The organism is Nonomuraea sp. NPDC003754 (assembly GCF_053605785.1).
Genome location: NZ_JBSGJX010000029.1, coordinates 1 through 54,992 on the forward strand (window position 1 = coordinate 1; position 54,992 = coordinate 54,992).

The 54,992-nt window shown below is 71.5% G+C and carries 57 protein-coding genes and 1 tRNA gene (1 of these 58 running past the window's edge); 30 read left to right on the forward strand and 28 right to left on the reverse strand.

Features of this window, described 5'->3' with window-relative positions; all coding sequences use genetic code 11:
• The 4 genes from ACWEVS_RS30265 to ACWEVS_RS30280 form a co-directional block, all read right to left on the reverse strand.
• A partial coding sequence (locus ACWEVS_RS30265) for a class I SAM-dependent methyltransferase (RefSeq protein ID WP_452554257.1) occupies positions 1 to 1,123 on the reverse strand: 1,123 nt, incomplete at its 3' end.
• Between the two features lie 3 nt (positions 1,124 to 1,126).
• Complete coding sequence (locus ACWEVS_RS30270; RefSeq protein ID WP_449931371.1) at positions 1,127 to 2,476, reverse strand: FAD-binding oxidoreductase; 1,350 nt, start codon at positions 2,474 to 2,476, stop codon at positions 1,127 to 1,129.
• Between the two features lie 157 nt (positions 2,477 to 2,633).
• Positions 2,634 to 3,602 carry an NAD(P)-dependent oxidoreductase gene (locus ACWEVS_RS30275; protein WP_452418946.1) on the reverse strand — a complete coding sequence of 323 codons (969 nt, stop codon included), beginning with the start codon at positions 3,600 to 3,602 and terminating at the stop codon, positions 2,634 to 2,636.
• Between the two features lie 91 nt (positions 3,603 to 3,693).
• On the reverse strand, positions 3,694 to 5,211 hold the full coding sequence (locus tag ACWEVS_RS30280) for a protein kinase domain-containing protein (protein WP_449931274.1): 1,518 nt from the start codon (positions 5,209 to 5,211) through the stop codon (positions 3,694 to 3,696).
• 116 nt (positions 5,212 to 5,327) lie between these two features.
• Between ACWEVS_RS30280 and ACWEVS_RS30285 the strand changes: the two genes are divergently transcribed.
• The gene (locus ACWEVS_RS30285) at positions 5,328 to 6,428 is read left to right on the forward strand and encodes a CaiB/BaiF CoA transferase family protein (RefSeq protein WP_452554258.1); all 1,101 of its coding nucleotides are present in this window, start codon (positions 5,328 to 5,330) and stop codon (positions 6,426 to 6,428) included.
• Here the strand turns inward: ACWEVS_RS30285 and ACWEVS_RS30290 are convergent.
• Positions 6,403 to 7,629, reverse strand: a complete 1,227-nt coding sequence (locus ACWEVS_RS30290) for an FAD-dependent monooxygenase (RefSeq protein ID WP_449931278.1) — start codon at positions 7,627 to 7,629, stop codon at positions 6,403 to 6,405. The two genes, ACWEVS_RS30285 and ACWEVS_RS30290, sit on opposite strands and share 26 nt — an antisense overlap.
• Positions 7,630 to 7,695: 66 nt before the next feature.
• Here ACWEVS_RS30290 and ACWEVS_RS30295 point away from each other — a divergent pair, with 66 nt between their 5' ends.
• The 5 genes from ACWEVS_RS30295 (at position 7,696) to ACWEVS_RS30315 (ending at position 10,644) form a co-directional block, all read left to right on the forward strand.
• Entirely contained in the window at positions 7,696 to 8,226 is a 531-nt protein-coding gene (locus tag ACWEVS_RS30295; protein WP_449931280.1) for a TetR/AcrR family transcriptional regulator, read from the forward strand.
• Positions 8,227 to 8,294: 68 nt separating this feature from the next.
• Entirely contained in the window at positions 8,295 to 9,119 is an 825-nt protein-coding gene (locus tag ACWEVS_RS30300) for an ABC transporter ATP-binding protein (protein WP_452554259.1), read from the forward strand.
• The gene (locus tag ACWEVS_RS30305; protein WP_449931284.1) at positions 9,116 to 9,886 is read left to right on the forward strand and encodes an ABC transporter permease; all 771 of its coding nucleotides are present in this window, start codon (positions 9,116 to 9,118) and stop codon (positions 9,884 to 9,886) included. Before ACWEVS_RS30300 ends, ACWEVS_RS30305 begins: the two co-directional genes overlap by 4 nt.
• A gap of 42 nt (positions 9,887 to 9,928) precedes the next feature.
• Positions 9,929 to 10,123 (forward strand): helix-turn-helix transcriptional regulator, encoded by a 195-nt coding sequence (locus ACWEVS_RS30310; protein WP_354916703.1) that lies wholly within the window; start codon positions 9,929 to 9,931, stop codon positions 10,121 to 10,123.
• Entirely contained in the window at positions 10,120 to 10,644 is a 525-nt protein-coding gene (locus ACWEVS_RS30315; protein ID WP_449931286.1) for a hypothetical protein, read from the forward strand. The genes ACWEVS_RS30310 and ACWEVS_RS30315 overlap by 4 nt, the downstream gene beginning before the upstream one ends.
• A gap of 22 nt (positions 10,645 to 10,666) precedes the next feature.
• Here the strand turns inward: ACWEVS_RS30315 and ACWEVS_RS30320 are convergent, their stop codons facing one another.
• The gene (locus tag ACWEVS_RS30320) at positions 10,667 to 11,119 is read right to left on the reverse strand and encodes a GyrI-like domain-containing protein (RefSeq protein ID WP_452554260.1); all 453 of its coding nucleotides are present in this window, start codon (positions 11,117 to 11,119) and stop codon (positions 10,667 to 10,669) included.
• A gap of 135 nt (positions 11,120 to 11,254) precedes the next feature.
• On the opposite strand from ACWEVS_RS30320, the gene ACWEVS_RS30325 reads away from it, so the two are divergent.
• The gene (locus ACWEVS_RS30325) at positions 11,255 to 12,694 is read left to right on the forward strand and encodes a GuaB1 family IMP dehydrogenase-related protein (protein ID WP_354916618.1); all 1,440 of its coding nucleotides are present in this window, start codon (positions 11,255 to 11,257) and stop codon (positions 12,692 to 12,694) included.
• Here the strand turns inward: ACWEVS_RS30325 and ACWEVS_RS30330 are convergent.
• Positions 12,658 to 13,197 carry an SDR family oxidoreductase gene (locus ACWEVS_RS30330; RefSeq protein WP_449931291.1) on the reverse strand — a complete coding sequence of 180 codons (540 nt, stop codon included), beginning with the start codon at positions 13,195 to 13,197 and terminating at the stop codon, positions 12,658 to 12,660. The genes ACWEVS_RS30325 and ACWEVS_RS30330 overlap by 37 nt on opposite strands.
• 121 nt (positions 13,198 to 13,318) lie before the next feature.
• On the opposite strand from ACWEVS_RS30330, the gene ACWEVS_RS30335 reads away from it, so the two are divergent.
• Positions 13,319 to 13,693 (forward strand): FKBP-type peptidyl-prolyl cis-trans isomerase, encoded by a 375-nt coding sequence (locus ACWEVS_RS30335; protein ID WP_449931293.1) that lies wholly within the window; start codon positions 13,319 to 13,321, stop codon positions 13,691 to 13,693.
• 318 nt (positions 13,694 to 14,011) lie between these two features.
• A complete protein-coding gene (locus ACWEVS_RS30340; protein ID WP_449931295.1) occupies positions 14,012 to 15,538 on the forward strand; it encodes an ATP-dependent DNA ligase in 1,527 nt (508 codons plus the stop codon).
• Between the two features lie 189 nt (positions 15,539 to 15,727).
• On the opposite strand, the gene ACWEVS_RS30345 is transcribed toward ACWEVS_RS30340, so the two are convergent.
• Entirely contained in the window at positions 15,728 to 16,267 is a 540-nt protein-coding gene (locus ACWEVS_RS30345) for a hypothetical protein (RefSeq protein WP_452554261.1), read from the reverse strand.
• Positions 16,268 to 16,367: 100 nt separating this feature from the next.
• Here ACWEVS_RS30345 and ACWEVS_RS30350 point away from each other — a divergent pair, with 100 nt between their 5' ends.
• The 4 genes from ACWEVS_RS30350 to ACWEVS_RS30365 all read left to right on the forward strand — a co-directional run bounded on the left by ACWEVS_RS30350 (position 16,368) and on the right by ACWEVS_RS30365 (position 20,398).
• On the forward strand, positions 16,368 to 17,063 hold the full coding sequence (locus ACWEVS_RS30350) for a class I SAM-dependent methyltransferase (protein ID WP_452554262.1): 696 nt from the start codon (positions 16,368 to 16,370) through the stop codon (positions 17,061 to 17,063).
• A gap of 340 nt (positions 17,064 to 17,403) precedes the next feature.
• Positions 17,404 to 17,910: an NUDIX hydrolase gene (locus ACWEVS_RS30355; protein WP_452554263.1), complete on the forward strand. Its 507-nt coding sequence runs from the start codon at positions 17,404 to 17,406 to the stop codon at positions 17,908 to 17,910.
• Between the two features lie 130 nt (positions 17,911 to 18,040).
• Positions 18,041 to 18,640 carry a histidine phosphatase family protein gene (locus tag ACWEVS_RS30360; RefSeq protein WP_449931303.1) on the forward strand — a complete coding sequence of 200 codons (600 nt, stop codon included), beginning with the start codon at positions 18,041 to 18,043 and terminating at the stop codon, positions 18,638 to 18,640.
• A 969-nt stretch (positions 18,641 to 19,609) separates the two neighbouring features.
• Positions 19,610 to 20,398: a septal ring lytic transglycosylase RlpA family protein gene (locus ACWEVS_RS30365; RefSeq protein ID WP_452554264.1), complete on the forward strand. Its 789-nt coding sequence runs from the start codon at positions 19,610 to 19,612 to the stop codon at positions 20,396 to 20,398.
• 1,187 nt (positions 20,399 to 21,585) lie between these two features.
• Here the strand turns inward: ACWEVS_RS30365 and ACWEVS_RS30370 are convergent.
• A complete protein-coding gene (locus ACWEVS_RS30370) occupies positions 21,586 to 22,146 on the reverse strand; it encodes a DUF1707 and DUF4870 domain-containing protein (protein ID WP_354916604.1) in 561 nt (186 codons plus the stop codon).
• A gap of 195 nt (positions 22,147 to 22,341) precedes the next feature.
• On the opposite strand from ACWEVS_RS30370, the gene ACWEVS_RS30375 reads away from it, so the two are divergent.
• The 5 genes from ACWEVS_RS30375 (at position 22,342) to ACWEVS_RS30395 (ending at position 29,000) form a co-directional block, all read left to right on the forward strand.
• On the forward strand, positions 22,342 to 22,683 hold the full coding sequence (locus ACWEVS_RS30375; RefSeq protein ID WP_449931307.1) for a hypothetical protein: 342 nt from the start codon (positions 22,342 to 22,344) through the stop codon (positions 22,681 to 22,683).
• A 642-nt stretch (positions 22,684 to 23,325) separates the two neighbouring features.
• Positions 23,326 to 23,733, forward strand: a complete 408-nt coding sequence (locus ACWEVS_RS30380) for a hypothetical protein (RefSeq protein WP_452554265.1) — start codon at positions 23,326 to 23,328, stop codon at positions 23,731 to 23,733.
• A 105-nt stretch (positions 23,734 to 23,838) separates the two neighbouring features.
• Positions 23,839 to 25,362: an ABC transporter substrate-binding protein gene (locus ACWEVS_RS30385; RefSeq protein ID WP_452554266.1), complete on the forward strand. Its 1,524-nt coding sequence runs from the start codon at positions 23,839 to 23,841 to the stop codon at positions 25,360 to 25,362.
• Between the two features lie 3 nt (positions 25,363 to 25,365).
• Positions 25,366 to 26,304, forward strand: a complete 939-nt coding sequence (locus ACWEVS_RS30390) for an ABC transporter permease (protein WP_452418924.1) — start codon at positions 25,366 to 25,368, stop codon at positions 26,302 to 26,304.
• Positions 26,301 to 29,000, forward strand: coding sequence for a dipeptide ABC transporter ATP-binding protein (locus ACWEVS_RS30395; protein ID WP_452554267.1), 2,700 nt, complete (start codon positions 26,301 to 26,303; stop codon positions 28,998 to 29,000). Before ACWEVS_RS30390 ends, ACWEVS_RS30395 begins: the two co-directional genes overlap by 4 nt.
• Positions 29,001 to 29,305: 305 nt before the next feature.
• On the opposite strand, the gene ACWEVS_RS30400 is transcribed toward ACWEVS_RS30395, so the two are convergent.
• The 6 genes from ACWEVS_RS30400 to ACWEVS_RS30425 all read right to left on the reverse strand — a co-directional run bounded on the left by ACWEVS_RS30400 (position 29,306) and on the right by ACWEVS_RS30425 (position 36,377).
• Positions 29,306 to 30,400, reverse strand: a complete 1,095-nt coding sequence (locus ACWEVS_RS30400; protein ID WP_452554268.1) for a DUF4192 domain-containing protein — start codon at positions 30,398 to 30,400, stop codon at positions 29,306 to 29,308.
• A gap of 405 nt (positions 30,401 to 30,805) precedes the next feature.
• Entirely contained in the window at positions 30,806 to 31,510 is a 705-nt protein-coding gene (locus ACWEVS_RS30405) for a carbon-nitrogen hydrolase family protein (RefSeq protein ID WP_452554269.1), read from the reverse strand.
• A 97-nt stretch (positions 31,511 to 31,607) separates the two neighbouring features.
• Entirely contained in the window at positions 31,608 to 32,393 is a 786-nt protein-coding gene (locus ACWEVS_RS30410; protein ID WP_452554270.1) for an EI24 domain-containing protein, read from the reverse strand.
• Positions 32,394 to 32,402: 9 nt separating this feature from the next.
• A complete protein-coding gene (locus ACWEVS_RS30415; RefSeq protein ID WP_449931323.1) occupies positions 32,403 to 32,984 on the reverse strand; it encodes a Maf family protein in 582 nt (193 codons plus the stop codon).
• Between the two features lie 229 nt (positions 32,985 to 33,213).
• Positions 33,214 to 35,163 carry an ATP-dependent zinc metalloprotease FtsH gene (gene ftsH, locus ACWEVS_RS30420; RefSeq protein WP_449931325.1) on the reverse strand — a complete coding sequence of 650 codons (1,950 nt, stop codon included), beginning with the start codon at positions 35,161 to 35,163 and terminating at the stop codon, positions 33,214 to 33,216.
• A 113-nt stretch (positions 35,164 to 35,276) separates the two neighbouring features.
• Positions 35,277 to 36,377, reverse strand: coding sequence for a hypothetical protein (locus ACWEVS_RS30425; RefSeq protein WP_452554271.1), 1,101 nt, complete (start codon positions 36,375 to 36,377; stop codon positions 35,277 to 35,279).
• 47 nt (positions 36,378 to 36,424) lie between these two features.
• Between ACWEVS_RS30425 and ACWEVS_RS30430 the strand changes: the two genes are divergently transcribed.
• Positions 36,425 to 37,351, forward strand: a complete 927-nt coding sequence (locus tag ACWEVS_RS30430; RefSeq protein WP_452554272.1) for a DUF3616 domain-containing protein — start codon at positions 36,425 to 36,427, stop codon at positions 37,349 to 37,351.
• A gap of 24 nt (positions 37,352 to 37,375) precedes the next feature.
• Here ACWEVS_RS30430 and ACWEVS_RS30435 read toward each other — a convergent pair whose 3' ends face one another.
• Together ACWEVS_RS30435 and ACWEVS_RS30440 are read right to left on the reverse strand one after the other, a co-directional pair.
• Positions 37,376 to 38,005 carry a peptidyl-tRNA hydrolase gene (locus tag ACWEVS_RS30435; RefSeq protein ID WP_452554273.1) on the reverse strand — a complete coding sequence of 210 codons (630 nt, stop codon included), beginning with the start codon at positions 38,003 to 38,005 and terminating at the stop codon, positions 37,376 to 37,378.
• Positions 37,947 to 38,393: a hypothetical protein gene (locus ACWEVS_RS30440; protein WP_452554274.1), complete on the reverse strand. Its 447-nt coding sequence runs from the start codon at positions 38,391 to 38,393 to the stop codon at positions 37,947 to 37,949. Before ACWEVS_RS30440 ends, ACWEVS_RS30435 begins: the two co-directional genes overlap by 59 nt.
• 62 nt (positions 38,394 to 38,455) lie before the next feature.
• On the opposite strand from ACWEVS_RS30440, the gene ACWEVS_RS30445 reads away from it, so the two are divergent.
• Positions 38,456 to 40,105: a PfkB family carbohydrate kinase gene (locus ACWEVS_RS30445; RefSeq protein ID WP_452554275.1), complete on the forward strand. Its 1,650-nt coding sequence runs from the start codon at positions 38,456 to 38,458 to the stop codon at positions 40,103 to 40,105.
• 73 nt (positions 40,106 to 40,178) lie between these two features.
• Here ACWEVS_RS30445 and ACWEVS_RS30450 read toward each other — a convergent pair whose 3' ends face one another.
• Positions 40,179 to 40,772, reverse strand: a complete 594-nt coding sequence (locus ACWEVS_RS30450) for a hypothetical protein (RefSeq protein ID WP_452554276.1) — start codon at positions 40,770 to 40,772, stop codon at positions 40,179 to 40,181.
• 37 nt (positions 40,773 to 40,809) lie between these two features.
• On the opposite strand from ACWEVS_RS30450, the gene ACWEVS_RS30455 reads away from it, so the two are divergent.
• A complete protein-coding gene (locus tag ACWEVS_RS30455; protein WP_452554277.1) occupies positions 40,810 to 41,412 on the forward strand; it encodes a TetR/AcrR family transcriptional regulator in 603 nt (200 codons plus the stop codon).
• A gap of 179 nt (positions 41,413 to 41,591) precedes the next feature.
• Here the strand turns inward: ACWEVS_RS30455 and ACWEVS_RS30460 are convergent, their stop codons facing one another.
• The 5 genes from ACWEVS_RS30460 to ACWEVS_RS30480 form a co-directional block, all read right to left on the reverse strand.
• Positions 41,592 to 42,383 (reverse strand): ABC transporter ATP-binding protein, encoded by a 792-nt coding sequence (locus tag ACWEVS_RS30460; RefSeq protein ID WP_452554278.1) that lies wholly within the window; start codon positions 42,381 to 42,383, stop codon positions 41,592 to 41,594.
• Complete coding sequence (locus tag ACWEVS_RS30465) at positions 42,380 to 43,387, reverse strand: FecCD family ABC transporter permease (RefSeq protein WP_449931339.1); 1,008 nt, start codon at positions 43,385 to 43,387, stop codon at positions 42,380 to 42,382. Before ACWEVS_RS30465 ends, ACWEVS_RS30460 begins: the two co-directional genes overlap by 4 nt.
• A 1-nt stretch (position 43,388) precedes the next feature.
• Positions 43,389 to 44,408, reverse strand: a complete 1,020-nt coding sequence (locus ACWEVS_RS30470; RefSeq protein ID WP_452554279.1) for an ABC transporter substrate-binding protein — start codon at positions 44,406 to 44,408, stop codon at positions 43,389 to 43,391.
• Positions 44,409 to 44,471: 63 nt separating this feature from the next.
• The gene (locus tag ACWEVS_RS30475) at positions 44,472 to 45,020 is read right to left on the reverse strand and encodes an MFS transporter (protein ID WP_452554280.1); all 549 of its coding nucleotides are present in this window, start codon (positions 45,018 to 45,020) and stop codon (positions 44,472 to 44,474) included.
• Between the two features lie 61 nt (positions 45,021 to 45,081).
• Positions 45,082 to 45,157 (reverse strand) — tRNA-Ala (locus ACWEVS_RS30480).
• A gap of 117 nt (positions 45,158 to 45,274) precedes the next feature.
• Between ACWEVS_RS30480 and rpmG the strand changes: the two genes are divergently transcribed.
• Both rpmG and ACWEVS_RS30490 read left to right on the forward strand, forming a co-directional pair.
• The gene (rpmG, locus tag ACWEVS_RS30485; RefSeq protein WP_449931345.1) at positions 45,275 to 45,439 is read left to right on the forward strand and encodes a 50S ribosomal protein L33; all 165 of its coding nucleotides are present in this window, start codon (positions 45,275 to 45,277) and stop codon (positions 45,437 to 45,439) included.
• On the forward strand, positions 45,436 to 45,681 hold the full coding sequence (locus ACWEVS_RS30490) for a type B 50S ribosomal protein L31 (protein WP_452418905.1): 246 nt from the start codon (positions 45,436 to 45,438) through the stop codon (positions 45,679 to 45,681). Before rpmG ends, ACWEVS_RS30490 begins: the two co-directional genes overlap by 4 nt.
• A gap of 168 nt (positions 45,682 to 45,849) precedes the next feature.
• On the opposite strand, the gene ACWEVS_RS30495 is transcribed toward ACWEVS_RS30490, so the two are convergent.
• Positions 45,850 to 47,370, reverse strand: coding sequence for a YfbK domain-containing protein (locus tag ACWEVS_RS30495; protein WP_452554281.1), 1,521 nt, complete (start codon positions 47,368 to 47,370; stop codon positions 45,850 to 45,852).
• Positions 47,371 to 47,561: 191 nt separating this feature from the next.
• Here ACWEVS_RS30495 and ftrA point away from each other — a divergent pair, with 191 nt between their 5' ends.
• From ftrA to ACWEVS_RS30515, 4 genes are all read left to right on the forward strand, one after another.
• Positions 47,562 to 48,539, forward strand: a complete 978-nt coding sequence (gene ftrA / locus ACWEVS_RS30500; RefSeq protein WP_452554282.1) for a transcriptional regulator FtrA — start codon at positions 47,562 to 47,564, stop codon at positions 48,537 to 48,539.
• A gap of 100 nt (positions 48,540 to 48,639) precedes the next feature.
• Positions 48,640 to 49,392: a YndJ family protein gene (locus ACWEVS_RS30505; RefSeq protein ID WP_452554283.1), complete on the forward strand. Its 753-nt coding sequence runs from the start codon at positions 48,640 to 48,642 to the stop codon at positions 49,390 to 49,392.
• A 7-nt stretch (positions 49,393 to 49,399) separates the two neighbouring features.
• Positions 49,400 to 49,873 (forward strand): DUF1990 family protein, encoded by a 474-nt coding sequence (locus tag ACWEVS_RS30510; RefSeq protein WP_449931355.1) that lies wholly within the window; start codon positions 49,400 to 49,402, stop codon positions 49,871 to 49,873.
• 60 nt (positions 49,874 to 49,933) lie between these two features.
• Positions 49,934 to 50,707 (forward strand): alpha/beta hydrolase, encoded by a 774-nt coding sequence (locus tag ACWEVS_RS30515; protein ID WP_452418900.1) that lies wholly within the window; start codon positions 49,934 to 49,936, stop codon positions 50,705 to 50,707.
• Positions 50,708 to 50,711: 4 nt separating this feature from the next.
• On the opposite strand, the gene ACWEVS_RS30520 is transcribed toward ACWEVS_RS30515, so the two are convergent.
• From ACWEVS_RS30520 to ACWEVS_RS30530, 3 genes are all read right to left on the reverse strand, one after another.
• A complete protein-coding gene (locus tag ACWEVS_RS30520) occupies positions 50,712 to 51,107 on the reverse strand; it encodes a DUF3224 domain-containing protein (protein WP_354916507.1) in 396 nt (131 codons plus the stop codon).
• Between the two features lie 36 nt (positions 51,108 to 51,143).
• Positions 51,144 to 51,932: an LLM class flavin-dependent oxidoreductase gene (locus ACWEVS_RS30525; RefSeq protein WP_452418898.1), complete on the reverse strand. Its 789-nt coding sequence runs from the start codon at positions 51,930 to 51,932 to the stop codon at positions 51,144 to 51,146.
• An 88-nt stretch (positions 51,933 to 52,020) separates the two neighbouring features.
• Positions 52,021 to 52,623, reverse strand: a complete 603-nt coding sequence (locus ACWEVS_RS30530; protein ID WP_449931361.1) for a hypothetical protein — start codon at positions 52,621 to 52,623, stop codon at positions 52,021 to 52,023.
• 91 nt (positions 52,624 to 52,714) lie between these two features.
• Between ACWEVS_RS30530 and ACWEVS_RS30535 the strand changes: the two genes are divergently transcribed.
• Positions 52,715 to 53,437: a hypothetical protein gene (locus tag ACWEVS_RS30535; protein WP_452554284.1), complete on the forward strand. Its 723-nt coding sequence runs from the start codon at positions 52,715 to 52,717 to the stop codon at positions 53,435 to 53,437.
• On the opposite strand, the gene ACWEVS_RS30540 is transcribed toward ACWEVS_RS30535, so the two are convergent.
• Entirely contained in the window at positions 53,407 to 53,706 is a 300-nt protein-coding gene (locus ACWEVS_RS30540) for a hypothetical protein (protein ID WP_449931365.1), read from the reverse strand. The genes ACWEVS_RS30535 and ACWEVS_RS30540 overlap by 31 nt on opposite strands.
• 132 nt (positions 53,707 to 53,838) lie before the next feature.
• Between ACWEVS_RS30540 and ACWEVS_RS30545 the strand changes: the two genes are divergently transcribed.
• Positions 53,839 to 54,537 (forward strand): class I SAM-dependent methyltransferase, encoded by a 699-nt coding sequence (locus tag ACWEVS_RS30545; protein ID WP_354916493.1) that lies wholly within the window; start codon positions 53,839 to 53,841, stop codon positions 54,535 to 54,537.
• On the forward strand, positions 54,534 to 54,992 hold the 5' end (the start) of the coding sequence (locus ACWEVS_RS30550) for a glycosyltransferase (protein WP_452554285.1). It continues 768 nt past the right edge of the window; only the first 459 of its 1,227 coding nucleotides appear in the window; the start codon lies at positions 54,534 to 54,536; its stop codon lies beyond the right edge, outside the window. Before ACWEVS_RS30545 ends, ACWEVS_RS30550 begins: the two co-directional genes overlap by 4 nt.

Below are 54,992 nucleotides of genomic sequence, written 5' to 3' on the forward strand. Positions count from 1 at the left end.
CCCTGGCGGTGCCCTGGCCGACCTCCTGGAGGGCGTCCTCCCAGTTGTCGTCCAGGTTGTCGCACCAGAACTTCAGCGTGCGGGCGTAGTGCTCGCGCAGGTTCTCCTCGTGACGGACCTCGAAGCCGGAGTTCTCCATCATCGAGATGAGGTAGCCGGCCGACTCGAGCTCGCCGTCGGGGAAGACGTAGCGGTTGATGAATCCGCCCTTGTTGATCGTCTTCTCGGTGCTGGTCGGGCGGGTGATGCAGTGGTTGAGCAGCCTGCCGCCGGGCCTGAGCTTGCCGTACAGGTCGGCGAAGTAGCCGGGCAGCTGCTCCTTGCCGATGTGCTCGGTGAGGCCGATGGAGCTGACGGCGTCGAAGTCGCTCTCGGCGACGTCGCGGTAGTCCATGAAACGGACCTCCGCCAGGTCCTGCAGCCCCGCGTCCACGATCGCCTTCTGCGCCCACTCGGCCTGCTGCCTGGACAGCGTGACGCCGAGCGCCTTGACGCCGTACTCGCGGGCGGCGTGCATCACCATGCCGCCCCAGCCGCAGCCGACGTCGAGCAGGCGCATGCCCGGCTTGAGGTCGAGCTTCCTGGCCACCAGGTCGAACTTGGTGAACTGCGCCTCCTCCAGCGAGGCGTCCTCGCGGGGGAAGACGGCGCAGGTGTAGGCCATGGAGGGGCCGAGCACCCACTCGTAGAACCGGTTGGAGACGTCGTAGTGATGGTGGATCGCCTCGGCGTCACGCTGCTTGGCGTGGCGCGAGCCGAGCCTGGCCAGCGTGCTCCTGCGCATCTCCTGAGGCGGCGGCGGAACGCGCATCAGCAGCGGCTTGGTACCCAGCGCCCGGACGGCCTCGATCTTCTCACCGAGCGTCAGGTCGTTGGTGGTGATGTTCCACATCCGGTCCAGCAGGGTGTACATGTCGCCATGGACGTCGATGTGCCCCGACACGTACGCCCTGGCCAGGCCGAGCTCTCCGGGCGCCTGCGCCAGATAGGCCACGGCGATGGGAGACTTCACCTCGATGCGCACGTCCGCACCGTCGGGACCGGCCTTGCTGCCGTCGTAAGCCATGAACGCGATGTTGGTGTCCGCACCAACGATCTTCTCAAAGATGCTCGCGAGAGCCATCTCTCACCTTCCCCGCACACACTTGTCGTACAGGTCCAGCAGGCGACCGTTCCGGTCGTATTCCCGCTTGACCGGCCAGTAAGCATCGCCGTTGTACAGCTTCCAGAACTGTTCGCGGGCGTAGAACGAGGTCGAGTACAGCGACTTGTGGCCGTCGAGATGGTGCACCTCGTTCTCGATCAGCCGGTTGTAGTAGCCGTCGAACTGTCCGCGCGGCAGCGGGACCAGGCCCCAGAAGCCGAAGTTGACGTAGAGCTTGCCCGTCTCGAGCGGGTACAGCGGCCAGGCGCTCGACGAGCGCAGCGGGCACATCCAGACCGGGGTCATCCCCACCTTGGCGTGGAAGAACTCCAGGAACTCCGCGCCCCGCTCGATCGGGGTCTCCACGTCCTGGATGACCGACTCCTGGACGGGAGCGCCGCGCCACCTGTCGACCCTGGCGACCACGCCGTACCTGCGGTCGAGGGCGACCAGCTTGCGGTAGACGTCGGAGCGCATCCACCGGCGCGGCATCAGCGAGCGCACCAGCGGCTGCTGCACGCCGAAGGCACGCGAGCACCAGAACCAGTCGGTGTCCCAGCGCCACAGGTAGTCGCGCACCGTCAGCCAGTCGCGGCCGCGCTTCCTGATCGACTGGTAGTAGATGCGCATCCCGGTGTAGTCGGAGGTGTACGGCGCGCGCTCGGCGAAGCGGCCGAGCGTGATGTACATCTCCGTGGGGTCGAAGAACACCCCGTCCACGAAGTCGACCGGCTCGCCGTCGTGCACCATCTGCTCGCAGATCTCCTGCATGGCCAGCATGCACTTGGCTGCGTCGGTGAAGCGCAGATGCGTCAGCCTGACGTACGGCTGGACCTTCTTCAGCCTGATGCGGATCCTGAGCGCGTAGCCGAGCGTGCCGTAGGAGTTGGGGAAGGCCCGGAACAGCTCGCGGTGCTCGTTGTCGTCGCGAGCGACCACGACGCGGCCGTCACCGGTCAGGATCTCCATCTCCTCGACCGACTCGTGCGGCAGGCCGTCCCTGAAGCTGGTCGACTCGATGCCGAGCCCCGTGACGGCGCCCCCGAGGGTGATCGTCTTCAGCTGCGGGACGACGTACGGCATGAGCCCGTGGCGCAGGGTGGCGTCGACCAGGTCCTCGTAGGTCGTCATGCCCTGGACCTCGGCGGTCATCGTGTCCGGGTCGACGCTGATGACCTCGTCGAGGTCGCGGGCCGACAGCTTGGCGGCCTTGCCCGTGTCGCGGAACCTGAACAGGTTGGAGGTCGCCTTGGCCAGCCGGGGAGCCGCTCCCTCGGGAATCTCGGCGTAGGACTGCCGGATCTGTTCGACGGCCCGCTGGTGGGCCGACATCGTTGTCACAGAAACACCCCCAGAAGCTGCGATCGAGATCGTCCGTAAGACGGTATCTCCCTGATCCAGCTCGGAACAGGCCGGGGTGGTTAAACCCCCGAAAACTTCCTAGCGTCCCAGGTGAAACCCCTACGCGGACGGCGAACCGACGGAAACACTACTGACCTGATACGTCGCGTCTGCGGACCCGCGCGGGCGCGTCGTTGACCACGTTGGCGACCGGCCGCCCGTCGAGCGCGGCGGTCAGGTTGGACAGCACCGCGGCGATCAGCCGGACGGTGGACTGGGGCGTGACGCCCGCGACGTGGGGAGACAGGAGGAGGCCGTCCAGTCCGCGCAGCGGGTCGCCGTCCGGCAGGGGCTCGCTGTCGAAGACGTCCAGCGCCGCGCCCGCCAGGTGCCCCTCGCGCAGCGCCGCGGCCAGTGCCCGCTGGTCGACCACGCCGCCTCGGGCGGCGTTGACGAGGAACGCGCCCTTCTTCATCGCGGCGGGATCGACGAGTCCGCGCGTCTGGTCGGACAGCGCGATCACCACGACCAGCACGTCGGAGGTGGCGACGACCTCGTCGAGCGGGGCGTGGCCGGAAGCGCGCGGTGTGCGCGTCCAGTGGGAGACCTCGCAGCCGAACGCCGCGAACAGGCGGGCGCAGTGCTCGCCGATCGGGCCGTAGCCGACGATGCCGACCCGGGAGCCCGACAGTTCGCGCGGGCCAAGGTCGAGCTGCGGCCACCGGCCCGCGCGGACGGCCGCGTCGGCGGCGACCATGCGGCGGGTCATGGCGAGCGCGGCGCCCACGCACCATTCGGCCACCGCGGTGGCGCTGACGCCCGCGGTGTTGGCCAGCGGCACCCCGGCCGCCGACAGCGCGGCCAGGTCGTGGCCGTCGACTCCGACGGACGGCTGCTGGACGAAGGCCAGGCGCGGGGCGGCGGCGACCGCGGCGGCGTCCATGGCCAGGGTGCCGCTCCAGTCGCCGAGCACGACCTCCGCCTCGGGGAGCGCGGCGTCCATCGCGGCCCTGTCGCGCGCGGTCACGAGCGTGATGCGCTCGCCGAGCGGGGCGAGCAGGCCGCCTATCGCCTCGGGCGGCAGCGGGGCCAGGGCCAGCAGGTTCCAGGGAGTCATGGGCCCGACCCTAGGACGCGGCCCGCCCCCTGACCACACCTGGCCGTCGACCCTTCCCGCCCACCCGCGGACAGAGTCGGCGGCCCGCCCGTCAGCCCGCCGCGGTGAAGCTGCCCATCACCTGGCGCATCATCCTGCCGTAGCGGCGCCACTGCTCGTCGGCGACCGTCCACGACACCACGTACGCCGTGTCGCCGGCCACCGTCGCCCGCCGTACCTCGTGGTAGAGCCGGCCCGCCGTCGCCCACGGGTGCCCGGGGGCGGCGGTCCAGGTGAACTCCCACTCCACCGCGCCCTGCACGGCCTTGCGGCGCAGGGTGCGCACGTCCGTGGCCGCGGTCATGCTCTCCTCCGCGTCGCGCAGGATCTGGTGCGGGTCGAGCGTGGCGTACTGCTCCTCGACGCCGAGATGGGCGGAGCGGTCGGGGCGGGTCCACTGCGTGTAGGCCTGGGCGCGGGCGCCCTTCCACCGGGTCGGCCGCTGGATCGACCAGCCGTCGGGCGAGGTCCACAGGCGGGTGAGCGCGACCGGCCGCCTGGAGGGGGCGGGGGTGGCCGACGGCGTCGCCGAGGGGGCGGGGGTGCCCGTGGCCGCGACCGGCCGGGTGGCGGCGGCCTGCGGCACGCGCGCGCTGCCCTGCGCCTCGTCCGGGGAGAGCTTCAGGTAGGCGCCCGCTCCCACGGTGACCACCAGCACCGCCGCCGCGGCCGCCATCAGCGTCGTACGGCGGCCGCGCCGGGCGGGACGGTCGTCGTCATCGTCGTCGAGGTTCTGCTTGGCGGCCTGCTCCTCGATGATCCGCTGGAGCAGCGTGTCGGCCTCGGCGGCGGTCAGCCGCTCCTCCGGCTCCTTCTTCAGCAGCCCCTTCAGCACGGGGTGGAGGGCGGGCGGGATCCTGCGGTAGTCGGGCTCCTCCCCCAGCAGCGCCGAGAGGGTGGCCATCGGCTCGGCGCGGTCGAAGGGCGAGCGTCCGGTGAGCGCGGCGTAGAGGGTGGCGCCGAGCGACCACAGGTCGGAGGGCGGGCCGATGTCGTCGAGGCCGCGCACCCGCTCGGGGGCGAGGAAGGCGGGCGATCCGGTGACCATGCCGGTCCTGGTGAGGGAGCTGTCACCCTCGGCGGTGGCGATGCCGAAGTCGGTCAGGACCGCGCGGCCGTCGTCGCACAGCAGGATGTTGCTCGGCTTGACGTCGCGGTGCAGGATGCCCACCTCGTGGGCGGCCTTCAGCGCCGACAGCACCTGGCGGCCGACCTCGGCGGCCTCCCGGACGGGCAGCGCGCCCTGGGTGGCCACGACCTCGTCGAGGCCGGGGGCGCGGACCAGCTCCATGATGATCCACGGGCGGCCGTCCTCCTCCACGACGTCATAGACGGCCACGACGCTCGGGTGGTTGAGTCTGGCCGCCGTACGCGCCTCGCGGGCGGTGCGCATCAGGTGGCGCTCCCTGTCGGCCTTGGACAGCTCGGGCGGGAGTAAGACCTCCTTGACCGCTATCGACCGGTTGAGCAGCGTGTCGTGGCCCTCCCAGACCACGCCCATGCCGCCTCTGCCCAGCTCACTGGCCAGGCGGTAGCGGTGGGCGATCAGCTGATCGGATTGCGAAGCCATAAGGCGCAAGTTTCCCATACCCCTGACAAACGTGCGGGTCTGTCCGTCGGACCGAGCGGCATGACGATCTTACTGGGACTGTCGCCGCGCGGCCGTACCGAATAAAGTTCTTGAGCATGACTCAGGGACCGCTGGCAGGGGTGAAGGTGCTGGAGCTGGCCGGGCTGGCGCCCGGGCCCTTCGCCGGGATGATGCTCGCCGACCACGGGGCCGAGGTGCTGCGCGTCGACAGGGTGGCGGCCGTCTCCGACCGGCCGCGCACGGACGTGATGGACCGGGGCAAGCGCACCATCGGGCTCGATCTGAAATCACCGGAGGGCGTGGCGGCGTTCAGGGACCTGGCCGCGCACGCCGACGTGGTCATCGAGGTCTTCCGGCCCGGCGTCGCCGAGCGCCTGGGCATCGGGCCCGCCGACCTGCACGCGATCAACGAGCGCCTCGTCTACGGCCGCATGACCGGCTGGGGCCAGGACGGCCCGCTGGCCGCGACCGCGGGACACGACATCGACTACATCGCGATCTCCGGGGTGCTGTCGACGCTCGGGCGCGCCGGCGACAAGCCCACGCCGCCGATCAACATCCTCGGCGACTTCGCCGGCGGCGGCCTCATGCTCGCCTACGGCGTGCTGCTGGCGTTGTTCGAGCGCGAGCGGACCGGCAGGGGCCGGGTCGTCGACGCCGCGATGGTGGACGGCGCGGCCCTGCTGTTCGCGATGTTCTACCGGTCCGGATGGGGGCCGCGCGGCACCAACCTGCTGGACACGGGAGCCCCGTTCTACGACACCTACGAGACCGCCGACGGGGGCTTTATGGCCCTCGGCGCGCTGGAGCCGCAGTTCTGGGCGGAGTTCGTGGAGAAGGCGGGGCTCGGCGACCTGCCCGACAGGAACGACCCGACCCAGTGGCCCGCGCTGCGGCTGCGACTGGAGGCGGCCTTCAAGGAGCGGACGAGGGCGGAGTGGGAGGCGGTCTTCGCCGGTTCGGACGCGTGCGTCTCGCCCGTGCTGTCCATGGCGGAGGCGCCCGATCACCCGCACAACGCGGCGCGCGGCACCTTCACCAGGGTGGGCGAGGTCGTCCAGCCGGTGCCGGCGCCCCGGCTGGTCGGCGTGCCGGCACCGGATCTCGCCCCGGCCACCAGGCTGGCGGACCTGACGGCCTGGGGCCTGGACGGCGAGCGGGCGGCCAAGCTCAGGCAGGGGGGCGTGCTGGCGTGAGGAAGCTGTAGTCCTTCGGCTCGAAGGTGTCGTGCATGCCGAGGTTCGCGCCACTGCGCCTGGTGACCGCCCTGGTGAGGGCGACGGGCAGGCTGGTGACCAGGCGCGCGCCGTTGACCAGCGCCCACGTCCCCGCCCTGCTGGTGGGGATGAGGCGCTTGGCGGCGGTGACGGCGAACTCGCGGCTGCGCCGTACGTAGTCGGCCATCTCCCGCTCGTAGGCGGCGAAGGCGCGGGTGTGGTCGCCCTTCGCCGCCGCCAGTTCGCCCGCCAGGATGTAGGCGCCCACGACCGCGATGCTGGTGCTGCCGCCGACAGCGGGTCCCGGGCAGTAGGCGGCGTCGCCGACCAGCGTGACGCGGCCCCGCGACCAGGTCTCCATGTGCAGCTGGGTGATGGAGTCGAAGTAGAACACCTCGGCGCGGTCCACCTCGTCGAGCAGCCTGGGCGTCTCGTCCCAGCCCAGACCCGTGAAGTGGGCGCGCAGCAGTTCCTTCTGGCGCGCGGTGTCGCGGTAGTGGTAGTCGAGCTGCTCGGCGGGCCGCAGGAAGAAGAAGGCGCGCGCGTCGTCCATCTGGCGGGCGCTGTAGACGCCGATCATGCGGTCGACGGTGGGCAGGCCGATCATCCGGTCGCTGAGGCCGAGGTAGTTGGGGATGGTGGCGACCGCGATGTAGGCGCCGAGCCAGTGCGCGTAGCGCGACTCGGGGCCGAACACCAGCCGCCGCACGTTGGAGTGCAGGCCGTCGGCGCCGATCACCAGGTCGAAGCGGCGCGGCTCGCCGCGTTCGAAGGTGACCTGTCCGTCGTCGGAGATCGAGGTGATGGAGTCGCCGAAGACGTACTCCACGTCGTCCCTGGTCGCCTCGTAGAGGACCTCGCTGAGGTCGTCGCGCATGATCTCGACATGTCTGTCGGACATGCCGCCCATCAGCCTGGCCACCTCGATGGTCACCGGTTTGGCGGAACCCTCCCTGAGCATCGTGATCCGCTCGGTGCCGGTCTTCCTTCCCATGATCGCGTCGACCACGCCCATGCGTTCGACGATGTCCATGGCCGGCTTGAACAGGTCGACCGCGTGGCCGCCCGCCTTGCGCAGGGCGGGCGCCCGCTCGACGACGGTGGGGGCGAAGCCGTAACGGCTGAGCCAGTAGGCCAGCACGGGGCCGGAGACGCTCGCTCCGGAGATCAGGATCTTCATCAGGTCTCCTTACTTATCGATAAGTAAGCATAGCTGTTTACCGATCGATAAGTAAGCTGGGGTGTCGTGGCACAGGGAAAGACCAGAGAACGCATCCAGCAGGTGGCCAGAGAGCTGTTCATCGCGCAGGGGGTGCAGCGGACCAGCCTCCAGGAGATCGCCGACCGGCTGGGGATCACCAAGCCGGCGCTCTACTACCACTTCGCCTCGCGCGAGGAGCTGGTGCGCAGCATCATCGTGCCGCTGATCGAGGACGGCAGGATCTTCCTCGAGCAGACGACCGCCCGCCCCGACATCGAGCCCCGGTCCCTGCTCGAGGGCTACTTCGACTTCCACTTCAGGCATCGCGACATCCTCATGGTCGCGGTGCGCGAGACCTCGATCCTGAACGACCTCGGGCTCCTGGAGATCGTGTCGGAGTGGCGGGAACGGCTCGGCGCCATGCTCGTCGGCGTCGACGCGCCCCTCGCCGCGCAGGTGCGGGCCGTGGTGGCGCTGGGCGGGCTGGCCGACTGCACGTGGAGCTTCCGCGATCTGCCCGCCGAGGTCGTGCGCCCGCTCGCCGTCGACTCCGCCATGGCGGCCCTCGGCCTCTGACCCTCAGGCGGCGTCGCCGATGTCATAGAGCTTGTGTCGAATGTAGTAGGTCTACTATATTCACGAGCATGAGTACTGTGGTGAGCGTCCGCGGGCTGCGGATGTCGTACGGCCCGCGCGAGATCCTGCGCGGCGTCGACCTCGACGTGAGACGCGGGGAGACGGTCGCGCTCCTCGGCCCCAACGGCGCCGGGAAGACGACCACGGTCGAGATCCTCGAAGGCTTCCGGCGCCGCACGGGCGGCGAGGTGCGGGTGCTCGGCCAGGACCCCGCCACCGGCGGCGACGTGTGGCGGGCCAGGCTGGGCGTGGTGCTGCAGGACTGGCGCGACCACCCCCGCTGGCGGGTCGCCACGCTGCTCGACCACGTCGCCGCCCACTACCCCGACCCCTGGGACACCGGCGAGCTGCTGCGGGCCCTCGGCCTGAGCCGGCAGGCGGCCGCCAAGGTCGGCCGGCTGTCCGGCGGCCAGCGGCGCAGGCTCGACGTGGCCCTCGGCATCGTCGGAAGGCCCGAGCTGCTCTTCCTCGACGAGCCGACCACAGGCTTCGACCCGGAGGCGCGCAGGGAGTTCCACGACCTGATCCGCGGCCTCGACACGACGATCGTGCTCACCACGCACGACCTGGCCGAGGCCGAGAAGCTGGCCGACCGCATCGCCATCCTGGTCGACGGGCGGATCGCGGTGTTCGGCACGCCGGCCGAGCTGGCCCATGCCGTACAGGCGCCCTCGCTGGTGCGCTGGCGGGACGGCGCCAAGCACACGGCCGAGCCGTCCGAGCTGGCCTGGCGGCTGCACCAGCGGTACGGCGGGCCCGTCCCCGGCCTGGAGATCAGGCGCCCGACCCTCGAAGAGAGCTACCTCAACCTGGTGGAAAGGACCGCGGCGTGAACACGTTGGCGCTGGGCGTGAGGCGTGGCCTCATCGAGCAGGGCTCGATCATGCGGGACGGCAGGGAGCTGGGCGGCCAGCTCGTGGGCATGGTGACGTTCGTCCTGATGATGCTGTGGATCGGCGACAACCCCGCCGGCGGCGGGGTCGGCATGGGCGCCTTCATGGCGGTCGGCTTCATCGCCTTCACCGTGTTCTCGGCGGGCACCATGTCGCTGCCGATGCTGATCGCCGCCGACAGGGAGGAGGGGGCGCTGCTGCGGCTGCGCGCGATCCCGAAGGGCGTGCCGGTGTACGTGACCGGCAGGGCGTTCTCGCTCCTGCTGCACATCGCGGGGCACTCGGCGGTCATGATGGCCCTCGGGGCCGCCTTCGGCGGCCTGCGCGCGCCCTCCGACTGGCTGACGCTGCTGTGGGTGCTCCCGCTCGGCACGCTGGCCGTGGTCCCGCTCGGCACGGCGATCGGCGCCATGCTGCCGAGCGCGAAGACCGCGGCGGCGGTCATCGGGCTGCCGACCATGCTGCTGATGCTCGCGTCGGGCGTGATGGTCCCGCTGCGGATGATGCCGGAGGCGGTGCAGTGGATCGGCCAGGCCTTCCCGCTCTACTGGCAGGCCCACGGGCTGCGGGCGGCCTTCTTCGACTCGGCGGCGGGCGAGCTGCACGGCACGTGGGAGCTCGGGACCGCGGCGACGGTGATGGGCGCGTGGGCGCTGGCCGGTATGGTGCTGGCACCGTGGCTGTTGCGCAGGGTCACCCACAGGTGAGGATTCCCGGTGTCGAACGAGGTCGTCTACAACAGGATCCCGATGCTCAGGGCCGAGCGCGGGATCTCCCGCAAGGACCTGGCAGCGGCCCTCGGCGTCCACTACCAGACGGTCGGCTACCTGGAGCGGGGCGAGTACAGTCCGTCGCTGTTCCTCGCCCTGAGGATCGCCGAGTATTTCGAGGTGCCGGTGGAGGTCGTCTTCTCGCTCCGTCCGTTCGCCAGGCTGGGGTCGTGATGGACACGTGGGAGAAGCGTCGCGAGCGCCTGGAGAACCTGCCCGCCGGCCGGCTGTGGGCCACCAGGCCCGCCCGGCGCCGCCTGGTCGCCGTCGCGGTGGCCGCCCTGGTGCTGCTGTGGGCGGGGCTGGTGGTGATCGCCCGCTACGCGCCGAGCGACCTGGCCCGCAACGTCTACCTGTCGATGTTCGGCATCAGCCTGCTGGCGGGGCTGCCGGTGACCGGCTGGCTCCACGCGGGCACCAGGGGTGTGCTCTACCTGCCCGAACGCTTCCTCGACGAGCGGCAGCTGGCCGAGCGGCGCAGGGCCTTCACCTCCGCGCACCGGGCGACCAGCCTGGTGCTCGGCTCGCTGCTCGTCCTGGCCAACCTCTGGAGCTTCGAGGGCGGCCGGCTCACCTTCACCGTGCCCGTGGCCCTGCTGGCGCCGCTGGCGCTGACGCTTTTCGTGACGCATTACACGATCCCGCTGCTCGTCGCCGCGTGGCAGGCCACGGACCCGCCCGACGACGACGAATGACCCCGCGGCGCCCGCCGGCGGGTCAGACCGCGATGTAGAGATCGGCGCCCGCCGGGTGGTGCACCTCCAGGTCGGTGGTGAACGACCTGGCGGGCGTGCCGCCCGACTCGCTGTGCTTCCACACCTGCTGCCACGCCTCGATGATCGCCTGCGGCATCGGCCCCCTGGCCTCCGCCTTCAGCGACTGCCCCGCCGGCACCCGCACCGCGACCATGCCCTCGGGCAGTCGTGGAACGGTCCTGACACCGACCCCGACGATCTGCGTGTACGCGCCGTGGTGGTCGCTCTCGTAGTCGGTCAGCACCGCGTACAGGTTCTCGTCCAGCCGGCCCGGCACGTGCGCGAAAGCCCCCGGCGCACCCGCCCGCTGCCACACCGCCGGCAGCCTCGCCCTCGACGGGTCCATCTCGTCGGCGTTCGTGGTGCGTACGGCCAGCCCCACCACCAGCAGTTCGGACCGCTCAACGATGTCCAACGCGTCCTCCATCCCCCAGATCCGTCCCGCAGATCATATGGCCATCGAAAGGGGGAAAGACCCTGGGTGACCAGCAGCCGCGCTCCTTCTGCACCCGCGTGGACTGTCCGGTTCCGGCAAGTAGGATGGACGAACGTGAAGTTTCTCAACGGACTCGAGCCGGCATACGACCTGACCTACAGCGACGTGTTCATGGTCCCGTCGCGGTCCTCGATCGGCTCCAGGCTCGCGGTCGACCTGTCGACCAACGACGGCACGGGCACCACCCTGCCCCTCGTGGTCGCGAACATGACGGCGGTGGCCGGCCGTCGCATGGCCGAGACCGTCGCCCGCAGGGGCGGCCTCACGGTCATCCCACAGGACATCCCGATCGACGTGGTCGCCGACGTCGTCGACTGGGTCAAGAAGCGCGACCTGGTGCACGACACCCCGATCACCCTCACCCCGCACGACACCGTCGGCGAGGCGCTGGCGCTGCTGCCGAAGCGGGCGCACGGCGCGGTCATCATCGTCGACTGGGACAACCGCCCGGTGGGCGTCGTCACCGAGGCCGACTGCCACGGCGTCGACATGTTCACCCAGCTCTCGCAGGTGATGTCGGCGCAGCCGCTCACGCTGCCGGCGGGGCTCGACCCGCGCGAGGCGTTCGACATGCTGCACGAGGGCCGCCACCGCCTGGCGCCCGTCGTCGACGGCTCCGGCCGCCTGGTCGGCATCCTGACCCGCACCGGCGCGCTGCGCGCCACCCTCTACCAGCCCGCGGTCGACGCCCAGGGCAGGCTGCGCGTCGCGGCCGCCGTCGGCGTCAACGGCGACGTGGCCGCCAAGGCCAAGGAACTGCTCGACGCGGGCGTCGACTGCCTCGTCGTCGACACCGCGCACGGCCACCAGGAGAAGATGATCTCCGCGCTGCGCGCCGTCAGGGCGCTCGAGCCCGGCGTGCCCGTCGCCGCGGGCAACGTGGTGACGGCCGAGGGTGTGCGCGACCTGGTCGAGGCCGGCGCCGACATCCTCAAGGTGGGCGTCGGCCCCGGCGCGATGTGCACCACCCGGATGATGACCGGCGTGGGCCGGCCGCAGTTCTCCGCCGTGCTCGAGTGCGCCGCCGAGGCGCGCCGCCTGGGCCGGCACGTCTGGGCCGACGGAGGGGTGCGGCACCCGCGCGACGTGGCCCTCGCCCTGGCCGCCGGCGCGGCGAACGTCATGATCGGCTCCTGGTTCGCCGGCACCTACGAGTCGCCCGGCGACGCTCGCACCGACGCCGACGGCCGCAAGTACAAGGAGAACTTCGGGATGGCCTCCGCGCGTGCCGTACGGCTGCGCACCGCCGAGGACAGCCCGTTCGAGCGGGCCCGCAAGGCGCTGTTCGAGGAGGGCATCTCCACCTCCCGCATGTACCTCGACCAGCAGCGCCCCAGCGTCGAGGACCAGATCGACGCCATCGTGGCGGGCCTGCGCTCCGCGTGCACCTACGCGGGCGCCTCGACGCTGGAGGAGTTCCACGAGCGGGCCGTCGTCGGCATCCAGAGCTCGTCCGGCTACACCGAAGGCATGCCGCTGCACCAGAGCTGGTAGGCGGCGGGCTCCGTGACGGCGCTGACGGCGACGCCGCGCGGAGCCAGTTCCACCGCCAGCGCCGCGCACAGGCTCTCGACCGCCGCCCGCATGGCGGCGTCGAGAGCGTGGCGGGCCTGCTCCGGCACCAGCACGACGATCGACGAACCGCGGCCCATCAGCGGCAGCAACCGCCTGATCACCCCGGTGACGCCGGTGAAGTTCGCCTCGACGAGATCACGCTCCGCCCTGGCGGAGACCGACTCGAAGGGCGCCTGCGTCGCGCCCGTCGCGGCGGCCACCAGCAGGTCGATACGGCCGTAGCGTTCCTCGACGGCCGTCGCGAGCACGTTCAGCGCCATCGGATCGCCCGGGTCCAGCGTCAGCACCAGGTCGGCGGCCGGCCTGTCACCCGGCGAGCGGACGCCCACGACGACGGTGGCGCCCGCCGCCGCGACCGTCTCCGCGACATCCTTCGCCGCGCCGATGATCACCGCGACTCGTCCGCTCAGCGACGTGGCCATGCGATCAGTTCACCACGGAACCGGCACGTCCGTCGAAGGCCCCGCCGGCGTCACCGCCAGGGTGCGCCGCTCGCTGCCATAGAGTCGGTGGGTCAACCAGACATCCATCAAGGAGAACATCGTGGCACTCGAGAAGCCGGAGATCGACTTCCCGGAGGGCAACCCGCCTGCCGACCTGGAGATCGTCGACATCGTCGAGGGGGACGGCCCCGAGGCCAAGTCTGGACACACCGTCCAGGTGCACTACGTCGGCGTGGCCTTCTCCTCCGGTGAGGAGTTCGACGCGTCGTGGAACCGCGGCACGCCGTTCGAGTTCCCGCTGGGTGGCGGGCGCGTCATCGCGGGCTGGGACCAGGGCGTGGCGGGCATGAAGGTCGGCGGACGGCGCAAGCTTGTCATCCCGCCGCACCTCGGCTACGGCAGCCGCGGCGCCGGCGCCCGCATCAAGCCGGGCGAGACGCTCATCTTCGTCGTCGACCTGCTCGGCGTGCGCTGACCCCGAGTATGCGTGGGGTACGGCCCGCCGTACCCCACCACCCTCTCCTGCGCGCGTAACCTCCTTCTTCGCTGCACCCGCGCGCCGACCACGCCGGTTCCCCGCCCGGCAGTCCCGGCAAAGGCGCGCTCCCGCCGCGCTACACCCGCCGGCCCCCTGCGCATGAGCCACCATGGCTGCACCCCGCATCCACCGCCCCGCGCCGCCCGGCCGGCTTGCCGCCGGGAAGCACCTCCGCCATCCGCCCGGAGCGGTCGGCCCGGGCGGCGACGAGGTCAGGGGCGACTTTTGTCGGTTCCGTAGGGCAACATAAGCGGTGTGCTGCTGATCGACGTCGTCCGTGTCTCCGAGGCCGTGGCCAGGACCTCCGCCCGTCTGGGCAAGATCGGCCACCTGGCCGAGCTCCTCGGCCGGGTCGGCGCCGACGAGGCGGAGATCGCGATCGCCTACCTGTCGGGCGAGCTCCCCCAACGCCAGATCGGCGTCGGCTGGCGCACGCTGCAGGACCCTCCGCCGCCCAAGCTCGTCGCCACCGCCACCCTCACCGACATCGACGCCCTCCTGACCCGCATCAAGGCCGTCTCCGGGCCCGGCTCGCAGGCGGCCCGGAAGGCGCTGGTCGAGGAGCTGTTCACCGCCGTCACCAGCCAGGAGCAGTCGTTCCTGCTGCGCCTGCTGTCCGGCGAGCTGCGCCAGGGCGCGCTCGACGGCGTGATGATCGAGGCCGTCGCCAAGGCCTCGGGCGCGCCCTCGGCCGACGTACGGCGGGCGCTCACGTTGCGCGGCTGGCTGCCCGCGGTCGGCGCGGCCGCGCTGTCGGGCGGCGTCGAGGCGTTGCGCGCCTTCAAGCTCGAGGTGGGCCGCCCGGTCGCGCCCATGCTCGCCGGCAGCGCGCCCAGCGTCGCCGCCGCGCTGGAGAAGATCGGCGGGCAGGCGGCGCTGGAGTGGAAGCTCGACGGCGTCCGCGTCCAGGCACACCGTTCCGGCGACGAGGTCAGGGTCTTCACCCGCACCCTCGACGACATCACCGACCAGGTGCCCGAGCTGGTCGAGGCGATGCTCGCGCTGCCGTCCGCCGACCTGGTGCTCGACGGCGAGGTCATCGCGCTGCGCCCCGACGGCCGTCCCGAGCCGTTCCAGGTGACCGCGAGCAGGGTCAGCAGCAAGACCGACGTTCCCAAGCTGCGCGCGCGGACGCCGCTCAGCGTGTTCTTCTTCGACGCGCTCCGGGTCGACGGCGCCGACCTGCTCGACCTGCCGTACGCCGAGCGCCAGGAGAGGCTGGCCGCCACCGTCCCCGCCGAGCTGCTCACCCCCCGCCTGGTCACCGGCGACCTGCCGGCCGCCGGGTCGTTCTTCACCGAGGTCGTACGGCGGGGCCACGAGGGCCTGGTCGCCAAGTCCCTCACCTCGGCCTACGCGGCCGGGCGGCGCGGCGCCGGCTGGATCAAGATCAAGCCGCGGCACACCCTCGACCTGGTGGTCCTGGCCGCCGAGTGGGGCCACGGACGGCGCGAGGGCAAGCTGTCGAACCTCCATCTGGGCGCGCGCGACCCTGACAGCGGCGAGTTCGTCATGCTGGGCAAGACGTTCAAGGGGCTGACCGACGAACTGCTCGCCTGGCAGACCGAGCGCTTCCTGGAGATCGCCGACGGGCCCACCGACGGCTGGACGGTCGCGCTCCGCCCCGAGCTGGTGGTGGAGATCGCCTTCGACGGGGTGCAGCGCTCGCCCCGGTATCCAGGCGGCATGGCGCTGCGGTTCGCCCGCGTGCTGCGCTACCGGCCGGACAAGAGGGCGGAGGAAGCCGACACGGTCGAGACGGTCCGCTCGCTGATGCTGTAGGGGCGCGGGCTCACGGGGATTCGCGACGAACTTCTGGCGACCGCCGTGGCCCGGATGCGCCGGGGCACGCCGCCACCGCCGTTCACCACGGCATCGCCGTCGGTCATCACGCCATCGGCGCCGGGCCGGTGGCCGGCCGCCCGCGTCACTGAAGCCGCTTCCGCTCCAGCTGCGCCTTGTCCATGTCGGTCAGCACCACGACGCCCTGGTCGCCTGACACAGCGCCCTCGGGCGGTCAGTGTGACGGGATGCGAGAACGGGCCACCTCATCAGGGCGTCGGTCGCCACTGGTGTCGTGTCCGCCGAGTGCTCCCGCTGGGTCAGCGGGTCGATGCCGCACAGGGGGCAGAGCACCGCGTCCGGCGAACGGCAGGGATCGAGCAGGAGCCGCCTGACCGCCTGGTGGTCGTAGGCGTTGCGGTAGTAGCCCTCACCCGACTCCCGGTCGTACAGATGCCGGTCCCGCCACGGCTTCTTGAAGTCGTCAAGGGTCGCCCGCAGCACAGGGCGTCCCGCTCCACTGATCCGCTCCGCCAGCTCATGCCCGAAGCTCGTCTTGCCAGAGGCGGTGAAGCCGTCGATCCCGACCAGCAGCCTGCCGTGGCCGAGGGACAGGATCCGCTGGGCGATCTGCTCGACGAGCGCGTCCCGCTCGGGAGACAGCCGAGGCGGGCGCGGCTGCTGCCACGTCGAGACCGACCGATGCACCTCTGCCCTCGGCGATCCCACCGTTCACCCTGATCGCTCCAGGATCACGAGTCACGAGCGGGACCGAGAGATCGACGTTAAACCGTTCGCAGTCGGCCACAGCCGCCGCCATGATGTGCTGATGCCCCCGAAGACCGCCTATCACGACGCGCTTGGAGACTACTTCGCCGAGCACGCCGGCATCAGCCCGTACAACGCCTATACCGATCGGCCCGCGACGCTGGAACTCGCCGGTGACGTCGCCGGCTCGAAGGTCCTCGACGTCGGCTGCGGGGCGGGGCACTACGCGGCCGAACTCCTGGCGCGCGGCGCCCAGGTGGTCGGCGTCGACGGCAGCGGCACGCTGCTGGGTCACGCGCGGGCACGGGTGGGTGAACAGGCCGAGCTCCTGCTCCAGGACCTGGAGGAGCCGCTCGACTTCGCCGATGACGCGTCGTTCGACGGCGCCGTCTGCGCGCTGGTGCTGCACCACGTCGCTCGTCGCGCGCAGTTGCTGCGTGAACTGCGCCGGGTGCTGCGGCCAGGAGGATGGCTCGTGGTCTCGACGACCCACCCGGCCGCCGACTGGCGCCATTTCGGCGGCTCCTACTATGCCGATGACTGGGTCGAGCTTCCCCTGCAAGACAGCGGGTTGTCGATCCGCTTCCAGCGGATGCCGGTGGAGACGTTCCTGGGCGAGCTGCTGGCCGCCGGGTTCGTCCTGGAACGGCTCGTCGAGCCGCGCCCGGTGCCCGGCCTGCGAGAGGTCGACGAGGCGGCCTACTGGAAGCTGCAGCAGTCGCCGTCCTTCCTCGCCGTGCGACTTGTCCGTCCTTGACGCACGAGGGACTTGGGCGCGTAGACGCACGGGGGACTTGGGCGTCCCGGGCCCCACAGGGGCCTGAGCGTCCTTGCCAGAGGGGGCTTAGCGTCCTTGCCAGACGGGGCCCTGAGCGTCCCTGGCCGCAGGAGGGCTTGGGCGTCCTCGGCCACGGCGGGGCTTGGGCGCCCTTGGCCACAGCGGGGCCTGGGCGTTTTGGCCACAGCGGGGCCTGGGCGTTTTGGCCACAGCGGGGCCTGGGCGTTTTGGCCACGGCGGGGGTGACCGGCGTGGTCCCGGCCGGATCGGGCTGCTCGGCCCTGCCTGGCACTGGTGAGTCGGCAGGACGCGGTTCCGAGTGGATGACGTCGGGCCGTACGGAGCCATCAACCCTTGGGTCCGGCCATGCACCAAAGATCATTTTTGGGATGATGGAGGGATGTCTCGTCCGCGAATCCGCGTCGCCGCCTACGTGATCCGCTACCGGTCCACCCCGGAACTCCTTGTCTTCGATCACGTCGGCGCGCCCGACGCCGGCACCCAGGTGCCGGCGGGAGGGGTCCGGCCTGGCGAAAGCCTGGAGCAGGCCGTCCTTCGAGAAGTCGAGGAGGAGACCGGCTCGACCGCGGTTTCCGTCGTCCGGCCCATCGCGGTGGATGACAGGCCGCGTGCCGATGACGGGCAGCCGCGGCGAACGACGTTCTTCCACCTCACCGCCCGTCCGGACAGCGCTGATGCCTGGCACCACCGCGTTCGCGCTGACGGCGAGGACGCCGGCCTCGAGTTCGCGTGCCGCTTCGTCCCGCTACCTCTGGCAGGACCGTTGGCCGACGCGCAGGACGCGTGGCTGAGTCGCGTCGACTGACGAGGCCGACCTGGCCCCGGTGACGGCGTGACGTTCGTGGTGGCGAGCCACGCTCATCAGAGATGTCCGTGTCCGCGCGTCACTGTCGAGAGCGTCCAAGGGATCGGATTCCGGAATAATGGCCGCAATCATGCCCCGCTACCTCTACCTCACGCGCCACGGTGAGGCCACTCCTGACGAACAGGCCCTCACCGCGAACGGCCGCCGCCAGGCCGCGTTGCTCGGCGAGCGGCTCCGTGACGTCCCTTTCTCCGCCATCCATCACGGCCCGCTCCCCCGGGCCGCGCAGACCGCCCGTCTGATCGGCGAGCATCTTCCCGGCGTGCCCCTGCGCCCGTCGGAGGCCGCTGGGGACTACGTCCCCTACCGGCCGGACAAGAACGAGCTGCCGCCCGAGGCCGCCGAGCGTTACCTGGGCTTTCTGGAGCAGTTCCCCGCGGACGAGGGCGATGACCTTGCCGCGCACGCCCTGCGCGTCTTCACGGGTCCGGTGACGGAGGGGACCCGCCACGAACTGGTCGTCACGCACAACTTCCTCATCGGCTGGCTCGTCCGTGCCGCCCTCGATGCGCCGAAGTGGCGCTGGCTCGGGCTCAACCACTGCAACGCCGCGCTGACCGTCATCCGGTACGCGCCCGACCGCCCCGCCTCCGTCCTCTTCTACAACGACATGGGGCACCTGCCCGCCGAACTGCGCTGGACAGGTCTGCCGCCCGAGCTGCGCGTGTGAGCCCCGACCAGGGTGCGACCCCTTGGCGCGGGGTGCCCGGGTGGGGCCGGGATCGCACAGGATCTCCCGGATCTTCTCGGCGGTCCCGGCCCAGACGAGCGTTGGGCGGGTTCGTCCAGGTGTCGCTCTCCCCTGCCCTGGACGCTCTACCGGTAGGAAGGCCTGAACGACACTCCTCGAAAGCGCGCGGGCCGAGGGTGTCGTGCCGCAGGTCGGCATGTGCGCCTGCCACCGGCTTCCTTGGGTGACGACACCGGCCTTCGGACCCGCACAAGTCCAGCAGTGGATCGGCCTCAACGGGATGGCCCCATACTGCTGGTTCCAGTGGCCCGCCGCGCCGGACGCCGCACGCGATCACGGGCCCGATGGCGTCACGATCATGAGGGCTCTGCGGTGCTGCTCGACGGAGCACCGCCGCCTTCAGGCGGACGGAGAAGGGCGTCTCGGTGAACCAGGACGATGAACGCTCGGCCCTGAAGGTATGTCGCAGCCCGTTACCTGATCGATCCGCACGACACCTGGGCTTCGACGACCTGGAGACCACTTCCGGCCCCTTCCCGTGAAGGGCGGCTGTCGTGACGTCGGTGCGTGACGTCGGTGCGTTCGTCCGCGGACTGGCGCAGGGACGGGTCTGCGACTCGCCTTCCACCCTTCACCGACCGCGTGCGGTGCCCGCCGTTGCCGACAAAACCCAAGATCAAGGGCGTAGTGTCGATCGTCGGCAACCTTTCCATGGGCAAAGTGAGATATTTCACGGTATGTCCCATTAAGTTGCCTTTACGCGCTCTTTGTCACGTAAGTTCGGGTCCATCGCGAGGCGTCACACGTCTCCCTCCAGGATCGGCCGACGCGCGTCCCCCATCCCTCACCCGTCTGGCCGGTCCCTGTCCTGTCCCCGATCTAGGACCGTGGTTTCCCTTGGGTCAGCATTCGAGCAAGCCGTCCCGCACGCGCCCGTTGGGCCGTCTCATGGCCCCCGGCAAGCGTCGCTGGACGACCACCGTCGCGGCGGGCGCCGCCGTCCTGGCCGCCGCCTCGACCACCGCCTGGGCCGCCGTCTCGACCGGCGACGCCCCGCAGACCTCCGCCACCGGCCTCGCCGCCGCGGACACCCGGCAGGCAGCGGCCACCCCGCAGGCCACCGCCACCTCGCAGGCCACCGCCACCTCGCAGTCCACCGCCACCTCGCAGTCCACCGCCACCGCAGCTCCGACGCTCACGCCGTCCGTGACCAGCGCCTCGGCCACGGCGTCCGCCTCGCCGTCCGGGTCGCCACTGGTCGCCACCCCCGCCGCTCCCTCGTCGGCGGCGGTGTCAGGAAAGGGTTCCCGCCCTGCGGTGCCCGCGGACCGCGCGCCTGTCTCCGCCCAGGACCGCGCATCGTCCGCGGACGGCGAGAAGAACAGCACCGCCAAGCAGGCCACCTCGGTCGAGTCCGCGAAGGTCGCCACCAGGTCGAAGGCCCGCGTGATCGCTTCGGGCAGGTGCGGCGCCTCGTTCTACGACGAGCCCCAGATGACGGCCAGCGGCGAGCGGTTCAACCCCTCGGCGATGACCGCGGCGCACAAGTCGCTGCCGCTGGGCAGCAAGGTCCGCGTCATCAACCCCTCGAACGGCAAGGACATCGTCGTGCGGATCAACGACCGCGGGCCGTACACCGGCGGACGCTGCCTCGACCTGTCCGAGGCCGCCTTCTCGGCCATCGGGAACACGGGGTCGGGCGTGATGACCGTCAAATACCAGGTTCTCGCGCGCTAGCGGTCTGCTCGCTCGGACACCGACTCGCGGCCGGGTCCCGCCGGACGGCGCACCATCGCCTCATTCCCCACCGGCGGCACCCGGCCGCGCCCCCTGTCCGACCTCCGTCCATCCGGCACCGGCCCATCCGACCTCCGATCATCCGGCCTCCCATCAGGCCTCCGATCATCCCGTCTCCGGCCTCTGATCATCCCCTTCGACCATCCGGGCCAGGACGACCCCGAGAGGACCTCGCGGCGGTGGCCGCGGTGGACCTGAGGGTCCTTGTCACTCACCCTCACGCGCATGCACGGCGGCCGCCCCCTAATGACCGCGTCTCCGATCGAGACGACGATCTCGGCGTGGTCGCTCCGCGCGTGCCCGCCTGGCGCGTCAACCAGTTGGCCGACTGTCCACCGTCCCCGCCCGCACGTCCAACGTCGTCCCCCGGCACCCTTCCCACGCGCGACGGCCCCCGCGGTCGGACACCCTCACACGGTCGACAGCCCCGCCCTCGGACGCCCTCACACGGCCGACGGGCCCCCACCCTCGGACGCCCTCACACGGCCGACAGCCCCACCCCCGGACACCCCCACACGGCCGACGGTTCCCAGCCCTCGGACCCCTCACACACAGAGCTGCCGTGCCCCGTGACACGCCGCCGCCTACGCCTGGCGGCCGTCGGGCTGCTGGGCCTGGCCGTCACGTCACTTCCCCTGGCACATCCGACTGCCCCGCCCCGTGACACCCGCGTCTGACTGCCCCCGTCCGCGTGCATGCTCGACGCCCTCACGCCCCTGGACGTCTCACAGCACCCGGCTGTCTCTCCTCGCGCGCACCCTCCACATGCCGACCGCCCCCAGCGTCCGTGTGACTCGCTCGACACCACCCCGATGGCTCTTACGTCCGGCTGTGCCTTGCTGGGCACCCTCCACACGCCCACTGGCCCGCGTCCACATACGCCCCTGCGTCACTGCGTCCGGCCGGCCGTGTCTCCCCCGTTCACGCTGCCCACGCCGACCGCCTCACCCCGAGCGTCCGCATGCTTCCCTGGCGTCACCCCTCATGGTGCGTCCGGCCGTCCCCCCTGGCCACCGGATCGGCCCCGCGTCCATGCCTGGTCCGCGCCGGGTTCAGGGCCGGGTTCAGAGCCGGGTTCAGAGCCGGGTTGAGGGCCGGGTTCAGAGCGGCGCGTCCCTACTGGATCACTACTTCACGAGGCGGACCGTCAGCGGGTAGCGGAAGTCGTTCTCCGCCAGCGAGGACACCCCGCCGACGATCGCCAGGACGAATGCGGCCACCCAGATCACCGGCAGCAGGACGATCCCCACGATCGTGAACGGCAGCAGGAGCGTCGCGCCGAGCAAGGTCAGGTGGAAGTTCAGCGCCTCGACCGCGTGCTGCCGGATGTACGGCGAGGTCTTGCCACCCGTGAGCAGCATGATCAGCGGGCCGATGACGATCAGGCCGGGCAGGGCGAGCAGGTGAGCCGCGGCGCCCCCGAGGCGTTCGTTGCTGTCGGCCGGAACACCGTGCGGTCGGGGCGCCGGACGCGGAACGGCCCTGGTCGGCACGGCGATCGACTGCCAGTGGCGTTGCGGGCCGTACAGCTCGGTCATGATGGGCATGAGGTCGCCATGGGTGCGCGCGGTCATGGCCCGGTCGAGGCGCTCCTCGAACTCGTACTTGTCGAACCGTCCCTCGGCGTACGCGGCTTTGACGTGTTCGACGACATGCTCGCGGTCCTCGTGGGTAACGCGCATCTCCATCGGCGGCACCTTGCCGTGCCCCCTGTATGCCGGCGCTGGGGAATGTGCCGATGCCATGGCTGTCGTGCCTTTCGTCGATGGGCGTTCCGATGCCATCGTGCTCTTCGCGCTTCCAGAGATCCATCGGGAGAAACCCCGATCTCTCCCCGATAACACCCCGACGCAGACGAGCGCCGAACGATATAAAAAGGATCCATGAGATGGCGAGATCGCTACGGCTTGCGGCGCTGGCGGGGAAACAAGGTCGCGAAGTTCGACCGTGAAGCGACCGACGCCGATATCGAGGCGCTCATCGCTTTCGCCAAGTCTCGGCGCGGGGTGGAATTCTTCGTCGAACCCGAGACTTTCGCCACCGACACGACCGCTGTCGCCATCGCCGATGACGGCGAGTGGACCCGGCGCCGGGTGGGCTCGCCGCAGGTGATCCGCAAGGTGGCGCGTGACCTGGCGCTGCCCGTGTACGACGTCCAGCTGACCGGATACCCGCCCCGCATGCGGGCCTACAACGAGCGCCGCAAGCGCGAAGACCTGGACTGACGCCGTCCGGTGCACACCGCTCCGAGCGGTGGCTGACGCGTTCGTGGACCAGTGCCACCCTGTGCCACAAGCTGACACATACGCAGACCAGTGCCACCCTGCGCCACGGGCTGACGCATACGCGGACCAGTGCCACGCCGCACCACGAGCCGACGTAACCTACCGGATGCCGCTCCCGCTGCCGGATCGGCTGACAGAGCCCTTCTGATGGCGCCGGTCCGAGCCCGGGCCAGCCCGACCGCTCGTCGGCGTCGCGCCCGCGCCGGGGGAACTCCCATGCCGGCCGCCTCGAGGGTCGATTCCCGGTAGGCCCGGACCCCGAACCATGCTGCCGGGGATGGCGATCCTGTAAGCCGGTGTGTACGGCTCGCCGCCGAACGGCCGGTCCCGTCCCTGCGCACGCCGGGCGCCCAGAGGGTCCGCGCCGCGAAGGCACTGCCGATCCCCAGGTCCGGCCCGGCCACGATCTCCGGCCATGAACACCTCCTCTCACGCTGACCCCACCTGCCCGTGAAGGGTCCCCTCGCGACGCCCGAAGCTCGACCCCCCGCGGCATCGTGCCGGCCAGCGCCCATCGCGGCATCTCCCATCGTGAGACCCTCTTGGCGCGAGGTCCTCGCGTGGCATTTGAGGACTGCTCCCGTGGCATCGGGGTCCGCAGGCATCCGGACATGGGAGGGCGTGCGGCGGGCACCGCCGGTGGCCGTCGCCGTCGCCGTCGCCGTGACCGTGACCGTGGCCGTGACCGTGACCGTGACCGTCGCCGTGGCCGTGACCGTGCCCGTCGCCGTGGCCGTGACCGTGCCCGTCGCCGTGCCCGTCGCCGTGACCGTGACCGTGACCGTGACCGTCGCCGTGACCGTGACCGTGACCGTCGCCGTGACCGTGACCGTGACCGTCGCCGTGACCGTGACCGTGACCGTGACCGTCGCCGTGGCCGTGACCGTCGTCGGTGTGCCGGTCTCGTCGAGGGGCGTGCCGTACGGGGCTACGGGGGCAAGGACGACGCCGCCTACCACCGCCTCGGCCCGCCCGTGCTGCCACGCATGAGAACTCCACGTTACGAAGGGGTTGCGATCATCATGCCTCAGGGTGTTAAAAGACTACCAACTGATAGGTAGTTTTTGTTCGACGTCCTCACCCCCAGGGGGATCCATGCCGGTTTCCAGGCGCACGGCCGCCATCGCCGCCCTCACCGCCCTCACCCTCCTTGGCACGGCCTGTTCGGGCGGCGGTTCGGCCACCGCGCCCGCCGGCGAACGCGTGCTGACCCTGTCCGCCGCCGCCGACGTGTCGAGCTGGGACCCCGCCATGGGCGCGGGTGGCAACTCGGTTCTCTACCTGCAGGCCGTCTACTCCTCGCTCACGACCCTCAACCCCGACCTGACGATCACGCCCGGGCTGGCCACCGGCTGGACGTACGACAAGGGCAAGACCACGCTCACCATGAAGCTCCGCGCCGACGTCGTCTTCTCCGACGGCTCGAAGCTCGACGCCGCCGCCGTGAAGGCGAACCTCGACCGTGGTCGCGCCACCACCGGCCCCACCCAATCGGCGCTGGCCTCGATCTCGTCCGTCGACGTCACCGACCCGGCCGAGATCGTGCTGAAGCTCAACAAGCCCGACCCCGGCCTGCTGTTCAACCTGAGCCTGGTCCCCGGCATGATCGCCAGCCCGAAGGCGTTCGCCACGCTCAAGACCCAGCCGATCGGCAGCGGGCCGTACCTGCTCGACCTCGCCGCGACTACGCGCGGCTCCTCCTACACCTTCACGCGCAATCCGACGTACAAGCTTCCCATCACGTACGGCTTCGACAAGCTGCAGGTCAAGGCGCTGCCCGACACCAACGCCATGCTCACGGCGGCCACCAGCGGCCAGGTCGACTCGGGCGGCATCCCCATGTCGGGGCTGAAAGCCGCGAAGGCGGCGGGCCTGCAGTTCAAGGAGATGACCGGGCTCATCCTCGGCATGTGGATGGTCGACCGTGCGGGCAAGCTCGCCCCGCCGCTGGCGAAGGTGAAGGTCAGGCAGGCCATCAACTACGGTCTCGACGCCGAGGGCATCCTCAGGTCGGTCGGCGGCGGGTCCGGCAAGCGGACGACGCAGATGTTCGCGGCGGGCTCCCCGGCCTTCGTCGAGGCGCTCAACTCGAGGTACCCCTACGACCCGGCGAAGGCGAAGCGGCTGCTGGCCGAGGCCGGATACCCGAACGGCTTCACGCTCACGATGCCCAGCGAGAACGCCTACGTGCCGACTCTCTACCCGGTCGTCGCCCAGCAGCTCGCCCAGATCGGGATCAAGGTCGTCTACAAGCCGGTGTCCACCAACCTGATCACCCAGCAGTACCTGGCGGGCACCTACCCGGCGTTCATGTACACCTACACCGCCACCCAGAACTGGATCGACGCCTCCCTGTTCCTCGCGGCGGGCGGGGTGTTCAACCCCTTCCACGTCGACGATCCGGCGATCTCGAAGCTGATGCGGCAGATCTCCGTCGCCGACGAGGCCGAGCAGGCGGCGCTGTTCAAGGAGCTGAACACCTACGTCGTCGAGCAGGCCTGGTTCGCCCCGCTGTACTCCTCGACGAGCCTGCTGGTCTGGGACAAGAGCAAGGTGAAGATCGACGTGCCCGACACCCAGCTCTTCGTCTTCCTCCGCGACTACCAGCCGGCGGTCTGACCGATGCGCGCGCTGCTGGTGCGCCGGCTGGTCGCGGCGGGTGTCCTGCTCGTCGTGATCACCGCGCTGACCTTCGTCCTCACCAGCCTGGTGCCCGACCCCACGCGACAGCTGGTCGGCGTGACGGCCACCGCCGAGCAGTTGCTGGCCAAGCGCCACGAGCTGGGGCTGCACCGGCCGGTGGGCGAGCGCTACCTGGCCTGGCTCGGCGCCGCCGCCCGCGGTGATCTCGGGGTGTCGTGGTTCACCGGCGTGCCCGTGACCGACACGATCGTGGCGAGACTGCCGATCACCGCGTCGCTGGCCGTGCTGGCCACGCTGGTCTCGGCGATCCTCGGCATCACGTACGGCATGCTCGCCGCCATCCGCGGCGGCTGGGTGGACAGGACGGTCCAGGTGCTGGCGAGCCTCGGCTTCGCCGTACCGGGCATGTGGATCGCGCTGCTGCTCGTCATCGTGTTCGCGGTGAACCTGCCATGGCTGCCGGCCACCGGTTACGTGCCGATCAGCCAGGGCCCCGTGCAGTGGATCAGGTCGCTGGTCCTGCCGGTCACCGCCATCGCGATCGGGTCGGTGGCGGCGATCGCGGCGCAGACCCGCAGCGCGGTGGCGACCGTCCTCGCGCAGGACTACGTGCGCACACTGCGCAGCCGCGGGCTGCCGCGCAGGCGGTTGCTGCTGCGGCACGTGCTGCGCAACGCGGCGCCGACCGCGCTGACGGTCGTCAGCCTGCAGTTCATCGGGCTGTTCGGCGGTGCGATCGTGGTCGAGCAGGTCTTCGCGATCCAAGGTCTCGGCAGCCTCGCTTCCGCCAGCTCCAGTAGGTCGGACATTCCCGTCGTGCTCGGTGTCGTCGTGGTCGGTGTCGTCGTCGTGCTCGCCGTCAACCTGGTCGTCGACCTGCTGGTCGGCTGGCTCGACCCGAGGGTGAGGACTCGATGAGGCGCCTGCTGCGCCGGCCCGGCGCGCTGCTGTCGGCCGCCTTCCTGCTGCTGGTCTGCGTGGCCGCGGCGGCGGCCGACCTGCTCGCCCCCTACTCCGCCGATTTCGTGGACCTGCCCGCCGTGCTCGCCCCGCCGAGCGGCGCGCATCCGATGGGCGGCGACGGCTCCGGCAGGGACGTGCTGAGCCGGCTGCTGTTCGGCGCCCGCGACACGCTGATCGGGGCGCTGCTGGCCACCGCCGTCGCGCTCGTGGTCGGTGTGACGGCGGGCATGTTCGCCGGGTATTTCGCGCGCTGGGTGGACGCCGTGGCCAGTTGGGTCTTCAGCCTGATGATGGCGCTGCCGGCCATCATCGTGGTGCTGGCGTTCGTCGCCGTGGTCGGGCCCGGGCTGGTGAGGATGATGGCCTTCGTCGGGTTCCTGGCGTCCCCTTCCATCTATCGGCTGGTGCGTGCCGTCACCCAGCGGGTGCGGGGCGAGCTCTACATCGACGCGGCCAAGGTGTCCGGCCTGTCGCATCTGCGTATCGTGCGCCGGCACGTGCTGTCGGTGGTCAGGTCGGCCGTCGTCGTGCAGGCGCCCCTGCTGTTCGGCGCGGCGATCCTGATCCAGGCGGGCATCGACTTCCTCGGCCTCGGCGAGCCGGGCGCGGCGAGCTGGGGCGCCATGCTGAACGACGCCGCGACCAACGTGTTCACCGCGCCGTGGTTGTCGATCTGGCCGGGGGCGGCCATCGCGCTCACCGTCCTGGCGGTCAACCTGCTCGGCAACGCCGTACGGGACGACTTGGAACCGCCCCAGCCGCGCGCCGCCGCGCCCCGGACCTCGGCGCCGCCCGCTCCTTCCGTGGACGCCCTGCTGACGGTCACCGACCTGACCGTCGCTCACGGGCCGGTCACGGTCGTCGACCGGGTCTCGCTGGCGGTACGGCCGGGCGAGGTGCTCGGGCTGGTCGGCGAGTCGGGGTCGGGAAAGACGCAGACCGTGCTGGCCGCTCTCGGACTGCTGCCGGGCACGGGACGGATCACCGCCGGCGGAGTCGTGTTCGACGGCGCCGAGCTGACCGGGATGCCGGAGCGGGCGCTCAACCGGCTCAGGGGCAGGCGCATCGGGTACGTGTCGCAGGAGCCCATGTCGAACCTGGACCCGAGCTTCCGGGTCGGCAGCCAGCTCATCGAGCCGATCGTCGTCCACCTGGGGCTGTCGAGGCGTGAGGCGAGGCAGCGCGCGCTCTCCCTGCTGGCCAGGGTGGGCATCGCGGACCCGGCGCGGATCTACCGGTCCTTCCCGCACGAGATCTCCGGTGGTACGGCGCAGCGCGTGCTGATCGCGGCCGCCGTGTCGTGCGATCCCGACCTGCTGATCGCCGACGAGCCGACGACCGCGCTGGACGTCACCGTGCAGGCGGAGGTGCTCGACCTGCTGAGGTCCTTGCAGCGGGAGCGCGGGATGGCGGTGCTGATCGTCACCCATGATCTCGGCGTGGTGGCGGACATGTGCGACCGGGTGGCGGTCATGCGGAACGGGCGGCTGGTGGAGACGGCTCCGGTCGGCCGGCTGTTCGCGTCGCCCGCCGAGCCGTACACGGCGGCGCTGCTGGCCGCCAACCCGCACAACGCGGCTCCCCGGCGGCCACGCTTGGGGCTGGTCAGCGGGCCGGGCCGGGCGCTGGAGCTTGGACGTTCCGGCGCAGGTGACGGCGCGGACGCCGGTCGCGGGGACGCGACGCTCGCCGGCGCCGTGAACGGGCTCCGGCAAGCCGGCCGGCCGCAGGTGGCCGCCGAACCAGAGGACGCATTCCGGGCTGAGAGCGGGGACGTCGTCCCGTCCGGCGGGTTCGCCCGGCCGCGGGTGATCGAAGGGCCGCGGAACGCGACTGCCCCGTTGCTCGAGGTGGACCGGTTGTGCGTGGACTTCCCGCAGCGGGGCCGGCGCACCCCGCCCCTGCGGGTGTTGCGCGAGGTGAGCTTGGCCCTCACCGCGGGAGAGACGCTCGGCCTGGTCGGCGAGTCGGGATCGGGGAAGACCACGCTCGGCAGGGCCGTGCTGGGCCTGGCGCCCGTCACCTCCGGAAGCATCCGGTTCGACGGGCGTCCGCTCGCTCCGCGCCGGGCCAGGGCGAGGGATGTGCAGGCGGTGTTCCAGGACCCGCACAGCTCGCTGAACCCGGCCATGCGCATCCACGACATCCTGGTCGAACCGTTGCTCGTGACCGCGGAACACACCACGGCCGACGCGGACAAGCGCATCAGAAGCCTGCTCGACAGGGTCGGACTGCCGGCGGGCACCGGCGAGCGGCGCGCCCGCGAACTGTCCGGCGGCCAGCGCCAGCGGGTGGCCATCGCCCGCGCGCTGGCGCTGGGCCCGAGGCTGATCATCTGCGACGAGCCGGTCAGCGCGCTCGACGTCTCCACCCAGGCGCAGGTGCTCGATCTGCTCGTCGAGATCCAGCGGGACACCGGCGTCGCGTACCTGTTCATCTCCCATGACCTGGCCGTGGTGCGGCACATCAGCGACCGTGTGGCGGTGATGTCGCAGGGCCGGATCGTGGAGATCGGGGATGCCGAGCAGGTGACGACGGACCCCCGCGACCCGTACACGCGGCGGCTGCTGCTGTCGGCGCTCGTACCCGATCCGGAGGAGCAGGCCGCCAGGCGCGCGGCGCGGCTGGCGATGTTCCCGAGCTCGACGTGAGGTGACAGCGACCAGCCACTGCCCGATCCAGGCGGAAGGTGACGACCGGCGACGTCTCCCGGCTCGACGTGCGGAGACGACGGCGAGGCGCGGCACGAACCAGAGGGACGGTGACGGACGGGGATCGGGGACGATGACGTCGGCGTCCTCGATCCGCCGGGGGGCGACCTCTTCGGTCGTCGGGCGGGCCACGCGTTCGGCGGCCGGCCGTTCCACCCCTGAAGGCCGACGATCACGGTGAGCGTGCGCCCGGTGGGCGGGTGACGTCGCCGGAACCGGCCCGGGCGGCACGGAATGCGCGCGCCTCAACGGAGGCTGTCGTCCTTCTCGTCGAGGATCGCGGTCAGGGGAAGCAGCCAGCTCGCGTGAGGGGCGCCCATGGCGGCGTCGAGCTCGGCGGGACTGGGCATGCGGTCGCGCAGCGTGGTCGGCGAGAGCAGATGCTGGAGCGCGTGCATGAGGAGGTTGGCCATCGAGTAGCAGGGGTCGACGGCCAGAGCGCGTTCGAGGGCGATGGTCGCCAGGACGCAGTCGTCGCCGTGCCAGGCGGACATCGCCAGCAGGGATGCCGCCGGTGGGACGAAGCGCGGCTCGAGGCGCCGGGTGAGATCCCTCCACAGCGCGAGGTGGGCGGGTCGTGAGGCTTCGTCGATCAGGGTCCACGCCTCGTCTCGCACCCTGATCAGGGACAGGTCGAGGCCCAGGCGGGCGGCTTCGTCGTCGTCGACTCTCCCTCCTCTCGCGGTGGTCTCGATGGCGGCGCGCACCCGGGCCAGGCCGTCGGCGACGAACCGGTGGGCGAAGTGGTCGGCGTCGGGGGCGGTGGCCATGGCGGCGCGGAAGGCGGCGACCGCCCCGGCCGTGGCGCGGCGCATCGACAGCCGCACCGGGCCCACGTGTGGCGCGATCGTCGCCTCCAAGGTGGCTCGGTCAGGAAGGGCGACCATGCCGTGCACGGTCGCTTCGGCGGCTATCGGACTGGTGGAGACGTCGTACGGCGTGCCGTCCAGGGGACAGCAGTCGGTCAGGTCGCACACGTAGGACCAGTAGCGCCCCTCGTGGGCGCGCAGGACCTCGCACGGGGTGACGCCGCACCACTGGGCGACGGAACGGAGCTGGTCGACGGCCGGGGTGACGTGGGCGCCCGTGCCGTAGCCGACGGCGACGAGATGGGTGATCGACTCTCGGGCGAACAGTCCGGTGAGGGGGCGGAGCGAGCCCGGCGGGAGCGGCAGGTTCCAGCGCGCGCAGACGCGCATCTCGCCCTGGCCGACTCTGCCCGACATTCCGATGACGACCAGGCTGTCGGCGGGATGGAAGCCGACGATGTACGGCACGGCGGCAAGGATGTCGGCGGGGGTGGTCAGGGTGAGTGCGGGTGCGGTGACGTCGGTGCTCATGGGGCACGAGGGTGCCGGGCCAGGGGCGGGGACTTTTCGGGCGAGCGCGATTCTGTGGATGACGGGCGGACGTGCCGGTGGTCTGTGGATGAGGCGCGGGCGTGCCCGAAAGCCGTGGATGACGGGCGGACGGGCCGGCGGTCTGTGGATCAGGGGCGGGCGTGCCCGAAAGCCGTGGATGACGGGCGGACGTGCCGGTGGTCTGTGGATGAGGCGCGGGCGTGCCCGAAAGCCGTGGATGACGGGCGGACGGGCCGGCGGTCTGTGGATCAGGGGCGGGCGTGCCCGAAAGCCGTGGATGACGGGCGGACGTGCCGGCGGTCTGTGGATGGAGCGGCCAGGGGCTCACGTGGATGAAGAGCGGTGCCCGGTCGAGGCTCCCGAAGGTGACGGGCGGGCGGCAGGTCAGGTCAGGGTGGCGCGGACGAGAGCGCCCGGCTCAGAGCCTGCCTGGGCGATCACGGTGCCGCAGGCGGACCAGATGCCCGACCGGCCCGCGGCCGCCGCGAACCCTTCACCCGACGACCCGGCGAAGCTCGCCACCGCGACCCACACCCCGTGCTCGGTGGCGATGCGCCGGGCGCGCTCGTCCTGGACCGCCGTGTCCTCGCGGTGCTCCAGGACGCCCCCGACGTAGGCGTCCATCCCCAGCGCGGCGGTGTCCGCCGCGTGCCGGGGAACGCCCGTGTCCTTGCAGATCGCCAGGCCGAGCCGCCAGCCGTCGACCTCGAGCACGGCGGGCTTGTCGCCGGGCGCGAACCGTCCGGCCTCGGTGGTGGACAGCCACAGCTTGCGGTACGCCACCACGACCCCGGTGCCGTCCACGGCCAGCGTCGAGATGTGCGGTCGGCCCGCCTCGCCCTGGACGGGCGCGCCGGCGAGGGCGATGGAACCGGTCTCGGCACAGGCCTCGACCACAGGCGCCAGACGCGGGTCGTCGGTCGCGATGGCGGCGGCGTCGAGGTGGTAGCCGGTCAGGGAGAGCTCGGGAAAGACCACCACGCGGGCGCCGGCGGCGCGGATCGCCGCCGCGTGCGTCACCGCGTTCGCCGTCACGTCGTACGGCACGCATTCCGGCTGAGCGACGGCGATGACCAGCGGTGCGCGCATCCAGACTCCCCCAAGGCCGATACCGAGGCACTGATGAGGAGCGATCGTACGGTGGCCGCGTTTCGTCCGCGTTTCCGGAAGCAGCGGCGACAGGGGCTTATGGCGCGTGCGGCGCGGGAGGGGCGGCAGGCCGGGCAGGCTCGGCGGGAAGCGGCACGAGACGGCTGCGGACCATCAGCGCGGCGCCCGCCACCGCCGCCGGCATGGCCAGGACCGCCACGAACGGCACCAGGAAGATCAGGAAGACCACCACGCCGAACCCCAGCGCGGGCGCCTTGTTCGCGCGCAGCACACCGAAGCGGGCACGCCGGTGCATGCCGCGCCGTTCCATGGCCAGCGAGGTCAGCTCGACCGTCAGGAAGAATCCGGACACCAGGGCGCCCAGCACGGGCACCACCGTCTGCCCGACCACCGGCACGAACCCGAGGAAGAACAGCGGGATCGTGAACATCAGCGCATACAGCAGGGTGACCAGGCTGTCGCGGATCGAGCGTGGGATCGACCGCCACCACGGCACGTCGTCGGTCCCGTGCAGGGGGTCGACCTTCTCCGAGAGCTTCTCGTAGAACGGCTCCCCGATGGCCAGCGTGAGCGCGGTGAAGGTCAGCACGGCCAGCGCCAGGCCGCCGATGAACAGCAGCACCGCCAGCGCGCCCCTGAGGAAGTCACGCCATCCGGCGGCCCATCCGTCGGCGAACGGTGTCAGGAAGTCGGCGATCCCCGTGGCGTTGTTGCCGAGGTAGACCAGGGCGGCGACGTAGATCACGAACGCGATCAGTGCGGGAACGAGCCCGAAACCCCACCACTTGCCGTTCTTGGCGACCCATCTGAGCCCCTGGAAGAAGAACCCGACGCCACCGGCGAACTCACGCATTGATCGCATGGGGAGAAACTAGCGCCAGAAGTCGGTCACCGCGTAGCCGAGTTCGGCGAACAGCTCGCGTACGAGCGGCAGGGAGATGCCCAGCACGTTGCCGTGGTCGCCCTCGATGCCCTCGACGAACCAGCCGCCCAGCCCGTCGAGGGTGAAGGCGCCGGCCACGTGGAGCGGCTCGCCGCTGGCGACGTAGGCGGCGATCTCGGCCTCGGACGGCGTGCCGAACCGCACCACCGTGGAGGCCACCTCGGCGGCCTGCCGTCCCGTGGCGACGTCGATCACGCAGTGGCCGGTCAGCAGGCGGCCGGTCCTGCCGCGCAGCATCCGCCAGCGCGTCAGCGCCTCCTCAGCGGTGCCCGGCTTCCCGTACGGCCGGCCGTCGAGCTCCAGGATGGAGTCGCAGCCGATGACCAGGCCCTCGGTGAGGCCGTCGGCGACCGCCGAGGCCTTGGCGACGGCCAGCTTCAGCGGCAGGTCGGCGGGGAGCACCGCGGTGAACGCCTCCTCGTCGACCCCGCTCACGATCACCTTGGGATCGAGCCCGGCGCTGCGGAGCAGGGCGAGGCGGGCGGGGGAGGCTGACGCAAGCACGATCACCCGGTCAGTTTATCCGGGCTCCGTCCCCTGTCTGCCCGAACGCCCCTGCAGGTCCGCAAACGCACGAACCCGAACCTCCGCGGGACCAAGCACCCAGACCGAGGCCGTCTCGTCCACCACATCCACGCGCCGGGTCGACCCGGGCGTCACGCCGGAAGCCCGGCCAGACCCCGCCTCGAGGCGGGCGAGGACGTCGGCCGCGTGACGCCCCCGCCTGCCCCTCGGCGCGTCACAGGTGCGGCGTGGGCTCGATGGCGGGCCGGTTGGCGCGCGGCAGCCCCGCCGCGGCGTACGCGTCGGCCTCGTCCAGCGTCTCCTGCTCCAGCAGGGCCACGACGATCGCCTCCAGCCGGTCCCTGTTCTCGGTCAGCACCCGGACCGCCGCCTCGTAGCACTCGTCCACGATCCGCCGCACCTCCTCGTCCAGGGTGGCGAGCGTGTGCGGGGCGGCCTGCGGCTGGCCCTCGTTGGGCAGGATCGTCAGCGGGCCGATCCGCTCCGACATGCCCCACCTGCCGACCATGCCACGCGCGATCATGGTGACCTGCTCGAGGTCGTTCTCCGCGCCGGTGGTGATCACGCCGTAGATGACCTGCTCGGCCGCCATGCCGCCGAGCGCGCCGATGATGCGTCCCCTCAGGTACTTCTCGTCGTAGGCGTAGCGGTCGGTGTCGGGTGTGGACAGGGTGACGCCGAGCGCCCTGCCACGCGGGATGATCGAGATCTTCCTGACCGGGTCGGCGCCCGGCTGGAGCATGCCGAGCAGCGCGTGTCCCGCCTCGTGGTAGGCGGTCCTGGTGCGCTCCTCCTCCGGCATGACGATCGAGCGGGCGGCCCCGAGCTGCAGCTTCTCCAGCGCGTCGGCGAAGTCGGCGGCCGAGACCTTCTCCTTGCCGCGCTTGGCGGCCAGCAGCGCCGCCTCGTTGACGAGGTTGGCCAGGTCGGCGCCGGTCATGCCGGGCGAGGTCTTGGCCAGCTGCTGCAGGCTGACGTCGCCGTCGAGCGGCACGCTCCTGGTGTGGACCTGCAGGATGGCCACCCTGCCGGCCGCGTCGGGCGGCGAGACCATGACCGTGCGGTCGAACCGTCCGGGACGCAGCAGCGCGGGGTCGAGCACCTCGGGCCTGTTGGTCGCGCCGATCACGATGACGCCCTCGGCGCCGGAGAAGCCGTCCATCTCGGTGAGGATCTGGTTGAGCGTCTGCTCGCGCTCGTCGTGCCCGCCGAGGCCGCTGGCCCCGCCGCGGGCGCGGCCGATCGCGTCGATCTCGTCGATGAAGATGATCGAGGGGGCGACCTTGCGGGCCTCCTCGAACAGGTCGCGCACCCGGGAGGCGCCGACGCCGACGATCATCTCGATGAACTCCGACGCGCTGGCGGAGAAGAACGGCACGTTGGCCTCGCCGGCGACGGCGCGGGCCAGGAGGGTCTTGCCGGTTCCGGGCGGGCCCGCGAGCAGGACGCCCTTGGGCAGCTTGGCGCCGAGACGGCGGTACTTGTCCGGGTCCTTCAGGTAGTCGACGACCTCGACGAGCTCGTTCTCCACCTCGTCGATGCCGGCCACGTCCTCGAACGTGACCCGGATCTTGTCGCTCTCGATCGGCTTGGCCGCCTTGGACCTGCCGAGGCCGCCGAGGCCGCCGCCGCCCATCATGCCGGGGCCGCGGCGCATGACCCAGATCCACAGGGCCGCCAGGACGGCGATCGGCAGCAGCGACAGCAGCAGGTTGATGAGGAAGCCACGGCTGCCCGTGCTGATGGGCTCGGCCTTGATCTCCACGCCCGACGTGGTCAGCTGCTGGAAGAGCTGCTCGTCGTTGGCGAACACCGGGATCTCGGTGACGAACTTGGTGTAGGTCTTGTTGGAGCTGTCGGGGTCGGTCGCGGGCTTCTTGAGGTCTCCGGTGACGGAGTAGCCCTGCGCGTAGACCTCCTTGACGTTCCCGCCCGTCACCTGCTTGGTGAACTGGCTGTAGGAGATCGTCTCCACCTGGCCCTCGTCGAAGAACGACGAGATCAGGAAAAAGCCCGCGTAGACCACCAGCAACGTGACGACGAAACGCCACCAGTTGATTTTGGGTCGCCCTCCCGAGCCCCCCTTGGGCAGGCCCTCGGCACGCCAGGGCTTGGGCTGCTCCTTGTTCGGCTCCTTCTTCGGCAAGCTCGAACGCTCAGCCACGGCGTCACTCCCCCAAAAAAAATCGCCGTATCGTCGGTCGCTCAACAATAAGAAACGCGCGCCACTGACCGAGCCGTACGGTTTCAACGGTCTGGGCGCACGTTTCTCGTTCGTCAGCCTAGAACACGAACTCCCGACATGACGCGACGGATATCGGCCCATCTCTTCTTCTGGGTGTCGGGGATCGTGACGAACACCAGCGCGGGCCTGGCCTTGCCGGTGTCGAGCACGGCGACCGCCGCGACCGAGGCGCGCTTGCCGTACTTGACCTGGTAGTAGAGCGTCCAGCCCTTCTTGATCGGCTGGGCGCCGAGCCAGCGGATCACCGCCCCCTTGGGGTGGTGGTTCAGCGTCCAGCGGGCGGCCAGCAGGGCGGTGTCGCGCAGCCGCTCCTGCGCCTCGATCGGCACGGGGCAGCTGACCAGCATCGCCCTCGGGCCGGCGCCCGCCTTGGGCAGCACCTGCCTGGAGGTGAAGGGCGCGGCGCCGTACCTCTTCCAGGGGGCGCGCAGGCGGGGCACCGACACGCCCGTCTTGGTGTCCTTGATCACGCCCATGGTCGCGACGGGCTTGCCGGTGAGCGCGCGCAGCCGGATGCGGCCGGGCAGCTTCGGCACCCTGCGGTCGGCGGCCAGCGCCTCGAGCGCGGTGTATCCGGGGGCGATGGAGGCGCCGGGGCTCGGCGTCGCGGACGCGACGGGCGCCGCCACCGCCGACGGCACCACGGACGGCACCGCCGAGGGCACCACCGAGGGCGCCCCGGACGGCACCGCCGTAGCGGCCCCGGACGGCACGGGGGCGACGGCCGAGGGCGCAGTCGAAGGCGCAGTCGAAGGCGCGCCCGAGGAACCGGCCACGGTGGCCGCCGGCGAGGCGGCAGGGGCAGCGGTCGCCGGCGCGTCCGTGGATCCGGGCGAAGCAGCCGCCGAGGAGCCGGGAGTGGAAGCCGCCGAGGCGGGCGGCGAGGGGGCGGACGAGGACGGTACGGCCGGCGGCGCGGCGACCGGCCGGGCGGCGCCCTCGTCCGCGCCTCCTGACAGCGCGATGGCGAGCCCGCCGGCCACGAGCACGGCCAGCGCGGCCACGACGGCCAGCACCTGGTAGACCACCCGCATCCGCAGGTCGCCCAGGCGGCTGCGCCTGAGCGGAGAGCCCGCGGGCCTCGCCTGATATTTCACCTGAGGCCCCGCGGCCCCACTCTCCCCATCGAGCACGATCGGGAGCGTACGACATATCGCGGGATTGCGTGTAGAAAGCACGAATGGTGGAACTTCGATTTGACCAGGCGTCACGCGCCGCGCAGACGCACACGAACCTGTCCGCGGTGCGCGTCGACGGGACGGGCCTGTGGGTCGCGGGCGACGAGACCGCCACCATCGAGCGACTGACCTGGACAGGCGCCTGCTACGACCACGAGCGCACGTTCCACCTGGCCGACTACGTCGATCTGCCGGCGGGCAGGGACGACGAGGCCGACATCGAGGGCATCGCGGTGGCCGACGGCCGGCTGTGGGCGGTCGGCTCGCACAGCCTCAAGCGCAGGAAGGCCAAGCCGTCCGACCCGGCCAAGGTGGCCAGGCGCCTGGCCACCGTGGTCCGCGAGCCGAACAGGTACATCCTGGTACGGCTCCCGCTGGAGGGGCCCGACGCGGTGGGCAAGGGCGCCATCCTGACGGGGCTGGACGACGTGCTGGCCCAGGACCCGCATCTGGGCCCGTTCACCGCCGTCCCCGGCAAGGACAACGGGCTGGACGTCGAGGGCATCGCGGTGGTCGGCGAGCGGGTCTTCCTCGGGCTGCGCGGACCGGTGCTGCGGGGCTGGGCGGTCCTGCTGGAGATCGACGTGCGCGAGCACCGGCCGGACCGGCTGCGGCTGAAGAGCTATCGCAAGCACTTCCTGGACCTGGGCGGGCTCGGCGTGCGCGACCTGTGTCCCGCCGGCGACGGCTCCCTGCTGGTGCTGGCCGGTCCCACCATGAGCCTGGACGGACCGGTCAGCGTCATGCGGTGGGACGGGGAGGGGCAGCAGCCGGCGTTCGTGACCGACCTGCCGTACGGGGTGGGGTGCGACCACCCGGAGGGGCTGGCCGCGCTCGGCGACGGCAGGTTCATGGTCGTCTACGACAGCCCAGCGCCCGAGCGGCTCACCCCTGAGGGCGGGGTGCTGGCCGACGTCATCACGATCTGAGCCACAGCCTGGACCGGCCCGGGTTCACGACCTGACCCGCAGCCACGGCACGTCGGCCACGAACGTGCACGACCCCGGCGCGATCTCGGTGAAGCCCGCGTCGCGCACGACGGGCAGCCCGCTGCCGGCCAGGGCGTCGAAGTCGGCGGCCGGCCGTACCGACACGCGCAGGCCCTGGGCGCGCCAGGCCGCCCGCTCCTCGTCGGAGCTGGCCCACCAGGCCAGCTGGGCGGCATGGCCCGCCTGCGCCATCGCCTTACCCGCCGACATCTCCAGCGCGGGGTTCTCCCACAGCACCGGCGGCTCGGCGGGGCCCGGCCCGTCGGAGTCGGCCAGCTCGGTGCCGCCGACCTGCAGCCTGGCCAGGTCCTTCGGCCAGTCGTCCAGCGGGACGGGCGGGTAGACACGCACCTGCGCCGTGCGGTGCTCGATCATGCGGCCGGGCAGCGCCAGCGCCCTGCGCCATTCGGCGCCGCGCGCCCTGCGCACCACCTTGCGGATCCGGCCGGTCGACTGCCAGGCCTCCAGTTCCCCTGACCAATCGCCGGGGTCGGCGAGCAGGTCGAGCACGGCCATGGCGGTCGCTTCGAGCGCGTCAGTGCGCTCGGGAGGGGTGGCCCGTTCGATCCTGACCACCAGCGGGAGCACCATCATGGGCTCCAGCATGCCGTATGGCGGGCAGCGCGGCTCGCGACGAGATGGCCACGGACATGGCCGCCGCCACGAGGCACAGCGCGCCGGCGACGTACCAGGCCAGGTCGTAGGCGCCCAGGTGGTCGCGGGTCAGGCCGGCGCCGACCGCCGCGATGGCGGCCCCCACCTGGTGGGAGGCGAACACCCAGCCGAACACGACGGCGCCGTCCGCGCCGTAGATCCGCCGGCACAGCGCCACCGTGGGCGGTACGGTCGCCACCCAGTCCAGGCCGTAGAAGACCACGAACAGCAGCATGCTCGGCTCGGTCGTGGCGGCGAACAGGCCGGGCAGCACCATGAGCGACAGGCCGCGCAACCCGTCCTTTCCGGCAGGGCGGGTCGAGAGCACCTTTCTCGAGCTTGAGCGCATGCTGATCCGGGAAGGCCTGGCGAAGCGAGGAGGCAGTCGAAGTGTCTGAACTGGTGCGGAAGATAGGTCGACCGGAGGCTGTGGCGCACGGTGAGAGGTATGCGCTGGATGTTGTCGGTGTCGGAGCGCTGAATCTTGACTTCATCGCCCAAGCCTCGGTGGTCGCCGGTGAGGACGGCGGGGCGCGGGGGCTGTCGTCCCGTATCGCGGAACAGGTGGCAAGTACCGGCGCCGTGGTGGAGCCGGGTACCGAGATGCTGGTCGACGAGCCGACGATTACGGCCGTGCTGGAGAAGGCGTCTGCGGCGATGTCTCCCACCACAGTGCTCGGCGGTTCGGCCTTCAACGCCATCCAGGCCATCGCGCACACGAAGGTGGGTCTGCGACTCGGTTATGTGGGAGTCGCGGGCCAGGTTCCCGTACTTGGCATGTCTGTGGGTAGGCAGCTGGACAACTTGGGCGTGGACCGGCGGTTCGTCCTGGACATCGAGGACCAGTTGTGCGGAATCTGCTTCTCGTACGCGGAGGACGGGGAGCGCACACTACTTACTCATGCCGGCGCAAATACATGCATGGCCGAGTATTTGGACGTACGCTTCGACGCCATTGTCGACTACCTTGCGAGTGCCAGGGTTGTGCACGTCACATCGTTCCTCGACAACGAGACGGCGGGACGGCTTGTCGCTGTACTGAGTGCGGTTAAGGAGAAGAGTCCGGCGACGCGGATCAGCTTCGACCCCGGGCATATCTGGAGTGCAGCAAGGACCCCGGAGATCGACCGGATCATCTCACTCAGCGATTACCTGTTGCTCAACTACAGGGAATTCATGGAGATTGGGCAGGATGCCGGGACTCGACGCAACGAGGAAGTCGCGAGCGTGATTCTTTCACGCTTCGAGAACGACTTCGGGGTTGTTATTGTGAAACGCCCGAGTGGCATTCTTGCCTTCCGGAAGGATGTGGAGAGGGGTGGGCCGAACGGTGTAACCGGAGATGGATTCGGCGTTGTCCAGGACTTTTATCCCCAACGCACCTTGGAACAGGACGAGGTTGAGGACGCTACGGGTGCCGGGGACGTGTTCGCCGCCGGTCTGCTCACCGTCCTTGCCTGCGACCACCTTCAGTTGGAGTTGGGCTCACTGCTGGGAATGCGTCTGGCCGGGCACAAGCTGCGGCATGTCGGAATTCAGGGCACGAGGTTCGACCAGGTGACCAAGGAGTTCATTACCTCGCTAGACGCCCAGCGCAGGTCGCAGGGACTGCCCGGAGGGATCTTCATCGCTCACGGCGGCAGTCCTGAATGGCTGGCGGTCAGGCTCTTCATCGAGGAGAGGTTTCAGGTTCCTGTCTACTCCTTCGAATCGTGGAGCTGGAGCGGCCGTCCCGTCACGGACGCGCTCAGCGAGTACCTCGAGCGGTGCAGCTTCGCCGTGTGTGTGCTGACCGCGGAAGACCTTACGGAGGACGGCAGAAGGCTTGCCAGGCAGAACGTCGTCCATGAAGTGGGGCTCTTCCAGGGGCGTTACGGATTCAACCGTGTCCTGGTGCTAGCGGAGGAAGGGTGTGATTTCGTGCCCAAGGTCGCGGAACCGCATGTGATCGAGTTTCCTCGGCATGCTGTTTCCCGCACCTTCTACAAGCTGGAGGCCAGGATGCGCGCCGAGGGGATCGGCGGCGTGGATCCCGCGTAGTGAGAAGGATGCGGGGTCACAGATTCCACAGAATTGCGACGTTGATCGATCTGTTCTCCCGCCGCCTGCTGGGCTACGCGATGGGCGAGCGGCACAACGCGGAGCTGGTGGTGGCTCCGCTGCATATGGCAACGGCCATCCGCGGAGGCGATGTACGCGGCGTGGATCGCGAAGGCGGCCTCGTCGACGTGACAGCGCCCTGCGTGTTCTCACTCGCGTACGGCACGCCGATCACGCGGGCGCGGACCGCCGTCACCAACGCCTCCCCCGCCAGCCCCACTCCCATCGACAGCTGGATCGGCCGGGCCTGGGCGGGCACGCCGTACCGGGCGGCCAGCACGCCGACACCGAGACCGGCGGCCGCCGAGACGACCCACACGACCAGGGTGCGCCAGGTGTAGCGCTGGCACAGCACGCCGTCGCGCTCGAACAGCGCGGTCGTCGCGGCGCGGAGCGCGCCGAAGCCGAGAGCGACCAGGCCGCCGGCGACGAGCCAGAGCACGTCGACCGGCCCCAGCGCGACCTTGGACAGCGCGTGAATCCCGATGCCGGTCAGGACCAGGGGCGGAACGTAGACGTCGCGCGCGTTCAGCGGCTCGCCGATCAGGCGCCGGACCACGACGTAGCCGACCAGTCCCACGATCAGCAAAGTATTTAGCATGGTCATGCTAAATAAATTAGCAGAGGCGTGCTATAACGGCAACGTGCCGAAAATCGTCGATCCCGAGGCCCGCCGCGAAGAGGTCGTGGAAGCCGTCTTCCGCGTCGTGCGCCGCCACGGCCTCGAGCAGGCCTCGCTCCGCAACGTGGCCGAGGAGGCGGGCCTGGCCATCGGCTCGGTCCGGCACTACTTCGCCGGGCACACCGAGCTGATGGTCTTCGCCATGCAGGCCATGGCCGAGCGGGTGGAACGGCGCCTGCTCGAGCACGTCGAGCGGCTGGCTGCCGCCGCCGACCGCATGCCCGTCGCCGAGTCGATGCTGGCCGAGCTGCTCCCCCTCGACGAGCGGCGGCGCGACGAGGCCACGATCTGGCTCGCGTTCGCGACCGCCGCGCGCACCCGCCCCGAGCTGCGCCCGCACGCCGAGGAGGCCTTCGACGGCATGCGCCGCCTGGTGCGCAGGGTGCTGGACGGCGCCCGCGCGCTCGGCCGCCTGCGCGAGGACGCCGACCTGGAAGTGGAGACCGACCGGCTGTGCGCGCTCATCGACGGGCTGACCGTGCAGGCGGTCCTGCACCCCGACCGCGTGGACGCCGGCACCATGACGCGCGCGCTGCGCGCCCACCTGGCGAGTCTGACCCGCTGATCCGGGGCGCGGAGCGGGCGACCCCGCTCCGCGCCCTCCCTGGGAACGCACCCACTCGGCGCCGTCGCCAGGAGCGCACCCACTCGGCGCCCTCCCTGGGAACACAGCCGCTCCGCGCCCTTGCCAGGAACGCACGCTCTCGGCGCCCTCCGTGGGAACGCAGCCGCTTCGCGCCCTCCCTAGGAACGCACCCGCTCCGGGCGCTCGGCGCGCGCGAGGTCGACGGCCAGCGGGCTGGCCGCGTAGGTGATGCGCGCGACACCGTCGGGATGCGCGGCCACCTCCCCGACCACGCCGAAGACCTCGCTCAGCACACCGGGCGTCAGCGCGTCGAGCGGAGACCCCGCCGCGGCCACGCGCCCGTCGCACAGCACGACGAGCGCGTCACAGCTGCGCACCGCGAGGTCCAGGTCGTGCAGGACGGCGAGCGTGGTGACGCCGAGCTCCCGCACCAGCGCCAGCAGCTCGAACCTGGCCCTGATGTCGAGATGGTTGGTCGGCTCGTCGAGCACGAGCAGCACCGGGTGCTGCGCCAGCGCCTTGGCCAGCAGCACCCGCTGGCGCTCCCCGCCCGACAGCGCGCCGAACGGCCTGCCCGCCAGCGCGAGCGTCCCCGTGCGCCGCATCGCCTCCTGGACCGGCGCGCGCCCGTCGCCCTTGTGCGGCGTCCGGCCCAGCTCCACCACCTCCGCGACCGTCATGCCCGCCGGGATGGTGTTGTCCTGGAGCACGGCGGCGGTACGCAGGGCCGACTCGCGCGCCGACATCGCCCACACGTCGGCCTCGCCCAGCCGTACCGCGCCGCGGTGCGGGCGCAGCGACCGGTAGACGGTCCGCAGCAGCGTGGACTTGCCGCTGCCGTTGGGCCCGACCAGGCCCACGATCGTGCCCTGCGCCACCTCGACGGACACGCCGCGCAACACGGGAGTGCTGTCGAGCGTCACGGCGACCTCGTCGACGACCAGCCTCATGACGCCGCCACCTGCCGGTCGCGGCGCAGCAGCCACAGGAAGAACGGCGCGCCGAAGACCGCCGTGAGAATGCCGAGCGGGAGCTCGTTCGGCGCGTCGACGGTCCTGGACAGCAGGTCGACCAGCACCAGGTAGGCCGCGCCGACCAGCGCGGAGACGGGCACGACCCTGCGGTGGTCGGTGCCGAAGCACAGCCTGACCACGTGCGGGATCATGAGGCCGACGAAGCCGATGCCGCCCGCGACCGCGATGACCGCCCCCACCAGCAGCGAGGAGGCGGCCAGCAGGCCCGCGCGGGCGCGCCGTACGTCGAGGCCGAGCGCGGTGGCCGACTCCTCGCCCGTGACCAGGGCGTTGAGGCGCCTGCCGTACAGGGTGAGGACCAGCCCGCAGCAGGCCACCAGCGCGGCCAGCGGGCCGAGCTGGTCCCACTGGGCGCCGGCCACGCTGCCCAGCATCCAGAACATCACCGCGCCGAGCTCGTTCGGCGTCGCCTGGAGCTGGATGTAGCTGGTGACGGCAAGCAGGACGTAGCCGACCGCCACGCCCGCCAGCACCAGCCGCGTCGGGGTGAGCCTGCCGCGTTGCTGGCCGAGCAGGAACACCAGCACGGCGGCGCCCAGCGCGCCCACGAAGGCCGCCGAGGAGACGCCGAGGCCGCCGGCCGCGCCGGCGCCGAACGTGATCACCAGGACGGCGCCGACCGAGGCGCCCGACGAGACGCCGACCACCTGCGGGTCGGCGAGCGGGTTGCCGGCCAGCGCCTGCAACACCACGCCCGCGGCCGACAGGCCTGCTCCGGCGAGCGCCGCCAGCAGCACCCTGGGCAGGCGGTACTCCCAGATGATCTGGTCCTGGATCGGGTCACCGCCGGTGCCGGCGGTCAGGATGTTCCAGGTGTCGGCGATCGGCACGTTCACCGAGCCGATGCCGACCGCCACCACCATGGCGACGGCCAGCGTGACCGTGAGGACGACCACGCTGGGCAGCAGAGGCAGGCGCATCTCAGAACGCCTCCGGGTGGATGACCTTGGCGATCTTCTCGACGGCCGTGGCGTTGTTCGGCGCCACGTAGGCCGAGTCGGCCAGCACGACGTACTTCCTGCCCCAGTGGGGGAACTGGGCGAACAGCTTCCTGGCCTCGGCGTCGGGGTCGGGGTTGAGCCAGTCGACGATGACGACCGCGTCGACCTTCGTGGCCGCGACCTGCTCCTTGCTGAGGTTGGTGAACAGGTCGTCGGACGTGTGCTCGAAGGCGTTGACGGCGCCGGCCTTGGCGAAGATGTCGTTCCAGATGCCCTTGGCGCCGATGGAGCTGAAGGCGTTCGACCCCATGCTCATGCCGGGGATGATCAGCATCACCTTGGGCCTGGGCCGGCCGGCGACCTTGGCGGAGACGGCGGCGATCCTGCGCCTGGACTCGGCGACCAGCTTCTCGGCCCGGTCGCTCACGTGAAAGATGCGGCCCAGGTCGCGCAGGAGGGTGTAGCTGTCCTCGATCGACTGGTCCTGCCGGACGCCGACACCGCAGGTGCTCTCGGGGGTGTAGGTGGCGGCGCCGGCCGCGCGCAGCTCCTCGCGGGTGGCGAAGCCGTCCCGCGGTTCGAACTGGCGCCCCGAGGTGGCCAGCACGAAGTCGGGCCGCAGGCCGAGCATCGACTCGCGCGGGATGTCGTTGAAGCTGGTGCGCTTGAAGCCGCCCCTGGGCAGCGCGGCCACCGCCTCGACCCAGCCCGGCTCGTCGGAGGCGCCGTAGGACTGGGCGTTGGCCACGATCCTGTCGCCCAGGCCGAGGGCGAGCAGCGAGGACACCTCGCCGATCGACCCGCCGTTCATGACGACGACGCGGCGTGGGGCGGCGGTGAAGGTGTAGTCATTGCCGCAGTTCCTGATCGTCACCGGATAACCGGCCTCGGCCGCGGAGGAGGAGGAGGAGGAGGAGGGCTGGGGTCGGGCCGTGGGGGTGGTGGTTCCGCAGGCCGCCAGCATGAGGCAGGCGGCGGCGAGCATGGCGAAGCGAGACATGAACGTCCTTGGTTTCGGGGTACGGCGAGCGCCGGGCCGGCCTGATCGGCCGCCCGGATGGCGTTATCGAGCCCTCGCCGGAGGAGGTCCTCGCTCGCTGATCCCGCGATGGAGCATCGCCGTGCGCAGCACGGCAGGCTCGGCGAAGCCGGCCGGCGCGCGCCGCGGGCCGGGAATCGCCGGCCAGACGGCCAGCAGGCGCACCAGGCGCGCCCCGAGACGGCGCAGCATCCCCCACAGCGCGGCCTCGCCCTTGGCCAGCCACACGGCGACCATGACGACGGCCCAGCCGTGCATGAGCAGCATGCCGAAGCCCGGGGTCAGGCCGTGGGCGTGACCGGTCAGCACCTGGACCGGGTCGGGGGCGTGCGCCGTGGAGAAGATCACGTGCAGCACGGCCTGCACAGCGGTCAGCAGCGGAAGGATCACCCGCAGCCCGCGCTCGCGACCCGCGATCGGCATGCCCGCGGCCATGGACACCGCGAGGCCGACCGCCGCGGTGCGGCCCGCGACGGGGCCTCCGGCCACCACGTGCGCCACCACGCCCATGAGCACGCACACCACGGCGAAGACCGCGGCACGCGCGAGGCGCAGGGGGAGGCCGGCTGACACGCCGACGATCATCCCATGGAATAGCGAATGGCCGGTGAGGGTTTCACCGGCCATTCGTGGGTGGTGGAGCTAAGGAGACTCGAACTCCTGACCCCCTCCATGCCATGGAGGTGCGCTACCAACTGCGCTATAGCCCCTTTGCGCTCTCGGCGCGAAGCCAGTCTATAGGACTCCGGAGGTGGTCGGTGACGGGAATACCGGCCGCGTGTCGCGAGTTGCAACGATTACCATTTTCGAGGGCGAGGAGACGTGAGATGGCCAGAAACGACCAGCGGCCCGTGATCAAGCTCAGGTCCACGGCGGGCACCGGCTACACCTACGTGACCACCAAGAGCCGCAGGAACGACCCCGACCGGCTCCAGGTCCGCAAGTACGACCCGGTCGTCCGCCGCCACGTCACCTTCAGGGAGGAACGATGAAGAAGAACCTGCACCCCGCCTACCGCCCGGTCGTCTTCAGGGACGCCAGCGCCGGCTACGCCTTCCTGACCCGCTCCACCGCGACGAGCGGCAGGACCGTCGAATGGACGGACGGCAACGTCTACCCCGTCGTCGACGTGGACGTCTCCTCGGCCAGCCACCCGTTCTACACGGGACGCAACCGCGTGCTGGACTCGGCCGGCCGGGTCGAGCGCTTCAACCAGCGGTACGGCAAGCGCTGACCGCCCGCCCGTGACGAGCGTGCGCCGGTCGCGCGCCCGTCACGGCACCCCTCCACGCGGCAGGCCGTCGGCCGGGCCGGGACCGACCACGGGGACGGCAGGACAGCTCTCTCCGGACTCGGGCAGGTCCAGGGCAGCATGGCGGACTCGTGCGAGGCCACCACGATGTCAACCGGCTGCGCCGGCCCGGCCGATCAGGTCCGCCAGTTCGGCCACGGCGGGGTCCTCGGTCGTCTCCGCCAGCCTGCCCGCCTGCTCGCGCAGCGTCGGCAGGTCCATGCCGAACGCCTCCCGGTCGCGCAGGTACAGGGCGAAGGCGGCGGCCACGACGTCGACCTGCAGCCGGGAGGGCGCCTCCTTCCACAGGGCGCCGCCCAGGTCGGCGGCGGCCACGGAGCCGGTGGCCTCGGCGGGCCTGCGGGTGTCGGGCTCCTGCCAGCGTACGGTGGCCGAGGCCAGCTGACCGGACGCGCCCGCGCGCAGCCGTACGGCGTAGAGGGCCGTGACGGAGTGTCCTGGGCCGACCTCGCCGCCGTCCTTGGCGTCGTCGCGGAAGTCCTCGGCCGCGAGCGCACGGTTCTCGTAGCCGACGAGCCGGTAGCTCTCGACCGCCGCCGGGTTGAAGACGACCTGCGCCTTGGCGTCGCGGGCGCGCAGTTCCAGGGTGGCGGGCAGCTGCTCGACGAAGACCTTGCGGGCCTCCTCGGGGGTGCTCACGTAGACGGCGGCGCCGTCGCCGTTGTCGGCGAGCTGTTCCATGAGCTCGTCGCCGTAGTCCCCGCCCACGCCGACCGACAGCAGCGTGATCCGCTTGCCGGCGTGCTCCTTGACCCGGTCGAGGATGGCCTGCCAGGTGGTGCTGCCGGTGTTGGCCAGGCCGTCCGACAGCAGCACGACCCTGTTGGTGGCGGCGGCGCGGAAGGCGCGCGCGGCCTCCTGGTAGCCGGTGAGCAGGCCGTCCTCCACGTTGGTCGATCCTTCGACGGCGAGCCTGTCGATGGCGGCGCGCAGGTCGGCGCGGGCGGCCAGCGGGGTCATCGGGGCCACCAGCGTGGCCTGGTCGCTGAAGGAGACGATCGACACCTGGTCGCCGGGGGCGAGCTGGTCGACCAGCGTGTGCAGCGCCTGCTTCACCAGGTCGAGCCGGCCGGGCTCGGCCATGGAGCCGGACACGTCGACGACGAAGGTCAGGTTCGCGGGCCGTCTGGCGGCGGCGTCGGCCGCCCTGGTCTGCAGGCCGACCCTGAGCACCGCGGTGTTGTCGTCCGGCAGCCTCGCGCCGTCGACATGGACGGTGAACCCGTCGTCGGGCGGCTGGGCGTAGTCCTGGCGGAAGGCGTTGACGAACTCCTCGGGCCGCACCCGCCCCGGCTCGGGCCAGCGGCCCTCGGCGAGGGTACGGCGGGCGTAGCCGTAGGAGGCGGTGTCGACGTCCAGCGCGAACGTGGACACCTGCGCCGCCTCGGTGTCGGTCTCCCCGCCGTTCTCCTGCGTGGCCATGGCGGCCTTGCCGGCCGGGCTCTCGTGGACGCCGCCTCTGCTTGCCCGGGGGGCCGCAGACGCGGTCGCGCCGGACGGCTCGCGTGGCGCCGCCCGATCGTAGGTCGCCGTCGTCGACCCCTCGGGACCGCTCCCGCAGGCGGCCACCGTCAGCAACATCGCGATCACGACCAAGGGTCGGAGTCTCATCCCAACCACCTCCACCGCCTACGACGGGAAGGGCCGCGGCATGGCCGGGCGCGTGACGCAAGCGAGCATGATCCGTGTTCGATCCGTGATGGGCGGTGTCCAGCCCGGATCCCCCCGGCGAGGCCGAGCAGCAGGTGGGCGGCGGCCGGGTCCCTCGCCGACTCCAGGAAGGCACGCCGTACGATCCAGCCATGCTGGTTCCGCTCCCGGCCCGGTCGCACGCGGTGGCCGCGCTGGCCTTCGACGGCATGTCGCCCTTCGAGCTCGGCTGCGTCGTGGAGATCTTCGGACTGCCCCGGCCCGAGCTGCGGGTGCCGTGGTACGACCTCAAGGTCTGCGCCGAGAGCGCCGAGCCGCTGCGTGTGGTGGGCGGCTTCAGCATGCGCGCCGACCACGGCCTCGACGTGCTGGCCCGGGCCGACACGGTGATCGTGCCGGGAGTGGCCGACGTGCGGGGCGAGGTCTCCCCCGCGCTGGTCGGTGCGCTACGGGCGGCCCACGCCCGAGGGGCCAGGATCGTCTCGATCTGCTCGGGCGCCTTCGCGCTGGCCGCCGCCGGCCTGCTCGACGGCAGGGAGGCGACGACCCACTGGAAGTACGCCGACCTGCTGCAGCTGCGCTTCCCCGAGGTGCGGGTCAACCCGGACGTGCTCTACGTCGACGGCGGGCGGATCCTGACGAGCGCGGGCAGCGCGGCGGGGCTCGACCTGCTGATCCATCTGGTCCGGACCGACCACGGCGCGAACGTCGCCAACGCCGTGGCCCGCCGCCTGGTCGTCCCACCTCATCGGGAGGGTGGTCAGGCCCAGTTCATCCAGGCGGCCGTGACGGCGGTGGAGGACGACGACGCGGTGGCCAGGGCGATGGAGTGGGCCATGGCGCACCTGGCTGAGCCGATCACCGTGGGCGACCTGGCCAGGGTGGCGCACCTGTCCGAGCGCACGTTCATCAGGCACTTCAAGGCGCAGACCGGCACATCGCCGCTGCGCTGGGTGATCTCGCAGCGGGTCGCGGCCAGCCTGCCGCTGCTGGAGTCGACCGGCGCCCCGGTGGAGGAGATCGGGGCGGCGGTCGGGTTCGAGAGCCCGGTCACCTTCCGCCACCATTTCAGCCGCGCCATGCGCACCTCGCCGTCGGCCTACCGGCGGGCCTTCGGCGCCACCCGCTGAGACCGCCGCGAGCACCCGGCGCGTGATCCCGGGGCGGCGGGCCACGGCTGACGGGGTCGGTCTATCCTATCTTTTGAACACGTTCAAAAGAGGAGGCGCTGTGAGCCCGCTGGTCGGCGTCATCGTCACCCTCGGCATGCTGGTCGTCATCCCCCTGGGCCTGCGGCTGCTGGAGGTGCGGCCCTGGCCGTTCCTCGTCGGCGCCGCGGCGGGTGCGGCGTCGCTCTGGCTGCCCCGCGGCCCCGTCGCCGTCGCGCTTGCGGCGGTGTACGGCCTGGCCACCCTCTACCTGTCCGCGCACGCGCTCCCCCGCCTGCGCAGACCCGATCCCGTCCGGCTCGCGGCCGCGACCGCGCTGGCCACACCGTCGGTCGCCGCCGTCTCGCTGGTGGCCGAACGCGGCGGCCACCAGCTGTTCGGCTACTCTCCCCAGCTGCTCGCCCTGACCGTCGCGCACTTCCACTTCGCCGGGTTCGCCGCCGCGCTGGTGGCGGGGCTGGTCGGCAGGGCGGCCGGGTCGCGGGTCGCGGCGCTGACCGTCCCCGCGGGCACGCTGCTGGTCCTCGGCGGCTACTTCATAAGCGACTGGGTCGAGCTGGCCGGGTCCGCGGTGCTGACGGCGGGCATGTGGTGGGTGGGCTGGCTGGCGTGGCGGCGCTTCCGCGGCCTCTTCCTGCTGTCGGGCGCGGTGCTGGCCGTCACCATGATGCTGGCGATGGCGTGGGCGCTCGGCCAGGCCACCGGCCTGCCGCACCCCTCGATCGAGGTGATGATCGCCACGCACGGCGTCGGCAACGCCTTCGGATTCGCCCTCTGCGCCGTCGCCGCGCTGCGCCGGCTCGACCCCATGTGAGGCCGTCATGGAGTTCACCTATCCCGACGTCGGCGCGACACTGACCGGCGAGTTGCCCGCGGGTTACCGCCACCTGCGCCACTCGCGCGTGCTCAGGGCGCCCTTCGAGGTCGCGGCGGAGGCGCTGATGACCTGGCAGCCGCACCGCCGCCTCGGCCTGCGCCCGCGCGTCTCGGCGCCGCGCGCCGCGCCGGGTGTCGAGATCACCGTACGGCTGGCCGTGCTCCACGCCCCGTGCCGGGTGGTGTGGACGATCGAGGAGCCCGACCGGGCCGGCTGGGCGTACGGCACGCTGCCCGGCCATCCGGCCAGCGGCGAGGAGAGCTTCCTCCTCGAACGCCTGCCCGGCGGCGGGGCCAAGGTCACGATCATCTCGTTCAGCCGGCCGGCGAGCCCGCTCGCCCGGCTCGGCGGGCCGCTCGTCCCCGCGGCCCAGCGCGCCTTCCTGCGCCTGTACGCTCGCACGCTGGACCTTTACTGACAGGCCGCGGGCGACCAGGATCGGAGGGGTGAGCCACACCGGACGCCGGGGCCTGACGTGATGAAGGTCGTGCTCGCCGTCCTGACGGCCGGCACGGTGGCGCTGGCCCTGCTGTGGGTGTTCCAGCGCCATCTGATCTATCTGCCCGACCCCGGCCCTGTGCCGTCCGCCCGGTCGGTCCTGCCCGGCGCCCACGATGTCACGTTCACCACCTCCGACGGCCTCACGCTGGCGGCCTGGCACGTCACCGGCGGCCGCCGCGGGGTGACGGTCCTGGTGACGGGCGGCAACGCGGGCAACCGCCTGCACCGGGCGCCGCTGGCGGCCGCCCTGGCCCGCGAGGGCTTCGACGTGCTGCTCATGGACTACCGCGGCTACGGCGGCAATCCGGGCTCCCCGTCGGAGGACGGCCTGCTGCGCGACGCGCTGGCCGCGCGTGCCCTGGTGAAGGGACCGGTCATCTACTTCGGAGAGAGCCTGGGCGCCGCCGTCGCCACCGCGCTGGCGGTCCGGCAGCCGCCTGTGGGCCTGCTGCTGCGCTCCCCCTTCACCGATCTGACGGCGGCGGGGCGGCACAACTACCCGTTCCTGCCGGTCGGGCTGCTGCTGCGCGACCGCCTGCCCGTCGCCGGGCCGCTGGCGTCGGTGCGGGTGCCCACCACCGTCGTCTACGGCTCGCGTGACACGATCGTCCCGCCCGAGCTGAGCCGTGCGGTGGCCGCCTCGGCCGGTGGACCGGTCACGCTGGTCGAGGTCGAGGGGGCGGGACACAACGACAGGGCCCTGCTCGACGGGCCCGAACTCGTCGCCGCCGTCGTGGCCCTGGCGCGGTGAGCGGTCAGGGCAGCTCGTAGTCGAAGACGTAGGAGTGGGCGCCGTCGGGCGCGATGTGGATCTGGAGCGCGCCGCGCAGGCCCGCCAGCCGCCCGGTGCCGGAGCCCGGCACGACCGTGCAGGTGAGCGAGTCATCGCCGGAGTCGCTGACCGCGTTGTGCTGCAGGACGAACGTGCCCTCGCGATCCTCGATCCTGCCGGTGACCCGCTCCATCGCCACGTAGGACCGGGACACGTCGTGCTCCGACGATGAAACGATCATGGTGACGGTGCTCGACCCCTTCAGGTCGCCCTCGAAGGTCTTGCCGAGGGTGACGACGGCGAGCGTGACGCCGTCGACGGCGTCGTAGGGCTCCTGCGGGGTCCAGTCGAACGTGACGAAGCTTCCTTGTGCGGTCATGGACGCAAGCCTTCCGCCCATACCTGCCACCCTCTGTCAGGTACCGGCGAGAATCCGCACCACCGGCGCGAACGCCTCCAGGTAGTAGGCGTTGATCGAGATGTAGGAGACGCCGAGGCGATCCCGCCGCTTGCGCAGGGTCTCGGCCATCTCCTCGGGCGTCCCCTTGAGGAATCCCACACCGTGCGGCTCGCCGCCGACCTGCTGCCGCAGCCATGGCGGCAGCTCGTCTCCGATGGCGGCCACGTTGAGGTTGATCTCGAGCCGGGGGAAGCGGTCGCCCGCCACCTCGTACAGCTCGTCCAGCTTGGCGGCCAGCTCGTCCTCGGTGGCCTGGGCGGGCAGGGCGAGGGCGATGGTGTCGGCCCTGGCGGCGGCCAGGCGGAGCAGCCGGGCCCCTCCGGCGGCGACGAGGAGCGGCACGTCCCCGACCGCGTCGATGGTGTCGGCGAGGCGGGCGACGCGCTCGGCGGGCGTGCCGTACGGGACGCCGAGCACGGCGGTGTCGGCCTCGGCGCCAGGACGGCCCGCGCCGAGGCCCAGCTGGAAGCGGCCGTCCGAGAGGGTCTGCATGGTGCGCGTCTCCCAGGCCACCTGGCCCGGCGTACGGTTGGCGGCGCTGAGCACGTAGGTGCCGAGACGCAGCCGGGTCGTGGCGGCGGCCGCGGCGGCGAGCGCGGCGAACGGCGCGAACGTGCCCAGCGTGTCAGGGATCAGCAGGCTGTCGTAGCCGAGCTGCTCCGCGCGGCGGGCGAGCCCCGTCCATGCTTCGCCGCCGGGCGCCTGGCCCGCGACGGCGCCGAACCTGAAAGGGCGCGTGGTCATCTGGATCTCCTTCGTCGGATGTGCCCCCACGATCGCCCGCCGGCGGCCGGTGCGGCATCCTCCAGGAGTTGACGGTCCGGGTACTCCGTCAGGAGGAAGGCGGGGCCACGATCTTCACCGGAAGGCCCCAGGAGGAGAAGCGGATCGTGCTCTTCTTGGAGACGTCGCCGAGCGTGCCAGGCGGCTCGGTCCATCGGGTCACCAGCTTGGCCGGCCGTCCTGCGCTGTCGGTCGACAGCTTCCAGAAGATGAAGGCCGGGGCCTGCTGCGCGCTGCCCACGGTGGCGCGGTAGGAGGGCGAGGCCTGGTAGAGGGCGCTGCCGGTGATCATGCCCTTGGTGGCGAGCATGGCCTTCGTGGCGGCGGGGTCGAGGACCAGGACGGGGCTGAAGAAGGGGGTGCGCGCGCCCGGCCTGCTCGCCGACCTGACCCACTTCTTGCCGATCACGCCGCCCCGCTGGTAGGTGGCCGAGCCGGCGGCGATCGTGCGGACGGCCCCCTCGGCCAGCCCCGACCTGGCGCGGAAGTCGTAGGCGACCACTCCCGACCGGTCGAACTCCACGACGCCCCTGCGCTTGCTGACGCTGAAAAGATCGCCGTCGATCGCGGTCTCGGCCCGCTCGGTGAAGCGCACCCCCTGGCCGGGGACGAACTGCTGCTTGAGCGCGGTGACCGGATCAGGAGCGATCATGAGTAAGACGCTTACCGCGGCTGTCATCATGACGACTCATCGTAGTGATCGAGGTGATATCCGCCCGGACAGATCACCATAATGGTCCGCCATGCGGGAGCTTGCGGACTATGCGGCGACGATCGCCCCGCTGATCGACGCCGTCCACATCGACGTGCACGCCACCAGGCGGGAGAAGGGGCTGGAGTACGTGCGCCGGTCCGGGCTGCGCGCCGGCTTCCTCATCGACCAGCGGTACGTGCTGCCGCTGCGGCCACTCACCCGCGCGGGGCTGGCGGCCGTCTACCGGTACGGCACCGCAGGCGAACAGGCCGACGAGGTGGCGGCGCAGCTGCGGCAGGGCGCCCTGCGCGAGGACGAGCACGGCAGGCTGCACGCCACGCCCGCCACGCTGGCCTTCATCGAAGGGCTCTACCAGCTGCACGGGCAGGCCACCGCCCTGCTGTGGAGCGGGCGGGAGGGCCTCGTGGCCGAGGTCGCCGCGCTGCTCGGCAGGCTGCTGGGCGGGGCCGAGCGGATGCCAGGCGGGGCGCTGGAGCTGATGGCTCCGCCGTACGAGCCGGAGGGCGTGCCCGGCGGGGTGATGCTGTTCAACCGGCTTGCCGCGTTCCGCTATCACCGGGCCGACGCGCACGCCGCCGCGTGGCAGGCGGCGGGCCTGACCGCCGGGGAGGTCACCTCGCTGCGCGAGGGGCCGCTGTGGGAGGCGGTCGAGCGGGACACCAACCTGCGGGCGGCGGTGCCGTACGGGTTGCTGACCGGGGCGGAGCGGACGCTGCTCCTTCAGGGCCTGCGGACGCTGGCCAAGGTCTGAACCTCGCCCTGCTCGTCGCTGACCAGTGCGTCGATCGCGGCGAAGAAGGCGGCGATGCCGGGCAGGTCGGCGCCCTTGGCGCGCGAGGCGGCGAAGTCGTCGGCCGAGCGCCAGTCGACGATGTCGAGCCATTCGTCGTCGGCCAGGCGGACGAGCCTGGCGCCGAGGAAGCCGGCGCGGTCGGCCGCGAAGTCGGCCTCCATCCCGGGCCGGGCGGCCAGCAGGTCGGCGGCTCGGGTGGCCTTGAAGCGGGTCAGTTCGACGAACATGACGAACTCCTCTCGAGGTTCCTGCCGCCATAATAGTCAACATCAGTGACTATTTCCATTTTGCTCTGGATTGTGCCGCTCCGACCCGCCAGGATGCTGCCTGGAATCGCGGGTTTCGCCACTGGGAGAGCAATGGAAGCCGCCGAGATCAGGCGCGCAGTAGAACTTGAGGACCGGCACTGGTGGTACCGGGAGCGGCGGGCCATCCTCGCCCGCGAGCTTCGCAGGATCGGACGTCCGGGACGCGCCCTCGACGTCGGCGCTGCGGGCGGCGGCAACACCCGGGTCTTCCAGCGGTACGGCTGGCACGCCCTGGCCGTCGACCGGTCCGGCACCGCCGTCGCCCACGCCAGGCGGCGCGGCGTCGCGGCCGTCATGGCCGACCTGTGCGGGCTGCCCCTGGGCGAGGCGGAGTTCGACCTGGTGACGGCGCTGGACGTGCTGGAACACATCGACGACGACCATGCCGCGGCGGCCGAGATCGCCCGGGTGCTGAAGCCCGGCGGCACCGCGTTCATCGCCGTGCCGTGCGACATGCGCCTGTGGTCGGCGCACGACGTCGCGCTCGGGCACGTGCGCCGCTACACCCGCCAGGGCCTCACCGAGGTGATCGAGGGCTCCGGGCTGGTGATCGAGCGCCTGTGGAGCTGGAACGTGCTGCTGCGACCCGTCGCCGCCCTCCGCCGGCGCAACGCGACGGGCTGCGACCTGCAGGCGCTGCCGGGGCCGGTGAACCTGGCACTGACCGCCGTCGTCATGGCCGAGCGGTACCTGCCCGTCTCCGGCCTGCCCGGCGTCTCCCTCATGGCCCGCGCCCGGCGGCGGCCATGACCGCCACCGTGGAAGGGGTGCCGTTCGTCACCGACAGCACCCCCGGGGCCGCCGGGGCTCCCGGAGGCCCGAGGGCCACCACGGTCGACGTCATCATTCCGGTGCTCGACGAGGAGCGCGCCCTGCCCGGCTGTATCGAGACCGTGCACCGGTTCCTGCGCGAGTCCTTCCCGCTCCCGTGGCGGATCACGATCGTCGACAGCGGCAGCACGGACGGCACCTGGGAACTGGCCCGCCGCCTGTCGCGCGACCTGCCCGGCGTGGCCGCCGTCAGGCTCGAGACGGTCGGCAAGGGGGCGGCGATCAGGGCGGGCTGGTCGGCCAGCGGCGCCGACGTGGTGGCGTTCATGGACGTCGACCTGTCGACGGAGCTGCCCGCCCTCCTCCCGCTGGTCATGGCCGTCGTCTCCGGCCACTGCGAGATCGCCATCGGCAGCCGGCTGCTCGGCGGGGCG

Coding starts and splice junctions, on each gene's coding strand:
- ACWEVS_RS30490 (WP_452418905.1), top strand. CDS start 45,436: ATGAAGAAGAACCTGCACCCCGCCTACCGCCCGGTCGTCTTCAGGGAC.
- ACWEVS_RS30470 (WP_452554279.1), bottom strand. CDS start 44,408: ATGTCTCGCTTCGCCATGCTCGCCGCCGCCTGCCTCATGCTGGCGGCC.
- ACWEVS_RS30530 (WP_449931361.1), bottom strand. CDS start 52,623: ATGATCGCTCCTGATCCGGTCACCGCGCTCAAGCAGCAGTTCGTCCCC.
- ACWEVS_RS30465 (WP_449931339.1), bottom strand. CDS start 43,387: ATGCGCCTGCCTCTGCTGCCCAGCGTGGTCGTCCTCACGGTCACGCTG.
- ACWEVS_RS30525 (WP_452418898.1), bottom strand. CDS start 51,932: ATGACCACGCGCCCTTTCAGGTTCGGCGCCGTCGCGGGCCAGGCGCCC.
- ACWEVS_RS30330 (WP_449931291.1), bottom strand. CDS start 13,197: ATGGCCACGTCGCTGAGCGGACGAGTCGCGGTGATCATCGGCGCGGCG.
- ACWEVS_RS30400 (WP_452554268.1), bottom strand. CDS start 30,400: ATGAGCACCGACGTCACCGCACCCGCACTCACCCTGACCACCCCCGCC.
- ACWEVS_RS30405 (WP_452554269.1), bottom strand. CDS start 31,510: ATGCGCGCACCGCTGGTCATCGCCGTCGCTCAGCCGGAATGCGTGCCG.
- ACWEVS_RS30495 (WP_452554281.1), bottom strand. CDS start 47,370: ATGAGACTCCGACCCTTGGTCGTGATCGCGATGTTGCTGACGGTGGCC.
- ACWEVS_RS30275 (WP_452418946.1), bottom strand. CDS start 3,602: ATGACTCCCTGGAACCTGCTGGCCCTGGCCCCGCTGCCGCCCGAGGCG.
- ACWEVS_RS30510 (WP_449931355.1), top strand. CDS start 49,400: ATGGAGTTCACCTATCCCGACGTCGGCGCGACACTGACCGGCGAGTTG.
- ACWEVS_RS30360 (WP_449931303.1), top strand. CDS start 18,041: ATGCCCCGCTACCTCTACCTCACGCGCCACGGTGAGGCCACTCCTGAC.
- ACWEVS_RS30375 (WP_449931307.1), top strand. CDS start 22,342: ATGAGATGGCGAGATCGCTACGGCTTGCGGCGCTGGCGGGGAAACAAG.
- ACWEVS_RS30385 (WP_452554266.1), top strand. CDS start 23,839: ATGCCGGTTTCCAGGCGCACGGCCGCCATCGCCGCCCTCACCGCCCTC.
- ACWEVS_RS30350 (WP_452554262.1), top strand. CDS start 16,368: ATGCCCCCGAAGACCGCCTATCACGACGCGCTTGGAGACTACTTCGCC.
- ACWEVS_RS30310 (WP_354916703.1), top strand. CDS start 9,929: ATGCTCAGGGCCGAGCGCGGGATCTCCCGCAAGGACCTGGCAGCGGCC.
- ACWEVS_RS30390 (WP_452418924.1), top strand. CDS start 25,366: ATGCGCGCGCTGCTGGTGCGCCGGCTGGTCGCGGCGGGTGTCCTGCTC.
- ACWEVS_RS30300 (WP_452554259.1), top strand. CDS start 8,295: ATGAGTACTGTGGTGAGCGTCCGCGGGCTGCGGATGTCGTACGGCCCG.
- ACWEVS_RS30280 (WP_449931274.1), bottom strand. CDS start 5,211: ATGGCTTCGCAATCCGATCAGCTGATCGCCCACCGCTACCGCCTGGCC.
- ACWEVS_RS30450 (WP_452554276.1), bottom strand. CDS start 40,772: ATGACCATGCTAAATACTTTGCTGATCGTGGGACTGGTCGGCTACGTC.
- ftrA (WP_452554282.1), top strand. CDS start 47,562: ATGCTGGTTCCGCTCCCGGCCCGGTCGCACGCGGTGGCCGCGCTGGCC.
- ACWEVS_RS30290 (WP_449931278.1), bottom strand. CDS start 7,629: ATGAAGATCCTGATCTCCGGAGCGAGCGTCTCCGGCCCCGTGCTGGCC.
- ACWEVS_RS30435 (WP_452554273.1), bottom strand. CDS start 38,005: ATGATGGTGCTCCCGCTGGTGGTCAGGATCGAACGGGCCACCCCTCCC.
- ACWEVS_RS30285 (WP_452554258.1), top strand. CDS start 5,328: ATGACTCAGGGACCGCTGGCAGGGGTGAAGGTGCTGGAGCTGGCCGGG.
- ACWEVS_RS30545 (WP_354916493.1), top strand. CDS start 53,839: ATGGAAGCCGCCGAGATCAGGCGCGCAGTAGAACTTGAGGACCGGCAC.
- ACWEVS_RS30270 (WP_449931371.1), bottom strand. CDS start 2,476: ATGTCGGCCCACCAGCGGGCCGTCGAACAGATCCGGCAGTCCTACGCC.
- ACWEVS_RS30540 (WP_449931365.1), bottom strand. CDS start 53,706: ATGTTCGTCGAACTGACCCGCTTCAAGGCCACCCGAGCCGCCGACCTG.
- ACWEVS_RS30515 (WP_452418900.1), top strand. CDS start 49,934: ATGAAGGTCGTGCTCGCCGTCCTGACGGCCGGCACGGTGGCGCTGGCC.
- ACWEVS_RS30430 (WP_452554272.1), top strand. CDS start 36,425: ATGGTGGAACTTCGATTTGACCAGGCGTCACGCGCCGCGCAGACGCAC.
- ACWEVS_RS30365 (WP_452554264.1), top strand. CDS start 19,610: ATGGCCCCCGGCAAGCGTCGCTGGACGACCACCGTCGCGGCGGGCGCC.
- ACWEVS_RS30460 (WP_452554278.1), bottom strand. CDS start 42,383: ATGAGGCTGGTCGTCGACGAGGTCGCCGTGACGCTCGACAGCACTCCC.
- ACWEVS_RS30370 (WP_354916604.1), bottom strand. CDS start 22,146: ATGGAGATGCGCGTTACCCACGAGGACCGCGAGCATGTCGTCGAACAC.
- ACWEVS_RS30520 (WP_354916507.1), bottom strand. CDS start 51,107: ATGACCGCACAAGGAAGCTTCGTCACGTTCGACTGGACCCCGCAGGAG.
- ACWEVS_RS30395 (WP_452554267.1), top strand. CDS start 26,301: ATGAGGCGCCTGCTGCGCCGGCCCGGCGCGCTGCTGTCGGCCGCCTTC.
- ACWEVS_RS30410 (WP_452554270.1), bottom strand. CDS start 32,393: ATGCGATCAATGCGTGAGTTCGCCGGTGGCGTCGGGTTCTTCTTCCAG.
- rpmG (WP_449931345.1), top strand. CDS start 45,275: ATGGCCAGAAACGACCAGCGGCCCGTGATCAAGCTCAGGTCCACGGCG.
- ACWEVS_RS30535 (WP_452554284.1), top strand. CDS start 52,715: ATGCGGGAGCTTGCGGACTATGCGGCGACGATCGCCCCGCTGATCGAC.